Origin of the sequence: Streptomyces albiflavescens (assembly GCF_014645835.1) — a bacterium.
Lineage (GTDB): Bacteria > Actinomycetota > Actinomycetes > Streptomycetales > Streptomycetaceae > Streptomyces > Streptomyces albiflavescens.
In genome coordinates, this window is the sequence record NZ_BMMM01000017.1 from 174,157 (window position 1) to 229,685 (window position 55,529).

Consider the following 55,529-nt stretch of genomic DNA (forward strand, 5'->3'; position numbering starts at 1 on the left):
CGTTCGCGCAGTTCCCCGTGCCCCTTTTCAGGGGCGCGGGGAACTGCGCGATCTTTTGGCGGGGGTCTGGGGGCGCAGCCCCCAGGTACGGGTCGGGCAGGGGCGGAGGGGGCGAAAACCCGTTACGCGTGTTCGCGCCAGCGGTTGGTGATGGGGAGGCGCCGGTCCTTGCCGAAGCCCTTCGCGGAGATCTTGGTGCCCGGCGGGTACTGGCGGCGCTTGTACTCCGCCGTGTCGACCATGCGGAGGGTCTTGACGACCAGCTCACGCTCGAACCCGGCGGCGACGATGGAGTCCGCCCCCTCGTCGCGGTCCACGTAGCGTTCGAGGATCGCGTCCAGGACGGGGTAGTCCGGGAGCGAGTCCGTGTCGACCTGGTCGGGCCGCAACTCCGCGCTCGGCGGCTTGGTGATGGAGCTCTCGGGGATCGGCGGCGTCTGCCCCCGCCCCGCCGCCGCCCGGTTGCGCCACTCCGCCAGCCGGAAGATCGACGTCTTGTACACGTCCTTGATGGGCCCGTACGCGCCCACCGAGTCGCCGTACAGCGTCGAGTACCCCACGGCCAGCTCGGACTTGTTGCCGGGCGCCAGCACGATGTGCCCCTCCTGGTTGGAGATGGCCATCAGCATCGTGCCCCGCAGCCGGGACTGAAGGTTCTCCTCGGCCAGCCCCGTCAGCCCCAGCGACGACATATACGCGTCGAACATCGGCTCGATCGGCACGGTCCGGAAGTTCAGCCCCGTCCGGCGCGCCAGCTCGGCCGCGTCCCCCTTGGAGTGGTCGGACGAGTACTTCGACGGCATCGAAACGCCGTACACGTTCTGCGCGCCCAGGGCGTCACACGCGATGGCGGCCACCAACGCCGAGTCGATACCGCCCGACAGCCCGATCAGCACCGACCGGAACCCGTTCTTCGCCGCGTACGCCCGCAGCCCGACCACCAACGCCGAGTAGACCTCCTCGTCGTCGTCCAGCCGCTCCGCGTACCCCCCGGCGAGCTCCGCCTCGTACGCGGGCAGCGGCTCCTCGGAGAGCACGAGCCGCTCGATCCGGAGCCCGTCGTCCACCACGCCCTCCACCGGTGAGGCAGCGGCAGCCGGCAGATCCAGGTCCAGCACCACGCACCCCTCGGCGAACTGCGGCGCCCGCGCGAGGACTTCACCGTCCCGGTCGACGACGATCGAGTCCCCGTCGAAGACCAGCTCGTCCTGACCGCCGATCATCGCCAGATAGGCGGTGGTGCACCCGGCCTCCTGGGCCCGCTTGCGGACCAGTTCGAGGCGGGTGTCGTCCTTGTCGCGCTCGTACGGCGAGGCGTTGATGGACAGCAGCAGCCCGGCCCCGGCGGAACGGGTGGCCGGCACGCGCCCGCCGTCCTGCCAGAGGTCCTCGCAGATCGCGAGGGCGACATCGACCCCGTGCACCCGCACGACCGGCATGGTGTCGCCGGGCACGAAGTACCGGAACTCGTCGAAGACGCCGTAGTTGGGGAGGTGGTGCTTGGCGTAGGTCAGCGCCACCCGGCCTCCGTGCAGCACCGCGGCGGCGTTCTGCGGGGCGCCGGCCGGCTGCCCGTACTTCGGCTGCGCGGTCTCGGACCGGTCGAGGTAGCCGACGATCACCGGCAGCTCCCCGAAGCCCTCGTCGGCGAGCCGGGCGGCCAGCGAGCGCAGCGCCGCACGGGAGGCCTCGACGAAGGACGGCCGCAGGGCGAGGTCCTCCACGGGATACCCGGTCAGCACCATCTCGGGGAACGCCACCAGATGCGCTCCCTGCTCGGCGGAGTGCCGGGTCCAACGGAGGATCGCCTCGGCGTTGCCGGCGAGATCGCCGACGGTCGAGTCGATCTGATTCAGGGCGAGGCGTAGTTGAGGCACGGGCCCAGTGTAATCGTCAGAGCGACACAATGGGGTGTGGGGCGCCCCACGTGGGGACCGGCGTGGAGACGCCCCGCCCTCTGGGCCCCGAGGCCCGGATCCGGAGCCTCAGCTCCGGTAACCGAGCACGGTCATCATCCCCGCCTCCGAGTGGTAGACGTTGTGGCAGTGGATCATCCACAGCCCCGGATTGTCCGCGTCGAAGTCCACCGTCAGCGTCCCGTTCGGCAGCACGATCGCGGTGTCCTTGCGCGGGCCGCCCACCACGTTGGCCAGGCCGAAGGTGTGCCCGTGCAGATGGACGGGGTGCCACATGCTCGTGGAGTTCGAGAACACGAGCCGCACCCGCTCCCCCGCCCGAACGGGATGCCGCTGATCCGCGCCGGCACGGTAGGGCTTCTTGTCGAAGGCCCAGTCGTATTTCTCCATCCCACCCGTGAGCTGCAGCTTCACCGTGCGGTCCGGCTCCTTCTCGGCCAGCGCCACGGACGCGTCGGCCCGCAGCTTGTCCGCCGTCAGCAGCCGCCCGTCGAGCTCCTTCGGCCGAACCGGCCCGGTGGGCGCCGCCCCTCCGCCCGTCCGCAGCAGCGCCTGCGCCGACGCCTTCTTGCCCTCGGCCAGCGCGGTCAGCGGGAAGACGCCGTCCTTGACGGTGACGAGGACGTCGTACCGCTCGCCCATGCCGAGCAGCAGTGCGTCCGTCTTCGCGTGCTGTACCGGGAAGCCGTCCGTGTGCGTCACCGTCATCTCGTGCCCGCCGAGGGCCACGCGGAAGGCGGTGTCGCCGCCCGCATTGATGATCCGGATGCGGACGCGGTCCCCGGGGCGCGCCCGGAAGACCGAAGGCGCCTTCGCCGTGCGCCCGTTGACCAGGTAGTACGGATACGCGACATCACCCGCGTCGCCGCCCAGCAGTTGGCTCTCGGAGCCCATGAGCATGCGAGAGGGACCGGCCGACGGGGACTCCTGAACCCTTGTCGACATGTTGGACATGTCATGCCCGGAGTGATCCATGCCCCCGTCGTCGCCCATGTCCATGCCCATGCCGCCGCTCAACTCCTTGAGCACGGCGTCCGGGGTGGAGCCGTCCACCCCGTCGACCCAGTCGTCGAGGACGACCACCCACTCCTTGTCGTACGACAGGGGCTCCTTGGGGTCCTCCACGATCAGCGGGGCGTACAGACCGCGGTCCTGCTGTGTTCCGGAGTGCGGATGGAACCAGTACGTGCCCGGGTGCGGCACCGTGAACCGGTATGTGAAGTCGGCGCCCGGCTTGACGGCCCGCTGGGTGAGGTCGGGTACGCCGTCCATGTCGTTGCGCAGGGCGATCCCGTGCCAGTGCAGGGACGTGGCCTCCGGGAGATGGTTGGCGAGCGTGAGGGCCAGGGTGTCCCCGGCGGTGACGCGGACCGCCTCGCCGGGCAGGTCGCCGCCGTACGCCCAGGACTTGACCGTACGGCCGCCCAGATCGAGGGCGGCCTCGGTGGCGGTGAGCCGCACCTTCCGGACGGGGCCCGAGCCCCGCTTCTTCTCGGCGACGGCGACTTCGCGGCCCGCCGGGTCGACATAGCCCTTCGGACCGCCGGTGGACCCGCTTCCCCCGTGACCCGTGTGACCGGCCCCGGAGCAGGCGGACAGAATCCCCGTCCCGGCGACGGCGACCGCCGCACCGAGGACGGTGCGGCGCGTGTGCGTGCGCATGGGTGTGGTGGTGCGCATGACTGAGTAACACCTCGTCGTGGTGATGGTGCGTGCAGATGGGCGCGTCCGCTGCTTCTGGTACACCGCTCGACGCCCGGAGGTTCCCACCTCCGGGCAGGCAGCCCGAAGCAGCCGGTGCGCCGGTCTAAAGGCGCAGCACCGACAGACGAGAGAGAAGGGTTCTTTGCGGGGGCGGGTGGGGCCACAGGGCATGCGGCAGCCGTGCGAGCGAGGGCGGCGTGGTGCCGCTCGCCCAAGGGGTGCCCAGCGCCGCCGCGAGCAGCAGGAGGAGGGTGGCGCCGCCGAGTACGGCGGGGCAGACGGACAGGGGGTCCATGCCGTTCATGGGGGGCATGGCGGCGTTCATCGACACGCCCGTCATGCGCTCCTGTGCGTGGCCCGGCGGGGCAGACAGGGCTTGCGGCATGCCGTACGAGGAGTGCCCGTAGGCCTCGGAGCCCACGGAGCCCACGGAGCCCACGGACCCCACGGACCCCATGGAGCCCTCGTCCGAGGAGTACCCGGAGCTCCGGTCCGAGCCGTGCGCGGACGGATGCCCCAGCGTGTGCATCGTCACGATCCCGAGAAGCAGCGCGGCGAACAGCAACACCTCGCGCGTCCGACTTCTCGTCACCATGACCAGCACCTTACCGATCCTGTGGACTGAGCAAGAGCGAGCCCACTCAGCGCACGCCCCGAACGGTCTTGGGCGCACTGGTCCCCGGCGTACTCGACCCCGGGGCAGCGACACGCATCCTGTACGTGGTCCGATTCCGGGAGGCCGGTTCCCTGCGCGACCTGGCCATATGGGCGCGGCCAGAGGCGACGGGGAGGCCCTGAACCATCACTCCGGTGGAGCAGGGGCCCCGCACGCTGGCACCGTACCCGGCGTCCCAGATCGCACGATCACCGTAGCCCGAACGGCCCAGGCCACCGCAAGCCCGGAAGCCGACCATCACACGATCGAGCTAAACCGCCCTCGCGCACGCTCCCCGACGAGCAGCCGGCAACCCCCATCGGGTATCGGGGCGCAGGTGGGGTTTAACAAATACCCGCGCCCCGAACCGTCAGTGATCCACACGCTCCGCACGCGGCGGAACATGCGCCGCGACAAGCCGCCCCGAGCCCCCGGCGGAACCTCCCACGACCACCCCGGCCCGACGCCGGTCGACGGCGTACGCCGCGCCGGCCACCGCGAGGCCGAGCACCGCGAGCCCCGCCCCCGCGACCGCCGGAGACGTCGCCCCGAAGCCCGCGGCCAGAGCGAGCCCCCCGATCCACGCACCACCGGCGTTCGCGAGGTTGAACGCCGCCTGGTTGGCGGAGGACGCGAGGGACGGTGCGGCGGAGGCCTTCTCCATGACCATCAGCTGGAGCGGCGAGCCGGTGATGAAGGCGGCCACGCCGAGAAGGGTGACCGCGACGGCGGCGCTCCACTGGGCGGTCATGAGAACCGGGAAGAGCGCGAGGACCGCGACGAGGGACACCAGGCCACCGAAGAGGGTGTCGCGCAGGGAGTGGTCCGCGAGGCGGCCGCCCACCAGGTTGCCCGCGGTCGCACCGACGCCGAAGAGGGCCAGCAGCAACGTCACGCTGCCGTCGGCGTACCCGGCCGACTCCGTGAGCATCGGCGTGATGTAGCTGTACGCGGAGAAGAGCGCCCCGAAGCCCGCCACCGTCGTCCCCAGGGCCAGCCAGACCGGGAGGGAGCGCAGGGCGGCCAGTTCGCCGCGCAGGCCCCCGGTGGGGGCGTGCGCGTGATCACGTGGGATCAGGAGCGCGAGCGAGGCGATGGCGGCCACGCCGATCGCGCTCACGCCCAGGAACGTGGCACGCCAGCCCAGGTGCTGGCCCATGAGCGTCGCCACCGGCACACCGGCGATGTTCGCCACCGTGAGGCCGAGGAACATCAGCGAGACGGAGCGTGCCTTGCGCTCGGGGGCGACCAGGTTCGTGGCGACGACGGCGCCGACGCCGAAGAACGCGCCGTGCGGCAGCCCGCTGAGGAAGCGGGCGGCCAGCAGCCAGTGGTAGTCGGGGGCGAAGGCGGAGAGCGCGTTGCCCGTCACGAAGAGGCCCATCAGGGCGATCAGGACCTTGCGGCGCGACATGCGGGCGGTGGCGGCCGCGAGCAGCGGGGCGCCGATCACGACGCCCAGGGCGTAGGCCGAGACCAGGTGGCCTGCGGCAGGGATGGATATGTGCAGGTCGTCCGCGACGTCGGGCAGCAGGCCCATCATCACGAACTCGGTTGTGCCGATGCCGAAGGCGCCCACGGCGAGGGCGAGCAGGGCCAGGGGCATGAGGGGCCTTTCAGGGGAGCGGAGGGGCGCGGGGAGCCGCTTGGGGACGTACGCGCACGCATGAGCGCGCCCGTGCACACCGCTGTGCACGGGCTGCGTAAGTTCAGCTGTGGAACAAACTCTCTCAGGCCCAGTATTCCAGGACGTTAAGACGCGGTTGCGCCCACCTTGACGCGAGCGGCAATCGGAAGGTGATCGCTGCCGGTCCGGGGCAGGGTCCACGAGGTCTCCGGCTCGATTCCCTTGACCATGATCTGGTCGATCCGGGCCATCGGGAACGACGACGGCCAGCTGAACCCGAAGCCACTGCCCGCCGCGCCCTGCGTGGAGCGCATCTGCGCGGTGACGGCGTTCAGCGCGCGGTCGTTCATCGTGCCGTTGAGGTCACCGAGCAGGACGACCCTCTTCAGCGGCTCGTCGGCGATCGCCGCGCCCAGCGCGTCGGCGCTCTTGTCGCGCTGGCGGGCGGTGAACCCGGCCTCCAGCTTCACGCGGACCGAGGGCAGGTGGGCGACGTAGACGGCGACCTGCCCGGCCGGCGTCGTCACCGTCGCCCGCATCGCGCGCGTCCAGCCCAGCTTGATGTCCACGGGCTGGGCGCCGCTCAGCGGGTACTTGCTCCACAGCCCGACGGTGCCCTGCACCGAGTGGTACTTGTACGTGGACGCGAGCGCCTTCTCGTACACCGGAACCGCCGAGGCCGTCAGCTCCTCCAGGGCCAGCACATCGGCGCCGGACGCGGCCACGTCGCGGGCGGTGCCCGACGGGTCCGGGTTCTCGGCGTTGACGTTGTGCGTGGCGACGGTGAGGTCGCCCCCGCTGCCGGTCTTGTCGGTGAGCAGCCCGCCGAAGAGGTTCAGCCAGACGATCGCGGGCAGCAGCACCACGATCAGGGCGCTCGCCGACTTCCGTACGAAGGCGAGGATCAGCAGGATCGGAACGAACAGGCCCAGCCAGGGCAGGAACGTCTCCGTGAGGCTGCCGAGGTTGCCGATGGTGTTCGGGATCTGCGCGTGCAGCAGCATCACCAGGGCGAGGATCACCGCGAGGGCGGCAAGGATCAGACCGCGGCGCCAGATGCCGCGGTCGCCGCGCCAGCCGTCGAGCAGGCGCCGAAGCCGGGACCCTCTGCGGTCCGGCTCCTGGCCGCCGCTGCCCGTCTCCGTCATATACGCCTGCGCCATACCGTCGCCTCACAACCTGCCGTGCGCACCGTCTGCCCCTCGGCTACGACCCTAGGGGATGTTCGGTGTCGTTCTCGCCGTCCTGTGACGGCCGTACGGGCAAGGGGACGTACAACTTCAGGTTCGGAGTTCCGCATACGCGCATGGAGCGCGCCCTCTGTGACGAAACGCGCACATTCGCCCTGTCAGGAACAAGCGAAACGACCCGTCAGAAACAAAGCAGGACCAGGGGAACTACGGCTTGGCCGGCCGCAGTCCCTCCAGCAGTGTGTCGACGATCCGCTCCGCGAGGTCTTCGGGAAGCTCGCTCTCCGGGCGCATCACGGCGCGGACGAGCATGGGGCCGACGAAGATGTCGTTGACCAGTTCGACATCGACGTCCGCGCGGAGTTCGCCGTTCTGCTGTCCGCGACGCAGGACTTCGTAGCCCAGTCTGCGCCGCGGGTCGACGACGGTCGCGTGGTAGGCGTTCCAGAGTTTGGGGCTGCTCTTCATCTGGGCGTACACGTTGTGCACCATCGCCGACGAGCGGTTCATGAGGCCGCGTTGGCGCAGCGACTCCAGGAGGACGATGAGGTCGTCGCGCATCGAGGTGCCGGGGAGTTCGGGGTCCTCGGGCTCGGCGGCGCGCAGCACGTCGACGAAGAGCTCCTCCTTGCCGCTCCAGCGACGGTAGATGGTCGCCTTGCCGACGCCCGCGGTCCGGGCGATGCGTTCGATGGACAGGTCACCGAGCGGTACACCGTCCTCCAGGAGCTTCATGACGCCCTCGATGATCGAGCGCTCCACGGCCTCGCTGCGGGGGCGCCCCCTGGCGGGCCCCTCGTGCCCGGCTCGGCTGTGCGCGAGGCTCACATCGAACTCCGTTTCCCTTGTTGACCCGCGTTCATTCTCCCCGGGGTACGGAACCGACGGGCACCCGGTGCCAGGTACCCGCGGTCCCGTACGCCCTGTCGGTTCCCGTAGGTCCGGTCAGTGCTCCCCGGCAGGCACCAACTCGGTTTCCTCCTTGCCCTGCTGTGCTTCCGGCGTCCGGCCCGGCAGGAACAGCGCCACGATGACCGCGCCGACGATCGCGACACCCGCCCCGCACAGGGCGGTGACGTGCATGGCGTGCAGGAAGGCGTCGTTGGCGGGGCCGACCAGGCCCTTGCCCTGGGGGCCGAGCTTGGCGGCGACGCCGAGGGTGGCTTCGATGGACTCGCCCGCCGTGTGGCGCAGGCCGGCCGGGACGGCACCGAGCTTGTCCTCGATCCCGCTGCGGTAGGCCGTGGAGAGGACGGAGCCGAGGACGGCGATGCCGAGGGCGCCGCCGACCTGGCGGAAGGTGTTGCTGAGCGCGGACGCGGAGCCCGCCTTCTCGCGGGGCAGGGCCTGCATTATCACGACACTGGTCGGGGTCATGATGTGCGCCATACCGGTGCCCATGAGGAAGAAGATGACTTCGAGGAGCCAGATCGGTGTGTCCGTCTCGAGAATGGCGAACGCGGCGAGCATCGCGGCGATGATCAGCAGTCCCGCCGTACACGTGGCCCGGTTGCCGAAGCGGTCGACGACGAGCCGGGCGCGCGGCGCGAAGATGATCTGGGCCGCGGCGAGCGGCAGCATCAACAGGCCGGTCTGCAGCGGCGAGTAGCCCCGCACGCTCTGCGTGTAGAAGACGGAGAAGAAGGTCACACCCATGAGCGCGAAGAAGACCAGCGCGATGGCGGCGATCGCGGCCGAGAAGACCTTGTTCTCGAAGTACGTGATGTCGATGGACGGATGGTCGCTGCGCTTCTCGTACACGACGAAACCGGCGAGGACGACGAGTCCGGCCGCGATGGTCGCGAGGACCGTCGCGTCGGTGAAGTCGGCCAGCTGGCCGCCCTTGATGATGCCGTAGACGAGCAGGACGAGCCCGACGACCGACAGGACGACACCGATCGCGTCGACGCGGCCGGGGTTCGGGTCACGCGAGTCCGGGACCAGCCAGAACATCAGGACGAGCGCGAGCAGCACGATCGGCACGTTGATGAGGAAGACCGAGCCCCACCAGAAGTGGTCGAGCAGGACGCCGCCGGTGATCGGGCCGATCGCGATGGCGAGGCCGACGCCGCCGGCCCAGATGCCGATGGCCTTGGGCTGCTCGTCGCGCTCGAAGACGTTCATCAGGACGGCGAGCGTCGCGGGCATCACGAAGGCGGCGCCCAGGCCCATCAGCGCGCGGAACACGATGAGCTGGACCGGCGAGCCGGACTCCGCGGCCAGCGCCGACCCGATGCCGAAGACGGCGAGACCGGCGAGCAGCACCTTCTTGCGGCCGAGCCGGTCGCCGAGCAGGCCCGCGGTGAAGAGAAGTCCGGCGAAGACGAGCGTGTAGGCGTTGATGGCCCACTCCAGCTCGCTCTGGGTGGCGCCGAGACCGGTGGGCGCCGGGGTCGAGATGGTCTTGATCGCAACGTTCAGGATGGAGTTGTCGAGCACCACGATCAGGAGGCTGAGCATCAGCGCGCCGAGGATCGCCCAGCGGCGTCGATGCACCGCCTCGGGCACACGTCGTTCGGCAGGAGGAGCGGAAGTCGTCATGGCGCCCACACTAGATGCGATTCGATACGGAACCGTCTCGTATCGAAAGCACTTTACGGAGAACTTACCAAGAAATACGGAACCCCACGCAGCGAGACGTGGATCGCCCGCCCTGCTCTAGCGGCGTGTGGCACGAGGTGCCACCATGGACCTGGTCCGGGGACGCCGTGAGGGCGCCTCGAGATGACAGAAGGAGCCGTTGCGATGACGCAGCTTTCGGCTGCCCAGAAGCAGCCCGTGCAGGGTGTGCGCCCGTCCACCGACAGCAGCAAGGCGCTGTACGGGGGCAAGAGCACCCGCCGTATCACGGTGCGCGACATCACCGCCGCCAAGGAGCGCGGCGAGAAGTGGCCCATGCTCACCGCGTACGACGCGATGACCGCGTCCGTCTTCGACGAGGCCGGCATCCCGGTCATGCTCGTCGGCGACTCGGCGGGCAACTGCCACCTGGGGTACGAGACGACCGTGCCCGTCACCATGGACGAGATGACGATGCTGTCCGCCGCGGTCGTACGGGGCACCAGCCGCGCCCTGATCGTGGGCGACCTGCCCTTCGGGTCGTACCAGGAGGGCCCGGTGCAGGCGCTGCGCTCGGCCACCCGCCTCGTCAAGGAGGCCGGGGTCGGCGCGGTGAAGCTGGAGGGCGGCGAGCGCTCGCACCGCCAGATCGAACTGCTCGTCGAGTCCGGCATCCCGGTCATGGCGCACATCGGCCTGACCCCGCAGTCCGTGAACGCGATGGGCTACCGCGTGCAGGGCCGTGGCGAGGAGGCCGCGCACCAGCTGCTGCGGGACGCCAAGGCGGTGCAGGACGCGGGCGCGTTCGCCGTCGTCCTGGAGCTGGTCCCGGCGGAGCTGGCCGGCGAGGTCACACGCACCCTGCAGATCCCGACGGTCGGCATCGGCGCGGGTCCCGAGACCGACGCACAGGTCCTCGTCTGGACCGACATGCTCGGTCTCACCGGTGGCAAGGTGCCGAAGTTCGTGAAGAAGTACGCCGACCTGCGTGAGGTCATGGGCAGCGCGGCGAAGGCGTTCGCCGAGGACGTCGTCGGCGGCACGTTCCCCCTCGAGGAGCACTCCGTCCACTGAGCCATCGCGGCACCAAGTGCAGCCCGCCGATTTCCCCCGTCGGCGGGCTGCGCCATTTCCGCTGGGGCGCCGTCAGGTTCTTTCGCCCCCTCCGCCCCTACCCGTCCCGTACCTGGGGGCTGCGCCCCCAGACCCCCCATCGGCCTGAACGGCCTCGTCCTCAAACGCCGGACGGGCTGAAGATCAAGCACCGGACGGGTGGGAAGGGCACCGGCACCCGCTTGGGTGAGACGCACCCGCAATCACCCACGCGAACGCACGCCCGCAACGCACGCCACCACGCACCCACCCGCAGTGGCCCACGCGAGCCCACACGCACCCGCAGTCACAACGCACGCCCCCCAGCCACCCACACCGCACCCGCACCCGCACCCGCACCCGCACCCGCACCCGCACCCGCAGTCACAACGCACGGCCCCACTCACCCGCAGCCGCGACGCACGGCCCCCACTCACCCGCACCCGCCAGACCACGGAAGGGGCCGTGCCGGTACATCACATGCCCCGTCGCTTACGTAGTTGCCAACAGGCAGGCCCCTGCAGCCCAAGCGATCTGCCACCGGCGACGGGGCGGATGTACCGGCACGGCCCCGACCCACCCACCGGCGGAAAGCGCAACGACAACAACCCGTCCGCGACGCCCGTCGACAACGCCCGTCGACAACGCCCGTCGGCGATATATCGGCGGCTGTCGGTCGGCTGTAGGCGGTTTGTCGGTGGCGACTGGCACCTTGCTGCCCATGACGCGAATCGACAACAAGCCCCGACAAGAGGCTACCGGCGCCAAGAGCGCCGTCACCGTACGGGGGCTGGTCAAGCACTACGGCGAGACCAAGGCGCTGGACGGCGTGGACCTGGACGTGCACGAGGGCACGGTCCTCGGCGTGCTGGGCCCGAACGGCGCCGGCAAGACCACCCTCGTCCGTGTCCTGTCCACGCTCATCACCCCCGACGCGGGCCAGGCCACGGTCGCGGGCTACGACGTACTGAAGCAGCCCCGCCAGCTTCGCCGGGTCATAGGCCTCACCGGCCAGTACGCCTCGGTCGACGAGAAGCTCCCCGGCTGGGAGAACCTCTACATGATCGGGCGCCTGCTCGACCTGCCCCGCAAGGACGCCCGCCGCCGCGCCGACGAGCTCCTGGAGCGCTTCTCGCTCACCGAGGCAGCCAAGCGCCCGGCGTCCACGTACTCCGGCGGTATGCGCCGCCGCCTCGACCTCGCCGCCTCCATGATCGGACAGCCCGCCGTGCTGTACCTGGACGAGCCGACGACCGGTCTCGACCCGCGCACCCGCAACGAGGTGTGGCACGAGGTCAAGCGCATGGTCGCCGACGGCGCCACCGTGCTGCTCACCACCCAGTACATGGAGGAGGCCGAGCAACTGGCCTCCGAGCTGACGGTCATCGACCGCGGCAAGGTCATCGCCAGCGGCCGCATCGACGAGCTGAAGGCGAGGGTCGGCGGCCGCACGCTGCGGATCCGCCCGGTGGACCCGCTGGAGCTGCGCCCGCTCGCGGGCATGCTCGACGAGCTGGGCCTCACCGGTCTCGCCGCCTCGGCCGTGGACACCGAGACCGGCACCGTCCTGGTTCCGATCCTCAGCGACGAACAGCTCACCGCCGTGGTCGGCGCGGTCACCGCGCGCGGCATCACGATCAGCTCCATCAGCACCGAACTGCCCAGCCTCGACGAGGTGTTCCTGTCCCTCACCGGCCACAAGGCCAGTGCCCCGCAGGACGCCGCCCCCGCCCGCGCCTACGAGGAGGTCTCCGCATGAGCACCGCCGTTGTCGAAGCCCCCCTCGCCGTGAAGGGCGACTCCCGTATCTCACCCCGCGCGCACGCGCGCCACATCGGCGCCCTCGTCCGCCGCAACCTGCTGTGGATCCGCCAGGACCCGGAGTCGATGTTCGACGCCGTCCTGATGCCGGTCATCTTCACCCTGCTGTTCGTGTACGTCTTCGGCGGCTCCATCGGGCAGTCGCTGGGCGGCGGTCAGCACAAGTACGTGCAGTACGTGGTGCCGGGTCTGATGGCGATGATGGGCATGAACATCGCCACGGCCGTCGGCACCGGCTTCAACCAGGACTTCCAGACCGGTGTGATGGACCGCTTCCGCACCCTGCCGATCGGCCAGGGCTCCGTGCTCTTCGCCAAGATCGTGGTGGAGCTGATGCGGATGCTCGTCGCGACGACGATCCTCATGATCGTCGGCGTGCTGGTGGGCTTCGACATCACGAACTGGCCGGGCCTGTTCGCCGCCGTCGGACTCGCCACGCTTTTCGGCTCGGCCCTGATGTGGATCTTCCTGGTCCTCGGGGTGACGATGAAGAACGCCCAGTCCGTGCAGGCGATGGGCTTCCTGGTGCTGATGCCCCTGCAGTTCGGTTCGTCGATCTTCTCGCCGACCGGCACCATGCCAGGCTGGCTGCAGAACTTCACCGACTACAACCCGCTGTCCTCGCTCGCGGACGCAGCGCGCGGCCTGATGGTGGGCGGCCCGGTCACGCACGACCTGTGGGTGACCCTCGGCTGGACGGCGGCCCTCACGGTGGTGATGGCGCCGATCGCGATCCACAAGTTCCGTACCAAGAACTGACGTCGGGCCACGCGTGACGGCCATGACCATGCCCCCCGGTCCGCGTCAGATGAGGGCGGCGGCCTCCTCCGCGGAGAGCCCGCCGCCCTCGGCGTACGCGGCCTCGTAGGTCGCGTCGTCGAGCACGGCCCGCACGCCCGCCTCGGCCCGGGTGCGCACCTCGTCCTCCATCGGGCCCGCGAAGTGGCCCGGCGGCAGCAAGTGGTCGGCGGCGCCGAGCAGTCGGGCCGCCTCGCGGGCGCGGCTGCCGCCGTCCAGGCCGGTGAGGGCGATGGCGGCGGTGGTCAGATGCGCGGAGGTCATGTGCGGCGCGATCATCTGCGCCAGCGGGTCCATGGACCGCGCCATGGCCTTGCGTGCCTTGTCCAGGGCGCTCGTGTGCTGCCCCTCCACCGCGTCCAGCCAGGCTTCCACGCCGAGCACGAACCCGTCGAAGACCACGAAGGTGCTGGCCGCGAAGTCCTCGCGCAGCAGCCTCATCTGCTCGCGCGCCTCGGGGGTCCGATCGGTGCGGCCGAGCCACATCGCGAGGAAGAGCCGGGCCGCGGGCATGGCCTCGTTCTGGGCGCCATGGCCCTCCGCGAGCACGTCCCGCAGCATCCGCTCACCGCGCTCGGGCTCCCCCAACTCCATATACATGGCGCCGAGTCGGACGGTGAGCACGGCCGTCTGGGCGCGGGCACCCAGCCGCTCGGCGTGCGCGCTCGCCTCCGAGTAGTCCGCGGCGGCGGCCCGGTATTCGCCCCTGCGCTCATGGGCCTCACCGCGCGCGGAGAGCGCCTCGGCGGCACCCCAGGCGTCGCCGATCCGGGCGAACATCTCCAGCGCCTCGTCGGCGTCGCGGGTCGCGTCGCCGACCATGTCGGCGCGGTTGGCGAGGATGTTGGCGCGCATCTGGAGGGCGACGGCGAGTTCCCACTCGAGGCCGAGTTCGCGGCACGTTTCGACCGACACGTCGATGACCTCGCGCACCCGATCCATGTCACCGGTGAGCAGGACAGCGTAGAACCAGAGGTAGCCGGGGCTGCGACAGGTCTGCGGGAGGCCCGGCCGGTAGGTCTCGCTGATGATGCGCAGCTTCTCCTTGGCCTCCGGGGTCTGCCAGGCGTCCAAGTCCATGTCCATGCAGGCGAGATGGACGAGGTGCACTCCGCGCCGGGCCTCTTCGAGGACGTCCGGGCGCATCGGCGGCGGGGCAGCCGTGCAGCTCTCGTGCAGCGGGGCGGCGGGACGCAGGGGCGGCGCGAAGGGGTCGGGGCCGAGGGTCATGACCTCGCGGGACCAGGTGCGGGCGTCGATGCGCTGGTCGCGGATCTGCCAGTACCAGCACAGGGAAAGGACGAGGCAGATCGCCTCCTGCTCGTCGCGCTCGGCGACAGCGTGCCGCAGGGCGGTGCGCAGATTCTCGTACTCGCGTTCGATGAGCGCGATCGCGGCGCGCTGCCCGGGGCCGCGCAGCACGGGGTCGGTGGTGCGGGCGAGTTCGCGATAGTACGTGAGGTGGGCACGCTCGGCGGCGGGACGGTCGCCGGACTCGTCGAGGCGTTCACCGGCGTACTCGGCGACGGTCTCCAGAAGCCGGTAGCGCATCTCTCCCTCACCCGAAGGGGCCGCGACGACAAGGGACTTGTCGACGAGAGAGCCGAGCGCCTCCAGCGCGGCGGGCCCGCAGACCGCCTCCGCGGCGGCGAGGCCGCAGCCGCCCGCGAAGACGGACAGCCGCCGCAGCACGTCCCGTTCGTCCTCGTCGAGCAGGTCCCAGGACCAGTCGACGACGGCGCGCAGGGTCTGCTGCCGCGGCAGGACGGTGCGGCTGCCGGAGGTGAGCAGGCGGAACCGGTCGTCGAGCCGGTCGGCGATCTGGCGTGGGGTGAGCATCCGCAGCCGGGCGGCGGCGAGTTCGATGGCGAGCGGCAGCCCGTCGAGGCGCCGGCAGATCTCGGCCGCCGCCGCGGCGGTCTCGCCGTCGGCGTCGATCCGGAAGCCGGCCCGGGCCGCGGCCCCCCGGTCGGCGAGCAGCCGCAGCGCGACGGGCTCCGGCAGCGGCTCCACGGGACGCAGCAACTCCCCTGGTACGCCGAGGGGTTCACGGCTGGTGGCGAGTACGGTCAGCTCCGGGCACCGCTCCAGCAACGCCTCGACGAGGTGGGCGGCGGCGTCCACGACATGCTCGCAGTTGTCGAGGATGATCAGCATGCGTCGCTTGCCGCAGTGCTCGGCGAGCCGGGTGAGGGGATCGTCGTGCCGGTCGGCCACGGCCCGCATCTCCTCGGCACCGGCACCGCGCAGCACGGTCTCCCGCGCACCGACGGCTGTGAGCACGGCCTCGGGGACCGCCTTCGGATCGTCCACCGGCGCGAGCTCGGCCAGCCACACTCCGTCCCGCGCCGCGTACGCCACGGCCTCCGCCGCCTCCTGCGACAACCGCGTCTTCCCGGCCCCACCGGGCCCGAGCAGCGTCACCAGCCGGGCCGCCGCGAGATCACCCCGGATGGCCTCGATGTCGGCCTCGCGACCGACGAAGGAGGTGAGGCGGGCGCGGAGGTTGCCCGGGGGCGAAGGGCGGGTCCGGGAGAGGGCGGCGGAGCCGAGGGCCGAGGCAGGGGCACCTACGGCAGGGACGGTGGCGCCGGGCTGTGCGGCGGCCTGCCCACCGGCTCCGTCCCGGCCGACGGCGTGGACCGCGTCTCCGGAGCCGGGGGCCGGGGCGCCGGAACCGCCCGGACCGACGCGGTGCTCGGCGATGTTCCCGTTACCCGCACCGTACGCGCCACGGCCCGGGCCGCGGCCACGGCCGGCGGCGGGTCCGTCGGCCGGTGTCAACAGCTCCCCGTGCAGGGAGCGGAGTTCGGGCCCGGGGTCCGAGCCCAGGCGGTCGGACAGGAGTGCGCGTACGGACTCATAGGCGGCGAGGGCCTCGGCGGGGCGGCCGGCGTCGCGCAGGGCGCGCAGACGGAGGGCGTGGAGAGGTTCGTCCAGGGGGTGGAGATCGCACAGGGCGGTGAGCTCGGGCAGGGACTCCTCGGCGTGGCCCAGGGCGAGGGCCGCGGCGAGCCGGGCGCGACGGACGTCGAGGCGGCGGGTCTCCCAGCGGGCCGTCTCGGCGGTGCGGTCCGGGAGGTCGGCGAGGGCCGGGCCGTGCCACAGCGCGAGGGCGTCGTCGAGGACCGCGGCCGCCTTCGCCGGGTCGCCGTCGGCGAGGGCACGCGTGCCCTCGCCCGCAAGGCGCTCGAAACGGTGCAGGTCGACGTCGTCGGCCGCCGCGGCGAGCCGGTAGCCACCGTCCACCGAGTGCACCGCGTCCGGCCCGAGCGCCCTGCGCAGCCGCCCGACCAGCGCCTGCAGCGCGCCGGGCGCGTCCGCGGGCAGGTCGCCGTCCCACACCTCCTCGACCAGGACGGCCGCGGGCACGGTCCGTCCGGGCCGCAGCGCGAGCACGGTCAGCAGGGCACGCAGCCGCGCCCCGCCGACCGGGACGGGCGTGCCGTCGGGGCGAAGTGCCTGGGTGGTGCCGAGGATGCGGTAGCGCACGGGGTCCATTGTCTCCGGTGGCTTCAGGTGCGGGGGTCCGGTACGTCGAGTTCGACCAGGACACCGGACCGGCGGCGGAAGCGGCGCACCCCCGACCGCGTACGACTCTCGTCGTAGTCACCGCCGAACCACTGCGGGCACCTGTCGACGGCTTCCAGGGAGCGGTCCTCCGGGTCGGGGAGGAGGGCGCGCGAGGCGGGGTCCGTCTCGACGTAGCCCTGGTGCACCACGTGGATGGCGCCGACGCGACCCGTGGTCCCGGGCCACTCGATGCCGTGCCGCTCGACGGTGAGCAGGCCGACCGCGCGGATCCACTGGTCGGGGTCGAGTCCGGATGCGTCCACGGGGTCGCCGTGCAGCGCGGCGAGGAGACCGTCGTCCGCTCGCAGCACCTGGATCACCCCGTCCTCGTCGTGCACCCGTTCCACCGGTGCCGAGATCTTGCTGAGCTCCTCGGACCAGCCCCCGCCGAGCACCTCCTGAGAAGAGCGCAGGAGCAGCGGCCAGTTCACCTCGTCCCCCACCGAGAACGGTGTACCGCAGCACTCCATCTGCCAGTCCGCGTAGAAGACCCGCCATCGCCCCATGTCCCCACCCTCTCCGGAACCAATGGCCGATCGCGAGACGTTTTCCGCATACGCCCGGTACGGTCGGGCAGTCCCACCCCATGAGCAGCACTCCAGGGAGCCCCATGACCACCGCCGCGTTCCGCCGCAGCGACCGGAGGATCAGTCCCGTCTTCGTCGGGATCGTGGCCGTCATGGCGGTGACGGGCTGGGCGACCTGGACCGGTTTCGCCGAGGAGCCCGGCGTGGCCGTGTTCCTCTTCGTGACGGCCGCCTGGATCGTCTCCCTCTGTCTGCACGAGTACGCGCACGCGCGCACGGCCCTGCACAGCGGCGACATCTCGATCGGCGCGAAGGGCTATCTGACACTCAACCCGCTGAAGTACACGCACGCGCTGCTGAGCATCGTGCTGCCGCTGATCTTCGTGATCATGGGCGGGATCGGTCTGCCGGGCGGCGCGGTCTTCATCGAGCGGAACCGCATCCAGGGCCGCTGGAAGCACAGCCTGATCTCGGCGGCCGGCCCGCTGACCAACGTCCTGTTCGCCGTCGTGTGCACCGCACCGTTCTGGCTGCACACCCTGGACGGCGTCCCGGACACCTTCCGCTACGCGCTCGCGTTCCTCGCGCTGCTCCAGGTCACGGCCGCGATCCTGAACTTCCTGCCGGTACCGGGCCTGGACGGCTACGGCGTGATCGAGCCCTGGCTGTCGTACAACATCCGCCGCCAGGTGGAGCCGTTCGCGCCGTTCGGGCTGCTGGCCGTGTTCGGGATCCTGTGGATTCCGTCGGTGAACATCGCATTCTTCGACGCGATCTACTCGATCCTGGGCGCCCTGGGAATCGACGACGTCCAGCGCTACTGCGGCCAGGACCTCTACCGCTTCTGGGACGGCGTCAACGAGCACTGCACCGTCAGCCGCTGACCGACGACCCGCCCCGCCCACGCCGCACGTAGTACCAGGTCATGTTCGACGACAGGCCCGCCAACAGCACCCACACGATCCCCAGCCAGCTGCCCTGGACGAAGGAGACCACGGCCGCGGCGACGGAGAGGACACAGACGGCGAGCGCGTAGAGGGCGAGTCGCCGGGATGGGTCGGGTGGGGGAACGAGGGGCATGGGGGTCGGCTCCTGACGGGACAATGCGGACGAGGTACGAGTGCTACGGCGTCCAGTGTCCCCCATGCCCGTGCGCCGCTAGACGTCCGTCACCCGCAGGCCCGCGTGCGCCTTGTAGCGCCGGTTCACCGAGATCAGGTTCGCGACCAGGGACTCGACCTGGTGGGCGTTGCGCAGACGGCCGGAGAAGACGCCGCGCATGCCGGGGATGCGGCCGGCGAGGGCCTGCACCATCTCGACGTCGGCGCGCTCCTCGCCGAGGACCATCACGTCGGTGTCGATCTCCTCGATCTCCGGGTCCTGGAGGAGGACGGCCGAGAGATGGTGGAAGGCGGCGGTGACGCGGGAGTCGGGCAGGAGGGCGGCGGCCTGTTCGGCGGCGCTGCCCTCCTCCGGCTTCAGCGCGTATGCGCCCTGCTTGTCGAAGCCGAGCGGGTTGACGCAGTCGACGACGAGCTTGCCCGTCAGCTCCTCGCGCAGGGACTCGAGGGTCTTGCCGTGGCCCTCCCACGGCACGGCGACGATCACGATGTCGCTGCGCCGCGCGCACTCGGCGTTGTCGGCACCCTCGACGCCGTGCCCGAGCTCCTCGGCCGCGCCCTGCGCGCGCTCGGCGACCCGCGAGCCGATGATCACCTTCTGGCCGGCCCGGGCGAGCCGGTAGGCGAGTCCCTTGCCCTGGGGCCCGGTGCCGCCGAGCACGCCGACGACAAGCCCGGACACGTCGGGAAGGTCCCAGGGGTCCTTGGCGGGGGCCTTCTGTGCACTGTCAGTAGAGGTCATGGGCCGACTTTACGTGCGCGCATCGCGGCTGTGGGCGTCAGGTGAGGGCGGTCACCGGGATACGGCGGAAGGTGATCGTCTCGTACGCGCCGAAGTCGCCCGTTTCGTAGAGGAGACCGACGGTCGTCGCGTCGACGCGCACGAGATCGGAGTACGCGGCGGGCAGCCCGTCCAGGGTGTACACGGTGCGCCAGGTGGTGCCGGCGTCGGTGCCGGCGCGCACGGTCATCAGGGCGCGGAAGGCGGGGTCGGCGGGGCCCGAGTAGAGGAGCAGGTCGGGGTCGCGGAGCTGGAGGAGGCTGCCCTGAACGACGGGGGTGACGAGGCCCGCCTGCGGTCGGAAGGGCTTCTGCAGGCTCTTGCCGCCGTCGCGGGAGTGGGCGTCGGCCCGGTTGCCGGGGGACGGGGAGTCGTTGCGGGTGTTGAAGTAGACGCGGCCGTCGGGGAGTTCGGCAGCGGTCGTCTCGTTCACGTTGATGTAGCCGTTGGTGTTCTCGTCGATGTAGCCGAGGTACCAGGTCTCGCCGCGGTCGTCACTGAGCAGGCAGTGGCCGCTGTTGTACTTCGCTTCCGTGCCGTTGTCCGTGCCGGTGGGCGGGATGGTGTGGTTGCCGGGGACGACGACGCGGCCGGTGGTGAGCTGGATCGCATGCCCGGGTGTGGTGGCGTACCACCGCCAACTCGCCTTCTTCACCTGTGCGGTGATCTCCTTCGGACTCGACCAGGTGTGCCCGTCGTCGTCGCTGTGCTGCACCCACACACGCCGCCCGTCGGCCGCCTTCACCTTGCCGCGCAGAAGGGCGTCCTCGCTCGCGGTGGCCGCGCTGCGGACGTGTACGAGCAGGACGCGGCCGGTGTCGAGGACGACGGGCGCCGGGTTGCCGGCGAGGTTGTCGCCGTTCTTGGCGACGGCCTGGAGCGGACCCCAGGTGCGGCCGCCGTCCGACGACCGCTTCAGCACGATGTCGATGTTGCCGTGGTCCTGCGCGGAGTCGACCCTGCCTTCGCAGAAGGCGAGGAGCGTGCCCGCGGCCGTGGCGACCACCGCGGGGATCCGGAAGCTGGCGTAGCCTTCGCGGCCGGCGCGGAAGGGGGTGCTTGCTTCTGTCATGGGCTGGCTCCTTGTGTGACCGCTGATGCGGGCCTCTGCCCAACTCGGGCGAATTCGTGGTGAACTCCGGGTCACGAGTGGCCGGTTGCGGCAGGATGCGTGCGCATGGATGCCGTACGGGTCGCGTTGTTGCGCGAAGTGCTCGCCGGGACCGAGTGGTTGGGGGCCACGCGGCGGTTCGCCGGGGCGCTGCGGGGGTCCGTGGTGTCGTACGGGGGCGGACTGCTGCTGGTCGGCACGGAGGAGTACGAGCCGTGGCATCTCGCCGCGCATCTCGTGGACGAGGCGGCGTGGTCGGGCATGCCGGAGCTGTCGCCGACGTTGGTGCGGCACGGGGCGCGGGAGTCCGATCCGGCCCACCTGGCCGTGGGGCTGGGGCGTATCGAGGCGGCTCGGCGGGGGGAGACGCTGCTGGTGGTGTCGCCGGGCGCGCCCGGGGCGCCGTTGCTGGAGCGGGTCCATGACGCGCGGCGGGCCGGGGCGACCGTGCTGGCACTGTCCGCGGGGGACACCGCCGAGGACCGTGAGCTGCCGGCTCTGGCTCACGAGTCGCTCGCGGTGCCGGCCGAGCCCGAGCTCGATCTCGATACCGTGCAGCATCTTGTCAGTGCGGCGGCCGGGGAGAACGCGCTGCCTTCGCCGCGGGGGCGGCGGCGGTTCCGTGACCGGTTGTCGCGGCTCGCGGATCAGTTGACGGCTCCGCCGACTGCTCGGTGGTAGCTGGGGCCGCGGCCCCCGTACCCCGTCGGCACCACGCCCGTACCCCGTCGGCACCACGCCCCGGCGCCGGCCGCCGCGGCGTCGAGGCCGTTGCGCAGCTCGTTGAGCCGGCGCCGGCCCTTCCCTCTCCGGCCCGAAAAGCAGTTGCCCTCGCCCGCGCCTCCCCCGACCATGGCCCGTCGTGACCGACGACGCCCCCGCATCCGCGCCCGTCCCCTCCTCCCGACTCCGTTCGCTGCTCCCCGATCTCGCCCCCTGGCGGGCGTCCGCCGACTTTCGGCGGCTCTGGGTGGCCGGGCTGATCACGAACTTCGGGAGCTTTCTGACGTTCGTCGCACTGCCGGTGCAGATGAAGGTGCTGACCGGGTCGGCGGTGGCGGTGGGGGCGATCGGCGCGGTGGAGCTGGTGCCGCTGGTGGTGTTCGGGTTGTACGGCGGGGCGCTCGCCGACGCCCTGGACAAGCGGAAGTTGATCGTTCACACGGAGGCGGGGCAGGGCGTGCTGTGCGCCGGGTTGCTCGTCAACGCGCTGGTACCGCAGCCGGCGGTATGGCCGTTGTACGCGGTCGCGGGGCTCTCCTCCGCGCTCGGCGCGATCCAGCGTCCCGCCCTCGACTCGCTCACCCCACGGATCGTGGCGCACGAGGACCTGCCGGCCGCCGCCTCGCTCAACTCGCTGCGCTGGACGGTGGGCGGCGTCGCGGGGCCTGCGCTCGCCGGTGTCGTCGTGGCGTACGCCGGACTCGGCTGGGCGTACGCCGTGGACCTGGTGACCTTCGTCGTGTCGGTGGTGATGGTCGTGGGGATCGCCGCGTCGCCCGCCGCGCACGAGGCCGCGAAGCCGTCGCTGCGGTCCATCGCGGAGGGCGCGCGGTACGCGTGGGGCCGCAAGGAGCTGCTCGGGACGTACGCGATCGACCTCGCGGCGATGTTCTTCGCGATGCCGCTCGCGCTGCTGCCGTTCCTCGCGGACGAGTTGGACGCCGAGTGGTCGCTCGGCCTGATGTACGCGGCGGTGCCGGCCGGGTCGCTGCTGGTGAGCCTCACCAGCGGGTGGACCTCGCGCATCCACCGGCACGGGCGGATGGTCACCCTGGCCGCGGCGTGCTGGGGGCTGGCCATGGCGGCCGCGGGCGTCGTGGACAACGTCTGGCTGGTGCTGCTCTTCCTCACGATCGGCGGCTGCTGCGACATGGTCAGCGGGATCTTCCGTGGCGCCATCTGGGACCAGACGATCCCGGACGAGCTGCGGGGGCGGCTCGCCGGGATCGAACTGCTCTCGTACTCGGTCGGGCCTCAGCTCGGTCAGGTCCGTGCGGGCGGGATGGCGGCGTGGACGAGCGTACGGGCGTCCATCTGGTCGGGGGGCCTGATGTGCGTGGGCGCGGTGGGGCTACTGGCGCTGTGTCTGCCCAGGCTGATGGCGTACGACGTGCGGACGAATGAGCATGCGGTGCGGTTGCGCTCCGCGCGGGAGGCGGTGGCTTGACGGCCGGCCTGGCGGCCGGGCCGTCCTTTTCCCTTTCCCTCCCGCACCGCCCGTGACAGTTTCACCAGCACCGCCCGTGACAGTTTCCCTTTCCGACCCGCACTGCCCGTGACAGTCGGCTACCCGGCACAGGTTTCCCGTGGGGGTCGAGCGCCATGGGCGACTGCGGGTGGCCGCCGGGCCCGGCGAACGGCCCCGGCGGCGCGGGGCCCTGCGGCGCAGACACCGGCGCGCGAGGCGCGACGCAAGGAGCCTGCGGCCGAGGGCTCTGCAGCCCGAGGGTCTGAGGCCGCAGGAGTCTGCGGCCCCGGGGCTCAGCGCAGCCCATCGCCTGCGCCACGACAATCCGCCTCAGCCCGTCGCCGGCGCCCGCCACATACCCGTGCGCCTCAGCCCGTCGCCGGCGCCCGCCACGTACCCGTGCGCTTCAGTCGTCCTCCGAGCCCGAAGCCGCGTCCGAGCGGTCATGCCACTTGGGGTCCGTCTCCCACTCGAGGTTCCGCTCCTGCGCGGTCTGCATCGCGTGCTCCGCCTCCTCGCGGCTGGCGTACGGTCCGAAGCGGTCCTTGCCCGGGCACTCGGGGCCCTCCTCGACCTTCTTGTGCTCCAGGCAGTAGTACCACTCGCCGGGCTTGCCGACGGTGCGCTTCTTGAAGAGGGCCATCACCGGCTCCTTTCGCCACGGACATGGTCCCCCATGCCCGCTGGTTAGACTCGCTGGCATGTCTGGCCAGTCGCTGCTCGTACCAGGGGAGCTCTCTCCCACCCGTCCCGTCCCGGGAAACATCCGGCGTCCCGAGTACGTGGGCAAGCCCGCCCCCACGCCGTACACCGGACCGGAGGTGCAGACGCCCGAGACGATCGAGGCGATGCGGGTCGCCGGGCGGATCGCCGCGCAGGCGATGGCCGAGGCCGCCAAGCTCATCGCGCCGGGTGTCACGACGGACGAGCTGGACCGGGTGGCGCACGAGTACATGTGCGACCACGGCGCCTACCCCTCGACCCTCGGCTATCGCGCCTTCCCCAAGTCGCTGTGCACCTCCGTCAACGAGGTCATCTGCCACGGCATCCCCGACTCCACGGTCCTGCGGGACGGCGACATCATCAACCTGGACGTGACCGCGTACATCGGCGGGGTGCACGGCGACAACAACGCGACATACCTGGTCGGCGACGTCGACGAGGAGAGCAGGCTGCTCGTCGAGCGGACCCGCGAGTCCCTCAACCGCGCCATCAAGGCGGTCAAGCCCGGCCGCCAGATCAACATCATCGGGCGCGTCATCGAGTCGTACGCGAAGCGCTTCGGGTACGGGGTGGTGCGGGACTTCACCGGCCACGGGATCAACTCGTCCTTCCACTCCGGGCTGATCATTCCCCACTACGACAGCCCGCACGCGACGACCGTCATCCAGCCCGGGATGACCTTCACCATCGAACCCATGCTCACGCTCGGCACGCACGAGTACGACATGTGGGACGACGGCTGGACCGTGGTCACGAAGGACCGGAAGCGCACCGCCCAGTTCGAGCACACGCTGGTGGTGACGGACAGCGGGGTCGAGATCCTGACCCTGCCGTAACCCTCCGCGGCCGCACGGCACCCTCTGAAGCCCGCCCTGTCCACAGGGCGGGCTTTCGCATGTGGGCTTGATCGGAAATCGAGGTACGGTTTTACCGACAGGATGTCGGGAAGTGATTGACTTAGGTAAGCCTAACCTTAGAAGATGGAGGCGGCTCTCGCCCTTCCCTCTTCGACTCCGGAGGCCTCATGAACGCGACGGACACGTCGAGCACCTCCTTCTCGACGCTCATCCGCACCGCGTCGCACGAGCAGCACACACAGGCGGAGACCTCGACGTTCATGAGCGACCTGCTCGGCGGCCGGCTGGGCGTCGAGGCGTACGCGCGCTACACGGAGCAACTGTGGTTCGTGTACGAGGCGTTGGAGGCGGACGCCGAGCGCCTGACGGCCGATCCGGTGGCCGGACCCTTCGTGCGGCCCGAACTGCTGCGCAGCGCCGCCCTGGAGCGCGACCTGGCCCATCTCCGGGGCCCCGACTGGCGCGCGACGCTCACCGCCCTGCCCGCGACCCGGACCTACGCCGCCCGAGTCGCCGAGTGCGCCCGGGAGTGGCCCGGCGGTTATGTCGCCCACCACTACACCCGCTACCTCGGCGACCTCTCCGGCGGCCAGATCATCCGCGGCAGGGCCGAGCAGACCTGGGGCTTCGCCCGCAAGGGCGACGGCGTCCGCTTCTACACCTTCGAGGACATCACCAACCCGGCCGCGTTCAAGCGGGCCTACCGCGAACTCCTGGACGCGGTCCGCGCCGACGACCTGGAGAGGCAGCGCATCGTCGCGGAGTGCAAGCGGGCGTTCGCCCTCAACACGGCGGTCCTTCGTGCGCTGGGGGATGAGTTCCGGCTCAGCGCGTGACGCCCTGGCATGGTTCGTCCATCAACTGCGGGCCGGTGGGGGCTGGTCGCGCAGTCCCCGCGCCCCTGACGGGGCGCGGTCACGGGGTGCACCTCGGGGTGCACCTTCGGGCTGCTCCCTCTACCGCTCCAGACGTACCCGACCACCCACCTCGACCCAACCCCCCGGCTGCGGCGCCGTAAGAATCTGGGACCCGACTCCCTGCACGATGTTGAGCGCACGCCCCAGCTGATGGGTCAGCAGCAGCGCCGCCGCTCCCGTCGCCTCGTCCTCCTCGATGCCGTCGTCCCGGCCGGGGAACGCACGGGCCCGCACCCGCCCGCCGGCCTCGTCCTCCCAGGCCCAGGCGTAGATCCACTCCCCCGGCGCCGGCACGGCGAGCGCGTCGACCTCGGCGGCCGACCCGTACTGCCGGAGCGTCCGCTGGGGCGCCCAGTCCGCCCGCGCCTCGATCCAGCTGAACTCGCCGTCCAGCCGCACCCCCACCACCCCGGCAGGGGTGACGAGCTCCGGCACGTCGAGCAGCCAGCCCACCCCGACACACGGATGCCCGGCGAACGGCAACCGCAGGGTCGGCGTGTAGATGTCGATGACCCCACGCTCGGGGTCGTCGACGAACACGGTCTCGCTGAACCCGAGTTTGGCGGCCAGCGCCTGCCGCTCCTCGCGCTCCGGCATCACCGAGCCCTCGCGCACGACACCGAGCTCATTGCCATACCCGCCGCCGGGTCCGCAGAAGACCCGCAGCACGTCGTAGTCAGTCACTCCGGCATTCAACATCACCCCCGCCACGAGCGCGTCCAAGGCCGCGGGACCGCCGGGCAGGGACCAGGAGCGGGTGCGCCCGTGCTCGTACGGCAGCGGGGACATGGCATCGCCGTACGCCCGTTCCAGAACGGCACGTTGACGCTCCACGCCAGGAGTTGCCGGTCAGCGCGCGCCGGGACAGGGCCGGGACAGGGCGCACGCCGGGGACGCCGTGGTCGTGGTGCTGCACGATCCGGGGCTCGCGACGGCATACACGCACCGGGTGGCGACTCTGTGCGCCGGTCGTGTCGCGGCCGACGGTCCACCGGCCGCGGTCCTCACCGAAGACGCGCCGAGCGAGGTCCACCGCCGGCCGGTGGAGGTGTTCCCGCACCCCAGGGCCGGTGCCGCCGCGATCGCTCCGAAACGCGCCTCTTGACCTACCCTTGACCATCCCTTGGGGTCTGATTTAGGCCACCGTGATCAAGCCGTTCCTGTACACCGTCTGTGAGAGCTGAATCACCGGACCGGTGGGTACTAGTGAGGCAAGCCTCAGATAAGTTAGGCCAGCCTCACCACTCCAGCACGGGCCCTGCCGTGCGGAACGCCCGATTCTTCTCTTGGAGCCTGAATGCGAGCCGTCCGACTCTCAGTTGTCACCGCCGCCGCCACCGCGGCCGCTCTGGCCGCCGTCACGGGCTGCACCGAGAAGAGCGACGCCAAGGGCGGCGACGCGATCCAGGTGACCGCCGCCGACTCCACGTGCGACACCTCCGCCAAGTCGGTCCCGGCCGGCCAGGTCACCCTGAAGATCGAGAACAAGGGTTCGAAGGCCACCGAGGTCGAGATCGTCTTCCCGGACGACCGGATCGTCTCCGAGAAGGAGAACATCGGTCCGGGCACCAAGTACACGCTGACCGCGGAGGTCAAGGCCGGCTCGTACGAGATCGCCTGCCGACCGGGCATGAAGGGCCACGGCGTCCGCCAGAAGCTCACGGTCACCGGCGGCAAGGTCGCCAAGCGCGACCCGCGCCTCGACAAGGCCGTCGCCGCCTACCGCGAGTACGCGCAGACCCAGGCCGACGAGACGCTGCCGAAGGCCGAGGCGTTCGCCAAGGCGATCAAGGCCGGCGACATCGAGGCCGCGAAGAAGGAGTTCGCCACCTCGCGCCTGGGCTGGGAGCGCACCGAGCCCGTCGCGGAGTCCTTCGGTGACATCGACCCGAAGGTCGATGTGCGCGAGGACGGCCTGGAGGACGGCCAGGATCCGGCCAAGGACTGGACCGGCTGGCACCGGCTGGAGAAGTCCCTCTGGCAGGACAAGAAGATCGGCGACCGCGAGAAGGAGCTCGCCGACCAGCTGGTGAAGGACCTCACCGACTGGAAGGAGCGGGTCGGCAAGGCCGAGATCACCCCGACCTCCATGGCCAACGGTGCCAAGGAGCTGCTCGACGAGGTCGCCACCGGCAAGGTCACCGGCGAGGAGGACCGCTACTCGCACACCGATCTGAGCGACTTCAAGGGCAACGTCGAGGGCGCGCAGGAGGCGTACGAGCTGCTGAAGCCGGTCGCCAAGGAGAACGACGCGGCGCTGACGACGGAGCTCGACAAGCAGTTCACCGCGTTGAACACGCTGCTCGACAAGTACCGCACGGACAAGACCTCGTACGACTTCACCTCGTACGACAAGGTCGGCGACGCCGACCGCAAGGAGCTCTCGGACGCGGTCAACGCGCTCGCCGAGCCCCTGTCCAAGCTCGCCGCCGCCGTCGTGAAGTAGGAGCTGCAGCCATGACGGACACCACTGAAGCCACGGAAGCCACCTCTGAGGCCGCCGACGGTCGTGCCCCCACCCGGCGTTCGCTGATCGGCTGGGGCGGCGCGGGTCTCGCGCTCGGCGCCGCCGCAGCCGGCGGCGCGGTGGCGATGGCCCGCACCGGCAACGACGTCGACCCGACCGCCGCCGAGACGGGCGCCGCGGTCGCCTTCCACGGCACGCACCAGGCGGGCATCGCGACGGCCGTGCAGGACCGGCTGCACTTCGCCGCGTTCGACGTGAAGACGGACGACCGCGCCGAGTTCGTCCAGTTGCTCAAGGACTGGACCGAGGCCGCCCGGCGGATCACCGCCGGGCACACGGTCGGCGAGGGCGCGTACGGCGGTCTGGCCGAGGCGCCGCCGGACGACACCGGTGAGGCGCTGGGCCTCAAGCCGTCGCGGCTGACGCTGACGATCGGGTTCGGGCCCTCGCTGTTCGACAAGTTCGGGCTGAAGGACCAGCGTCCCGAGGCGCTCGTCGACCTGCCGAAGTTCCCGGGCGACAACCTGGAGCAGGCGCGCAGCAACGGCGACCTGTGCATCCAGGCGTGCGCGGACGACCCGCAGGTCGCGGTGCACGCGATCCGCAACCTCGCCCGCATCGGTTTCGGCAAGGTCGCCATCCGCTGGTCGCAGCTGGGCTTCGGCAAGACGTCGTCGACGACGCCGGACGCGCAGACCCCGCGCAACCTGATGGGCTTCAAGGACGGCACCCGCAACATCGCGGGCACCGAGACGGACCGGCTGAAGAAGTTCGTGTGGGTCGGCGAGGGCGACGGTCCCGACTGGATGGCCGGTGGCTCGTACCTCGTGGCCCGGCGTATCCGCATGAACATCGAGACCTGGGACCGGACTTCGCTCCAGGAGCAGGAGGACGTCTTCGGCCGCGACAAGGGCGAGGGCGCCCCGGTCGGCAAGGCCAAGGAACGCGACAAGCCGTTCCTGAAGGCGATGAAGCCCGACGCGCATGTGCGGCTCGCGCACCCCGACTCCAACGACGGGGCGACGATCCTGCGCCGTGGCTACTCCTTCACCGACGGCACGGACGGCCTCGGCCGGCTGGAGGCGGGCCTGTTCTTCCTGGCGTACCAGCGTGACGTCCGCAAGGGGTTCATCCCGGTGCAGCGCAACCTGTCGCGCCTCGACGCCCTCAACGAGTACATCCAGCACGTGAGTTCGGCGGTCTTCGCCGTCCCGCCCGGCGTCCGCGACAAGGACGACTGGTGGGGCCGCGCGCTGTTCTCCAAGGAGGCGTAGCCCGTGTTCGGCAACTATCTGATCGGCCTGCGCGAGGGTCTGGAAGCCAGCCTCGTCGTCTGCATCCTGATCGCCTACCTGGTGAAGACCGACCGCCGGGACGCCCTGAAGCCGATCTGGATCGGCATCGGCGTGGCGGTCGCGCTGGCGCTCGGCTTCGGCTGCGCGCTCGAATTCGGCTCTCAGGAGATGACGTTCCAGGCGCAGGAGGCGCTCGGCGGCTCGCTGTCGATCCTCGCCGTGGGACTGGTCACGTGGATGGTCTTCTGGATGCGGCGTACGGCCCGGCATCTGAAGAAGGAGCTCCACGGCAAGCTGGACGCGGCGCTGGCGATGGGCACGGGCGCGCTGGTGGCGACCGCGTTCCTGGCGGTCGGCCGGGAGGGTCTGGAGACGGCGCTGTTCGTGTGGGCGTCGGTGCACGCGGCCAGCGACGGCACGCCGCGCCCGCTGATCGGCGTTGCCCTGGGCCTGGCCACCGCGGTCCTCCTCGGCTGGCTCTTCTACCGGGGCGCACTGAAGATCAACCTCGCCAAGTTCTTCACCTGGACCGGCGGCATGCTGGTCGTCGTCGCCGCGGGTGTACTCGCGTACGGCGTCCACGACCTCCAGGAGGCCGACTTCATCCCGGGCCTGACGAGCCTGGCCTTCGACATCAGCGGCACGATCGACCCGACCAGCTGGTACGGCACCCTTCTCAAGGGCGTCTTCAACTTCCAGCCGGACCCGACCGTCCTCCAGGTCACGGTGTGGGCGCTGTACCTGGTCCCGACACTCGCGATCTTCCTCGCCCCGGTAGGGTTCGCCTCCGGGAAGGGGAAGGTGAAGGCACCTGATGAGCAGGGATCGCGCGGGTCGCAGCCCTCGAAGGCTTCGTAGTCCGAACCGTCTGAACCAATTCGCCCTGGCGACGGGGACGGTGACCGTTCTGTCCTTGACGGCGAGCGGTTGTGTGGTGGTGCACGGCGAGCGGGAGGTCGTACCGGCGGCGACCCGGGCCGAGGCCGCCCGCGCGCTCAAGGACTTCACCACCGCGTACAACAAGGCGGACAAGGAGTACGACAGTTCGCTGGACGCGGACCGGGTCGCCGGGCCGCTCGCCGACATCGACGGCGCCAAGCTCAAAGCCGGGCACAAGAACAACCCGGGCGGCAATCCGACGCATTCGCCGCTGAAGTTCAGCGACGCCAAGTTCGTGATACCCGAGAAGGCGGGCTGGCCGCGCTGGTTCGTGGCCGACACCGCGGCCAACAAGGGCCTGCCGACCAGCCGTTGGCTGCTCGTCTTCACCCGCTCCGGGGCGAACGACGTGTGGCAGGTCTCGTATCTGACCGTCCTCGCCGCCGACGACGTACCGACGTTCAAGAAGGACGACGCCGGCTGGGCCGAGCCGGTCACGGCGGACGACGCGGCTCTGGCGATCGAGCCGGAGAAGCTGAGCCGGTCGTACGCGACGTATCTGAAGGCCGGTGGCGACGGCTTCGCCGCGGGGACGCACACCTCGCGGTGGCGGGCCCAGCGCAAGAAGTTCGCCAGCAAGCCCGGCCTCGCCCGGCAGTACATCGACGAGCCGCTGGTCTCGGGCGGCTACGCCCCGGTGGGCCTGCGCACCACCGACGGCGGGGCGCTGGTCTTCTTCACCACCCACCGCTACGAGAAGCAGACCGCCGCCGCAGGCACCGCGATCCCCACCCCCACCGCCGACGTCCAGGCCCTGACGACGGGTGAGATCAAGCAGTCCCTGACGCTGGAGTTCATCTCCAACCAGGCGGCGCTCGACCCACCGAAGAACGCGTCCGACAAGGGCGTGGCGATCCTCGGGCGGATCGAGGGGTTGACGGGGGCGAAGGGCGAATAGCCCACCGGGGGTTCAGCCCCGGTGGGGCCAGGCGGCCAGCTGCTCCGACTCGTTGTCTCCCGCGTAGCGGGCGCACGCGTCGGTCAGGGTCTCCAGGAGGGTGAGCGGGTCCGGCAGAGGATGCTCGGGCCCCCGTACCCACTCGACCGTCAGGTCACCCGGCAGCCGCGCCGGCGGGACGAGGACGTACGACCCACGGCAGTGCCATCGCAATCCTGGATGCTCGTCCATCGTCTCGGGATGGCAGTCCAGCTCGCAGGGCCACCACTCGTCCTCGTCCTCGGGCGTACCCCGCGTGGCCGTGAAGAAGAGCATCCGGTCGCCGCCGGACTCCGCGACGGGCCCGACCTCGACGCCGGAGGCGAGCAGCCGCTCCAGGGCCTCGCGCCCCGCGTCCAGCGGCACGTCGAGAACGTCGTGCACCATGCCGGTCGCGGTGATGAAGTTGGCCTTCGGCTGATGCCGGGCCCACCGCTCGATCTGCGCACGGTCGGTCGTGGACTGCGTCTGCCAGGCGAAGGAGATGGGGTGGCGCGCGGGAGTGGGGCAGCCGACGCGGTCACAGGAGCACCGGTAGCCGACGGGGTACGCGGCCTGCGCGAGTGGCAGCCCCGCGGCGGCAGCGGCGAGCAGCAGGGCCTCGCGCCCGCCGTCCGCGTTCTCCACAGGACCCTTCGGCCGGCGTCCGCGAAGCCACTGGGAGATCCTGCTCTGCGCGCCGGAGCGGCGGCCGAACTCTGCGCTCATCTATCCCCTCGCCTAGCCGTTCGTGCCGACAACAGGCCTTCAACGTCTCTGCCGACAACAGGCCTTAAAAGGCCGTCCGCAAGCCATCAACAAGCTCTATGGTCCCACCATCCTGCGCCCCGGGTTGCCAGAGCCCACATCCGGGGTGGGTGGGGAGATGCTTCTCTCCGGCTCGGATCGGGTGTCATTCCACAGTTTGACGGGATTTGTCCCCCTACCGTGGTCGCCATGCTCACACGGACTGCGCTCCTGGGTCTCGCCGGTCTCACCTCATTCGCCTTCACCGGGCCCGGCGGCCCGCCGTCTCCACTGGAGTGGGGCACGGGGCCGCTGACGGTGGACGCGCTCCCCCGCATCACGTACGTCGCCCATCGCGGCGGCGCCCGGGAAGTCGTGGAGAACAGCATGTCGGGCCTGACGGCCGCGTACCAGCGCGGTACGGCACAGGTGCTCGACTTCGACACCCGCGTGCTGCGCGACGGGACCGTCGTGGTCATGCACGACGCGACCCTGGACCGCACGACCTACACGCACGGAGCGGTGCGGAACCTGAACCTGCGGCAGTGGCGGGGCGTGCGGCTGCGTCCCAAGAACACGCTCCCCGCCGGCCGGCACCCGGAGCGGCCGCCGACCGCCGCCGAGGTACTGGACCGCTTCGGCGGACGGATCGTGCTGACGATGGAGGCGAAGGACCCGAAGAGCGTGGGCACACTCGCCGCGATGATCCGCGCCCGCGGTCTGACCCGCTCGGCGTTCGTGAACTCCAACGACCCGGAAGTGGCCCGGCGCGTCCACCGTCTGGGCCTGCTCAGCCAGCTGTGGCGCTCGGCGGCCCAGATGCGCACCGACCGCCCCGAGCGATGGGCGTCGTTCGTCGACGTCCTCGACGTCGACTACAAGGCGCGTGACGCCGATCTGGTACGGGCCGTGAAATCCGGCGTCCCGCTCGTGTGGGCGCACACGGTGCTCACTGACGCCCAGCGCGACCGGGCGCTCGCCCTGGGATGCGAGGGGATCGTCACGGACGCACCGGGCCGGCTGGCGGCACGCTCGAGCACTCAGCGCGGGGCGAGGCCGTAGAGCGCGTAGTCGACGAGCGTGTCGGTGTACGCGTAGGAGATCGGGCCGGTGCGCTGGAGCCAGCGCTGGGCCAGCGGGGAGACGAACAGTTCCAGGGCGATACGGGGGTCGACGTCCCGGCGTACGTCCCCCTTGCCCTGCGCCGAGCGCAACCGCTTCACGTACAGCTGGAGCTGGGGTTCGAGGAGCTTGGTGATGAACACGACGCCGAGCGGCTCGTTGACCACGCCCTCGGCTGCCAGGGCGCGCGCGGGGATCTCGAACCTGGGGTCCTCCAGTTCGTCCACGGTGGCTCGGAGGACCAGTTTCAGGTCGGCGGCCAGATCGCCCGTGTCCGGAATCTCGTAGGTCTCCTGCCCCGCCGCCCGCGCGGCCTGCTCACCGAGGTCCATGAAGGCGTCGAGGAGCACGTCCGCCTTCGACGACCACCAGCGGTAGATCGTCTGCTTGCCGACTCCGGCACGGGCCGCGATGCCCTCGATCGTGGTCTTGGGGTAGCCGACCTCGCCGACGAGGGCGAGGGCCGCCTCGTAGATCGCGCGACGTGACTTCTCGCTGCGGCGGGTGGAGTCGGGGGTGGGCTTGGGCTTGGGCTTTTCGGCCATGGGGGGAACTTATCAGGGTGACGATACGGTACGTCTCGCTTCCGGCGGGGGTAGGAGACGGGAGCGGGGCGAGGGCTTCTTCGCCCCCGCCGCCCCCGCCGCCCCTGCCCCTCGTCCCGTCGGGCGGAGGGCGGAACCAGCGCTCCGAGCCCCGCCCCGGCCAACCGTAGAATCACCGGGTGAACGCCCCCCTGACGCCCGCCGACACCCTGCGCACCGCCCTCGCCGGGCTGCTCGACGGGTTGCCGCCGAAGGCCGCCGCGCAGGCGGTCGAGCGGCTGATCGCCAACTACCGGGGCGCCACCCCGACGCACGCCCCGATCCTCCGCGACCGCTCGGACGTGGTCGCGTACGCCGCCTACCGCATGCCCGCCACGTTCGAGGCGGTGCGCGCGGCCCTGGACGCGTTCGCGGACGCGGTACCGGGATGGGCCCCGGCCGGCCACGTGGACGTCGGAGGCGGCACGGGCGCGGCGACGTGGGCGGTGAACGCGACCTGGGAGGGCGCCCGCCCGGTGACGGTGCTGGACTGGGCGGAGCCCGCGCTCGCGCTGGGCCGGGAAATCGCCGCGGCGAACCCGGAGTTGAAGAACGCCGAGTGGCACCGCTCTCGTATCGGATCGGCGCTCACCATCGAGAGCACTGATCTCGTCACCGTGTCCTACGTCCTGGGCGAGCTCACCGACGCCGACCGCGCCTGTGTCGTGGACGCCGCCGCGGCCGCCGCCCAGGCCGTCGTGATCATCGAGCCGGGCACCCCCGACGGCTACATCCGCGTGATCGAGGCCCGCGACCGCCTGATCCGCGCGGGGTTCCACGTCGCCGCCCCCTGCCCGCACAGCGCGACCTGCCCCATCGTCCGCGGCGAGGACTGGTGTCACTTCTCCGCACGGGTGGCCCGTTCCTCCCTGCACCGCCAGGTCAAGGGGGGCTCCCTGCCGTACGAGGACGAGAAGTTCAGCTACGTCGCCGCCACCCGCTTCACGCCGGCCCCGGCCTCCTCCCGCGTCGTACGCAAGCCGCAGATCCGCAAGGGCCAAGTGCTCCTGGATCTCTGCGAGACCGAGCCGTCGCTGCGCCGGGAGACCGTCACCAAGCGCCACGGACCGCTGTACCGGGCGGCCCGTGACGCGGAGTGGGGCGACGCCTGGCCGCCGGCCGCGGAGGACTAGGGGGTTTCTGATGGATCTCCGTGGAAGAAGGAGCGGCGTTCGGTGCGTGCTCTCGGCGTGCCGGGCGGAAGCCCTCGATGGGGGTCCCCCCGCGCGAGCGAAGCCGAGCGTGGGGGAGGAGCTACTAGGGCTTTTGTCCGGTGCGGCGAGTGGGGGCACCTCCCACGCCCTTAAGGCAGTGGGGGAGCGTGCCGGGCGTCGCGACGCCGCGGAGATCCATCAGAAGCCCCCTAGATCCGCAGTTCCTGGGTGCAGCACTTCACGCTGCCGCCGCCCTTGAGGAGTTCGCTCAGGTCGATGCCGACGGGGTCGAAGCCGCGTTCCCGCAAGGGGTCGAACAGATCGGTCGCGGCCTGCGGAAGCAGCACGTGCAGGCCGTCCGAGACCGCGTTGAGGCCGAACACTGCGGCGTCCTCGTCGGTGGCGACCAGGGCGCCGGGGAACAGCCTGCGCAGCACCTCGCGGCTGCCGGGGGAGAACGCGGGCGGGTAGTACATGACCTCGTCCGCCGTGTCGTCCAGGACGGCGAGGGCCGTGTCCAGGTGGTAGTAGCGGGGGTCGACGAGATCCAGCCCGATCACCGGGCGGCCGAAGAACTCCTGGGCCTCGCCGTGCGAGAGAGGGCTCGCGCGAAAGCCGCGCCCCGCGAGCACGTACGACGCGGTGACCGCGAAGTCGCCCTCTCCCTCGTTGACGTGGAGCGGCTCGCGCACGTGCGCGAAGCCGTGCGCGCGGAACCACTCCAGATGCGCCGCCGCCTCCGGCTCGCGCTCGCGGTAGGCGAACCGGGCGCCGAGCACCCGGCCGTCCACGACGGTCGCGCCGTTCGCCGCGAAGACCATGTCCGGCAGGCCGGGGCGGGGGGTGAGCACCTCGACCGTGTGACCGAGCGAGCGGTAGCGGTCGCGCAGGCCCTCCCACTGGGCGACCGCGAGCGGCACGTCGACCGGCTTGGCGGGGTTCATCCAGGGGTTGATGGCGTACGTGACCTCGAAGTGTGCGGGTGGGCACATGAGATAGCGCCGGAGTGTGGCGCGGCGGGGAGGGTGCAAGGAGGGCTCCTTACGCAACCGCGGGGGCAGTTGATGCAGTTGATGCCCATGGTGCGACGCGAGGTGCCCTCCGGGCGGGAGGCGAATGGGTGGTGTTCGGGCGGCGGTTTCTTCGCCCCCTCCGCCCCGCCCCTACCCGTCCCGTACCCGGTGGCTGCGCCCCCGAAGGGGCGCGGGGAACTGCGCGACCAGCCCTCACCCGCCCGCCGCCGAAAGGCTGGTACGGGACGGGCAGGGGCGCAGGGGGCGAGAACACGGGGCGTACCGGCCGCGGTCGAGCTGGACGCCGACGTGCGGGTACCCCTAGGGGGTATAGTCTCGGTGTCGGCGAGAGGGCCGGATCATCTCCCTGCCGCCGATCGACCCACGCATTCCAGACCAAGGAAGAAGCCATGACAGCCATGACCGATCAGACGAACTCCGGCTCCTGCTGCGGCTCCTGCGGGACGGGCACGGCGTCCGACGTCCAGATCCAGGAGGTCGGCGTCACGACCGTCTACAAGGTGTCCGGGATGACCTGCGGGCACTGCGAGAGTGCCGTCTCCCGGGAGATATCCGACCTGGACGGCGTCACTGCGGTCACGGCCGTCGCCAAGACCGGCGAGGTCACTGTCACCTCCGCTGCGCCGCTCGGCGAGGAGGCCGTCCGGTCCGCCGTCGACGAGGCCGGTTACGACCTCGTCGGCAAGGCCTGACCGGTCCTTTGGGGCTCAGGCCCCGACACCACGCGCATTCCCTCTCCGCGCCGCGATGGCCTTCTCCTCGGTCTTCGTCGTCACCAACAGCCTGCGACTGCGTCGCCTCGGGTAGCCCGTGCGGCAACATCCGATCAGAGGCGCCCGGTCACCGGCCGGGGCCCCGCCGGTTCTCAGGGCGATGACAGTCCGCGGCCACCGTCTTGAACACGGTCGATGCCGCTTCCGTACAGTCGAAGGACAGCGATTCCTGGGCGGAGGTCCCATGGTGACCACGAGCCGACACGAACGGACAGAAGGTGCCTTCGGGCACCTGCTGCTCGTCGTCGTGCTCGCGCTCGGTGTCTTCCTCATGCACACGCTGGGCCATTCGGACTGCTGCTCTCCGGCATCGGCAACCAGCTCGTCGTCGCACACGTCGCCCATGGCGCTGGACACGGCTCCCCAGGCGGGCGCAGACCTCCATGCCGAGGCCTCCGCCTTCATCGAGTGGGTCTCTTGGGACAAGCCCGGACAGGCGACGACACCGCACACGCCCCTCATGCCGATGGACGTCCTGTCGCTGTGCGTGGCTGTGCTGCTCAGCGCCTGGGTGCTCACCGCGCTGGTGCGCTCCGCGCTGGCCCGCCGCGCCTACTGGACGGCGGCCTCGCTCCTCCGCGGACCTGTGGTGGTGCGCCCCAACCCTCCGCCCCGCACTCCTGATCTCACTCAGCTGTCGGTTCTTCGTCTGTAGGCCGCCGCGCCTCGCGGATTCGCCCTGCGCGAGTCCGCCCGCCCGACGTGCCCAGAACAGACCGAAAACCGAACCACGAGGTGAGATCACGCATGACCGCCTTCACGCGCACTCTGCGCCGGACGTCCGCCCGCCGTACAGCGGCGGCCGGCATCGTCGCGGCGGGAGCGCTGCTGCTCTCCGCCTGCGGCGACAACAAGGACGACGGCATGAGCGGCATGGACCACGGCAGCGGCTCCAGCTCGGCAGCAGCGACCGCCCAGGCCGGCAACACCGCTCCCGCCGCGGACTACAACGACGCCGACGTCACCTTCTCGCAGATGATGATCCCGCATCACAAGCAGGCGGTGGAGATGGCCGAGCTGGCAGACGGCCGCGCTTCCGACCCGGACCTCAAGGACATCGCAGCGAAGATCAAGAAGGCCCAGGACCCCGAGATCAACACGATGACGGGCTGGCTGCAGTCCTGGGGCAAGCCGACTGCCACGGGTGACATGCCCGGAATGAACATGGGCAACGACGGCATGATGTCGGACAAGGACATGAAGGAACTCAAGTCCATGAAGGGCACCGAGTTCGACAAGATGTTCGCGCAGATGATGATCCAGCACCACGAGGGCGCGATCACCATGGCCAAGGACGAGCAGAAGAAGGGCAAGAACGCCGACGCCACGAAGATGGCCGGCGGCATCGTCACGAGCCAGTCCGCAGAGGTCAAGCAGCTGCAGAGCATCCTCGACCGGCTCTGAGCCGCATCACCGCTCACCGCCCGGGCAGGGAGGCTCTCGCCGCCCCGCCCGGGCGGTCGTGCGCCGTGCCACGCCGACCGCATCCTCATCCGCGACGGCCGTCACCCAGCAGGCCGCCCAATCCGCAATCGGACGGCCTCCGAACAGGGGCAGAGCCGGGTTCATCACGCTGCATCACTGTCTGTCACGGCTGCCTCCCCGAAGCAGGGGCCCACCCTCCTGTCGGATGGGCCACCCGGCCCCTGCCATGAACCTCATGGGCAGGTGGAGTCTGGCAGCAGGCACTCGGTGAGCGGCCGGCCGCAGGCCAGATCCCCGAGCCCAGTCCTTCGATTCGGGAAGGGGTCGTCATGATGTTCTGGTACGACCACGGAATGAGCGGCTGGGGCTGGTTCGGAGCCTCCCTCGGAATGATCGTGTTCTGGGGACTGATCATCACCGTCTCTGTGCTCCTGTACCGCGCGTTCACCCGGTCCGACACAGCCGGCTCCGTCTCCGCCGGGACCTGGACGCCGTCGGCGCAGACCTCCCCGGAGCAGTTGCTCGCCGAGCGGTTCGCCCGCGGGGAGATCGACGAGGAGGAGTACCAGCGGCGCCTGCGCGTACTGCGTTCCCACGGCGCCGATCTCACCAAGCATTAGCGCATCAGGGGGCCGCCATGCGCAGAACCCCGGCCCTCAGGAGATGGCCCGAAGTGGGAGCTTCGACAGCCGCCCTCATGGCTGCCCTCCTGATCCCCGTCGCCGCCCCCGGGTCCGCCTGGGCACACGGGGAGGAGAGCGACCAGTCGGCGGTGCTCACCGAGCAGGCGGTCGCACTGATCGCCAATGGGGCCGCCGAAGACCAGGTCGCCGAACGCATCGAGGATGCCCTGATGGCCCCGCACAAAGAGGGCGTCACCCTGGCCAAGGTGCGCGAGGCGCAGGCACTGGTCGAGCGCCCGGGTTACAGCGAGGCCACCAGCCGCCAGGTGAAGGTGCTGTTGCTGGCCTCGCTCGGAGGCAAGCTGCCCTCCGCTCCCCAAGCGGGGCGTCCCGCGACTGCTGAGGAGACCGGCACGACTGTCGTGCTTGACGAGTTGCGCCTGCCCCGCGGTATCTCCGACGGTGGGGACGCCGTGCTCGTGGGCCTCGGAGCCGCGGCCCTCGGCGGCGGCCTGTGGCTCTCGCACCGCCTGCGCCCGCCCCACACCATCCGCCGGCTCGAGCACCGCGACCGCGGGCACCGGGAGGCGTCATGACCACGCACCGGCCTGAGCCGGCCGACGGCGTCAGCCCTGACACCACTCCCCAGGTGCACCGCCCCGGCCGGCTCCGACGTGCCGTCGACGCCGTCGACGAACGCATGGGCATCAAGGCCCTGGCCTATCCGGTGCCCGAGCACGCCAACAACCTCACCTGGAGTCTGGGCGGTCTGACCGTCGTCTCCTTCGTGACGCTGCTGGTCACCGGCATCTACATGGCGCAGTTCTACTCGCCCGCACCCGAGGTCGCCAACCAGTCCGTCCGCGATCTCGTCACGAGAGTCTGGCTGGGCGGCTTCGCTCGCGGCCTGCATTACTGGGCCGCGCAGGCGATGTTCGTCTTCGCCCTGCTCCACCTGCTGCGGGTGTTCTTCCACGCCTCGTACAAGAAACCGCGCGAGGGCAACTGGATCATCGGCAGCGCCATGTTCCTGCTCACCTTCCTCGCCGTGTTCACCGGCACCGTCATCAAGTGGGATCAGGAAGGCTACGAGGCACTGGCGCACAACGTGGAAGTCGCCAAACTCCTGGGCGGCCTCGGAGTCTGGTTCACGCCCGAGCTCACCGACCGGGTGCCGATCGTGCTGCGCCTGTACGTCGCGCACGCCGTCATCGTCCCCGGTCTGATCCTCCTGCTGTTCGTGTGGCACGCGCTGCTCGTCAAACGGCACAAGATCTCACCACACCCTGCCATCCCGGATCCGAAGGAGGAGGTGGCCGAGCCGTTCACCGCACACCTGAAGCGGGTGGGCGCCTTTGGTCTGGTCCTCTTGGGCGTCCTGACGCTGCTGGCGGTGCTGGTGCCGCCGGTGCTCGGACCGACCCCCGTGGAGGGCATCGAGATCACCCGGCCGCTCTGGATGTTCTGGTGGTTCTTCCCCATGGAGGAGTGGTTCGGCGTCGCGTCGATCGCCTACGTGATCGTGGCTGTCTTCGGGCTGATCTTCCTGGTGCCGTTCCTCGACCGGAGTCCGCATCGGCTGTGGCGCGAGCGCAAGGGCGCCATGGCGGCTGCCGCAGTGTTGCTGCTGGGCCTCATCGCTGTCACGGTCGAGGTGTGGGTGAACAACCCGAAGGGGCACTGATGAACGCCTCCAGCCCTCCCCGTCGCCCGGACGGTCTCGACGTCCGCCGCGCACAGCGCTGGTTCTGGTCCCTGACCGTCGTCGCCGTACTCGCCATGGGCGCGCTCTACCAGGGACTGCGCTCGGCGCCCGGGCCCGGCACCGGAGTTCTCGTCCTCGTCAGTGCACTGGTCCTGGCCGCCTCAGCCGTCCAGGCGGCCCGCATCCTGACCGTGCTCACGGGGCCCCCTCGACTGCCCCGGCACCTGAGGCTGCGCCCGCCCGGGCGTCGTACGACCGCAGTTCACACCTCCGCAGCCCGCCCACCGAAGGAGGAATGACCGTGCACAACGACGCAGCGCACCAGGTGTGCTCCGGCCGCGGGACCGGCCCGAGAAGCGCACTACCGCTGCGTTGGCCCCTCGCGCCGTCCCTGCCCCCCAACCGGCCGATCTCGACACCGGGGAGCCCCTTGGCGCGCCGCCTGATTCCGTGGCAAAGGAACCTGCTGCCATGTCCTCTTCTCTTCACCGCCGACGCGCCACCTGCCTGGTGCTCGCGGCAGCCGCGGCCCTGCTGCCGGTGACCGCCTGCTCCGGCGGAAACGGCAACGCCTCCTCAGTAACGTCCACGGCCTCCAGCGCCCCCTCTCCCGCAGCACAGATCACGATGAAGAACTTCGCCTTCGATCCGGCCACCATCACTGTCAAGCCGAGCCAGAAGGTCACCGTGGTCAACAAGGACGCTGTCGCACACACCGTGACGGCGACGGAAGGCAAGGCATTCGACACCGGGAACATCGACGGCGGAAAGTCCGGAACCTTCACGGCCCCCTCCAAGAGCGGCAGTTACCGCTTTGTGTGCACCTACCACTCGAACATGAAAGGGACACTGATCGTGCGTTGAAGGATCGCTGTCCCAATCCGCAGCTCATGTGACGGTGAGGACGTCACGCACAGGGCGGCGCGGTGTGGCAGGGCCCTGAGGGCCGTATCCCAGGCGGAGCACCATCTGCACCTGCCCCGTGCCGGAAACCGGGTCCTGCGTGAGGCTGCGCAGGTCACGGCTTTCCAGGGCGTGAGAGGTCAAGGAGGTGGCCAGGTCGGCCAGGGTCGCGCCGAGCAGTACCCGCTCCAGGGCCTGTCCCGCCCGAAGCCAGTCGGCCGGCTCGTCCCCGCGGGTGCTCAGCAGCGCCAGCTGAGGGACGTACTCGAAGGCGGTGGCCCCTCGGTCGGTCGTCGGCCTGCGGCCGGCGAAGTCCCGCCAGGGCGCCTTGCCGCCGGACTTGCGCGGTCCGAAAGCGTACTCCGGCACGCCGTCCACGGCCGTGTCCGCGTCCGCGCCGAGCCGGGTCCAGCGCTCCAGCTCCTCCCGGGCAGCCGGGTCCAGAACGTCCCGACATTCGGCGTCGTACACCAGTTCCAGCAGGAAATCCGCGTGCCACGGGTGGGCGAAGGCCAGCTCAGCCCCCTCGCGTTCGGCCGCCTCTTGCAGGGTCTCCCGCACCGGCTGGGGAATTTCCAGCTCGGCGAACGGATAACGGCTGGTGTGGCGCCGCCGGATGGCCGGGTACAGCCTCGACAGCTCGGCATCCGGAGCCGCGTCGGCGCCGCCCGGCCAGAGGCGGACGGCGGCCAGCAGCTGAGGGTCGTCGGCATCCGGAACCAGCCGGGCCTCGGGGACGAGTCCGAGGTGTGCGGCGCCCACGCGCAGGTTGAACAAGGCCGCGCCACAGCCGATGTGCAGCGCCCGGTGGTCGGGATCCGTACGAGGCATGGCCCGCTCCAGATCCGCGCGCAGGTGCAGGACACCATCAGCCGTCATGTAGTGAAACGACCAGGGCTGGGCGTTGTGCATCGAGGGAGCGAGGACCGCATCGGCAACGAGCGCAGTCACCGTCCGGTCGTCGAACTGTCGCACAGACATGGGACGCCTCCTCGTGCGCGGGCAGCCAGATTCAGCCTGTCTATGCGGTACCCGTAGGCGGGTACCGCCGCACGACGGACCCGCGGAAAAGCTCGAACGAGCGATTCGTTCATTGGTACCGGCGGCCGCGGAGGCGCCATTCCCCGGTACCAGGGCGACTCCGGAGCACGGGCGACACCATTCCGTCGGTTCCCCAAGCCCCCCGTAGCGCCCGCCTCAAGCCCCCCGTACCGCCCGCCGCAAGCGCGTCCCCGCCGCCGCGCGCGGCGCGTTGTCGGCCGGGCGGCGCCGCGGATGCACCGTGTTGGCCAGCAGCACCAGGAACGTGTCCGTCGCAGGGTCGAGCACCAGCGACGTCCCCGTGAAGCCCGTGTGGCCCGCCGCGCCGCGCCCCGCGAGGGCGCCCATGAACCAGGGCTGGTCGAGGGCGAAGCCGAGGCCGGGCGGGGTCAGCATCAGTTCGACGAAGTCGGGGCCGAGGATGCGGGCGGGGCCGTAGGAGCCGCCGGCCAGCAGGGTGCGGCAGAAGATCGCCAGGTCGTGGGCCGTGGAGAAGAGGCCCGCATGGCCCGCCACCCCACCGAGCGCCCACGCGTTCTCGTCGTGCACCACACCCCGCAGCATCCCCCGGTCGGCCTTGGCCCACGGCCGCCGCTGATCCTCCGTGGCCGCCGCGCCCGGGCACGGTCCGAAGCCGGTGGCCGTCATGCCGAGCGGCCGCGTGATGCAGTCCCGGACGATGACGTCGAGCGTGCGCCCGGTGACGCGTTCCAGGACGTACTGGAGGAGAAGCAGGTTCAGGTCCGAGTAGAGGTACTCGCCCGGTTCGGACGAGGGTGCCTCCGCGCGGAGCAGTGCCAGCCGCGCGGCGTCGTCCGGGCAGTCGTACAGCGGGAGTTCGGGGCGCAGCCCGGAGGTGTGGGTGAGCAGCTGCCGTACGGTGATGTCGTACGCGGCGGCCGCGCGGAACTCCGGGAGATACGCGCCCACCCGCGCGTCGATGCCGAGGGTGCCGCGCTCCAGCTGCTGCACCGCGGCGACCGCGGTGAACAGCTTGGTGAGGGAGGCCAGGTCGCAAGGTGTGTGGACGGTCATGGGCACCCGTGACCCGGGCGGCAGCTCGACCCCCGTGTCCGTCTCCTCGTCGTACGCCGCGTAGCGCACCGCCCACCCCGCCGCCTCCTCGACGGCGACGACCGGGCCGCGCCCCGCGATCACCACGACGCCCGCCGCCCAGGGGTCCGGTCCGCGCGTGAGGGAGCGGACCTCCTGTACGAGGTGGCGCAGTTCTTGGGGGTCGAGCCCGGCCCGCTCCGGTGTGTCGATGCGCAGTTTCGGTGCGCTCAGCTCTCCGCCGCCTTTCCGTCCGGTGTGCGTCCCGTCTGCCAGGGGCGGCAGAGTCCCACGAAGCAGGCGATGGCCACCAGTACTGCGGCCAGTTGGACGACGGCCATCGGGACAGCGGTGTGCTCCCCGGCGATGCCGACGAGCGGCGAGGCGATCGCGCCGATGAGGAAGGAGGAGGTGCCGAGGAGGGCGGACGCGGAGCCGGCGGCGTGCCGGACGCGCATGAGGGCGAGCGCCTGTGTGTTGGGCATGGCCAGGCCCATCGAGGACATGAGCACGAACAGGGCGGCGGCCACCGGAGCCAGCCCCACCTCGCCGAAGGCGCCCGTGGACATCAGCAGCAGCGCGGTCGCCGCGAGCGTGATCAGTGCGAGGCCGACGGCGAGCGCCTTGTCGAGGCTGACCCGGCCGACCAGGACCTTGCCGTTGATCTGGCCGACGATCACCAGGCCGACGGAGTTGAGGCCGAAGAGCAGGCTGAACGTCTGCGGGGAGGCGCCGTAGATCTCCTGCACGACGAACGGCGACGCCGAGATGTACGCGAACAGCGCGGCGAAGGCGAAGCCGCCCGCGAGCATGTACCCGGCGAAGACCCGGTCGGCCAGCAGTCCGCGCATGGCGCGCAGCGCCTCGCCGACACCACCGCTGTGCCGTTCGGCGGGTGCGAGGGTCTCGGGCAGGCGGAACCAGACGATCGCCGTCAGCGCGATGCCGACCGCCGTGAGGACCACGAACACGCCCCGCCAGTCGGTGACGCGCAGGATCTGCCCGCCGATGAGCGGCGCGACGATCGGGGCGACACCGGAGATCAGCATGAGGGTGGAGAAGAAACGGGCCATCGCCACGCCGTCGTACAGATCGCGTACGACGGCCCGGGCGATCACGATCCCGGCCGCGCCCGCGAGACCCTGCGCGAGCCGGAAGGCGACGAGGAGTTCGACGTTGGGGGCGAGGGCGCACAGCACGGTGGCCACGATGTAGACGACGAGGCCGGCGAGGAGGGGGCGCTTGCGGCCCCATCGGTCGCTCATCGGGCCGACGACGAGCTGCCCGAGTGCCATGCCCGCGAGGCACGCGGTGAGCGTGAGCTGCACGGTCGCGGCCGGGGCGTGCAACGACTTGGTGACCTCCGGCAGCGACGGGAGGTACATGTCCATCGCCAGCGGGGGCGTGGCGGTGAGGCCGCCGAGGATCAGGGTGACGAGGAGTCCGGTGCGGCGGAGGGCGCCGGTGTCCGACGCCTTGCGCGCCGCCGGCGACACGTCGGCGAGCGCGGTGTGCGCTATGTGCCCCTCCGGGCCGGCTTCCTTCCGCTCGAACCGCTCTCCCCGCGCGGTGCGGCCACGCTCGGGCATGTGCCCCTCCCTCTCCGAGTAATCCGCCACCTATGCTCTCAGTTCGAACGGAGTGTTCGGGTCACAGAATTTCGGGATCAGCGGGCGAAGGGGCGGGGATGACGGGCGAGCGCGTGCGGTGGGGGATTCTGGCGACCGGGGGGATCGCCGCGGCGTTCACGGCGGACCTGGTGGACATGCCGGACGCCGAGGTCGTGGCGGTGGCCTCGCGGACGGACGCCTCGGCCAAGGCGTTCGCGGAGCGGTTCGGGATACCGAAGGCGTACGGGGACTGGGCGTCGCTCGCCGAGGACCCGGACGTCGACATCGTGTACGTCGCCACTCCGCACGCTGCGCACCGGGTCGCCGCCGGGATGTGCCTGGAGGCCGGGCGCCATGTGCTGTGCGAGAAGGCGTTCACGCTGAACACGCGCGAGGCCCAGGAACTGGTCGACCTCGCGAAGAGGCACGACCGCTTCCTGATGGAGGCCATGTGGATGTACTGCAATCCACTGGTCCGGCAGCTCAAGACGCTCGTCGACGACGGTGTGATCGGTGAAGTCCGCACCGTACAGGCCGATTTCGGGCTGGCCGGTCCCTTCCCTCCCTCGCACCGGCTGCGCGACCCCGCGCAGGGCGGCGGCGCGCTGCTCGATCTCGGTGTCTACCCGGTGTCGTTCGCGCAGCTGCTGCTCGGGGAGCCCTCGGACGTGGTGGCGAGGGCGGTGCTCTCGGACGAGGGAGTCGATCTGCAGACGGGAGCACTGCTCACCTGGGAGAGCGGCGCTCTCGCCTCGGTGCACTGCTCCATCAACGGCGGCACCCCCGTCTCCGCCTCCATCACCGGCTCCGAGGGCCGCATCGACATCCCGGACGGCTTCTTCTTCCCGGACCGCCTTGTGCTGCACCGCGACGGGCGCGACCCGCAGGAGTTCACGGCCGACCAGGCGGACGGCCCGCGCACCAGCCTCAAGCACGAGGCCGCCGAGGCGATGCGCGCCCTGCGCGCCGGTGAGACCGAGTCCTCGCTGATCCCGCTCGACGGCACCCTCGCCGTGATGCGCACCCTCGACGCGATACGGGACCGCATCGGCGTCCGCTATCCGAGCGAGGCCGGCACGGGCTGAGTTCCGCGGCCCCTCCCAGCCCGCTCCCCCGCACCTCCTTCCACCCTGCGGACCCTCCCTTCCGCAGCGCGGACTCTCCCGTACGCTGCGGCCCCATGAATGCCATGAATGCCATGAACGTCCCGCAGACGAAGATCGCCGTGGTGACGGGAGCGGGCTCCGGCATCGGCCGCGCGGTAGCGGTGGAACTGCTGCGCACCGGCTGGTCGGTGGCGCTGGCCGGACGCCGGACCGAGACCCTGGAGGAGACCGCGGCCCTCGCCCCCGAGGGGCCCTCGATCGCCGTGCGCACCGATGTCTCGCGGCCCGACGACGTGGCCACCCTCTTCGCCGCCGTGCGCGACCGCTTCGGGCGGCTCGACCTGCTCTTCAACAACGCGGGCACGTTCGGCCCGGGCGGTGTCCCGCTCGAAGAGCTGCCGTACGACGCCTGGCGGCACGTCGTGGACACCAACCTCAACGGCGCCTTCCTGTGCGCGCAGGCGGCGTACCGGCAGATGAAGGAGCAGGACCCGCAGGGCGGCCGGATCATCAACAACGGTTCCATCTCGGCGCACACGCCCCGCCCGCAGTCGATCGCGTACACGGCGACGAAGCACGCACTGACGGGCCTGACCAAGTCGCTGTCCCTGGACGGGCGCCCGTACCGGATCGCCTGCGGTCAGATCGACATCGGCAACGCGGCCACCGACATGACCGAGCGGATGCGGACCGGAACGCTCCAGCCGAACGGCGAACTGGCGGTCGAGCCGGTGATGGACGTGGCCGATGTCGCGCGCACGGTCCGGCACATGGCGGAGCTGCCCCTGGAGGCGAATGTGCAGTTCGCGACGGTACTGGCGACGACGATGCCGTACGTGGGGCGCGGCTGAGCCGATCGCGCCCGCGTCGTGAACGGTCGATCAACCACTCATCAACGGTTCGTCAACGACCCGTCAACTCCTCAACTTACACAAACGGAAGCTGAACCTCCGGCCCATATAGGCCGGTAGTGGGCTTATGCTCAACATCGCCTCCACGAGAGCTTCACACTTGGAGCACAAGACTTCGGTCTGGCCACCGGTCCACACCGAGGGGGGAGGTGGCAGCCGTTCCGCCGACCGGGTGGGGGGACCTCGCGCGGGACCGCGAGGTATGCACCGGACCGCGGAACGGCTGCCCCCATACGTGTGCGGCGCCGCGAGGTTCAGCGCCGGTGACGGCCGTCCGCGGCATCGTCGGCCGCCCTGCGCCGGCGGTTGCGCAGCGCGAACGCCCCGCCCGCGAGCAGCGCGACGGCTCCCGCGGCCCCGCCGAGCGGTCCCCACGACGAGCCGTCCCCCGACGCGCCGGCCTGAGCGCCCGCCGCCGCCTCCACCGCCTTCCGGCTGGGTTTGGCGCTCGCACCGCCCTCACTGAGCGGATCGACCAGCGTGCCGACCGGTTCGGCGTTCGCCGCATGCTTGAAGCCCCAGTCGAGGAGCTGCGCCGTCTCCTCGTAGACGCCGCTGCCGCCGCTCTTCGGGTGCATCACCGTGACGAGGAGAGTCCGCCCGTCGCGGATCGCCGCGCCGGTGAAGGTGTTGCCGGCGTTGCTGGTGTAGCCGTTCTTCACACCGATCAGGCCGTCGTACGTCTCCAGGCCCCACGCACCCGTGAGCAGCCGGTCGGTGTTCTGGATCTGGAAGGTCTTCTTGCCGCCGGCCGGGAAGTCGGCGGTCTTCGTCGCGCAGTAGGCGCGGAAGTCGGCGTCGGCGAGGCCGTGCCGGGCGAAGAGCGTCAGGTCGTAGGCGGACGACAGCTGCCCCTTGTGGTCGAAGCCGTCGGGGCTGACCACGTGCGTGTCCAGGGCCTGCAGGTCGGCGGCCTTGGCCTGCATCTCGGCGACGGTCGCGGCGACGCCGCCGTTCATGTGGCTGAGCACGTGCACCGCGTCGTTGCCCGAGCGCAGGAAGACGCCCTGCCACAACTGCTCGACGGTGTAGGTGATGCCGGGCTTGACGCCGACGAGACTGGAGCCCGCGGGTATCCCGGCGAGGTCGGCGTCGGTCACCTTGTGCTTCTCGGTCCGCTCGAACTTCTTCAGCACGGTGTCCGCGAACAGCATCTTCAGGGTGGACGCGGGCGGCAGGCGCCGGTGCGCGTTGTACGCGGCGAGCACCTTGCCGCTGTCGTGGTCCGCGACGACCCAGGCGCGGGCGGTGAGCCTCTTGGGCGGCCCCGGGGCACCACCCACCTGAACGCCGGTGCGGCCGAGCCGTTCACCGCCGATCGTCGTGGCGGCGTACGCGGAGGGGGCGGCCGTGGAGGTGGCCGCGGCCAGCGGGACGGCAGCGGCGAGGCCGAGAGCGGCACGACGGGAAACCCGAGAAGAAACACGCATCCCGGGACCGTACAAAGCGCTTCCGCGGCGTGGCGCAGCGGGGTAATAAAGGACTCACAAAGGCGCGGCAAAAAAGGCGCGGGCCCGCCCCGTACGACCGTCCACCGTCCCACCGGGAGATGCGTACCGGGCGAGCCCGCTGTCTTCACCGAGAGGCCACTCAACAGGCGTTTCCTGGCAGTACGCCCTAGAGAGCCTAGGAATCGGCTGTCTTACGCAATATTGATTCCGGGCGCCACTTTCTCAGCTCTCACACATCCCTTACTCAGCCCGGCTCAAAGGTTCCTCCATAGCTTGTGGCCGCGCCCACAGCGGGCGCCAAGAACCTTTGAGGAACGGGATGTTTGGCATCTATCTCAAGCGTGAGCTGAGCCGGCGCAAGAAGGCGGCGCTGGTGATCGCCATGGGTCTGGCGCTCGGTATCGCGCTGGTCATCACCGTCAACTCGGTGTCGGCCGGCATGCAGCAGGCACAGGACAAGGTCCTGAAGTCGCTGTACGGGCTCGGCACCGACATGACGGTCACGAAGGCCCAGACGGCGCCTTCGGGCAACTCCTCGGGCAGACCGAAGTTCAACTTCGACGCCAAGTCCAACGACAGCAAGAAGACGCAGAGCTCCGACCGCGTGATGACGCAGGGCGGTCAGTCCCTGAAGTCCTCGCTCGTCACCGAGGTCGCCGCGCAGAAGGGCGTGGCGAGCGCGGTGGGCGCGCTGAGCCTGAACGTCACCAAGGTCGACGGCTCCTTCACGCAGGGCAAGGCGCAGTCCTCCACCCAGCAGCAGGGCGGCGGCCAGGGCGGTCCCGGCGGCGGCACCAGCACGGGCCAGCCCCAGGTGCAGGGCGGCGGCGCCTCCTTCGACGTGAACTCGTACTCCGTCGCGGGCGTCGACGTCACCAACCAGGACCTCGGCCCGCTGGCCACCTCGAAGATCACCACGGGCAAGACCTTCACGGCCTCGCAGACCAACGCGAAGGTCGCGGTGCTCAGCAAGTCGTACGCCAAGGAGAACAAGAAGACGGTCGGCAAGACCGTCACGATCTCCGGCACCAAGTACACGATCATCGGTATCGCGACGCCGGACAGCAGCGACTCGACCACCGACGTCTACCTCCCGCTGAAGCAGGCGCAGACGCTCGGCGACTCGAAGAACAAGGTCACCACGATCTACGTCAAGGCGACCGACTCCCAGCAGATCGACACCGTCAAGAAGACGATCCAGAAGAACATCTCGGGCACGACGGTCACCACCTCCGCCGACCTCGCGGACACCGTCTCCGGCTCGCTGTCGACCGCCTCGAACCTCGCGACCAGCGTCGGCAAGTGGCTGTCCATCGCGGTCCTCGTCGCCGCGTTCCTGGTGGCGGCGCTCCTCACCTCCTCCGCCGTCTCCCGTCGCGTCCGTGAGTTCGGCACCCTCAAGGCGCTCGGCTGGCCGTCGCGCAAGGTCACCCGCCAGGTCGTCGGCGAGTCCATCGTGAACGGTCTGCTCGGCGGAGCGCTCGGCATCGCCCTCGGCCTCGGCGCGGCGTACGCGGTCACCGCGATCAGCCCGAAGCTGACGGCGGAGCTCGGCTCCACCGGCGGCATGGGCGGCGGTGGCGGCATGGGCGGCGGCCCCGGTGGCGGCGGCCCCGGCCAGCAGGCGGCCTCGGCGGCCAAGAACACCATGGAGATCGCACTGTCCGCGCCGGTCTCGCTGACCACCATCGCGCTCGCGGCGGGCCTGGCCATCGCGGGCGGTCTGATCGCCGGTGCGATGGGCGGCTGGCGCGCCTCCCGGATGCGCCCGGCGGACGCGCTGCGCAGCGTCTCCTGACCGGCCCCCGGGCCATCCCCTGAGCCGGGGCGCCGCGTCCGTTCCCCCCGGGTCGCGGCGCCCCACCCCCTTCCTCTTCTGCACCTTCGGAGAACCTCATGTACAAGCTCACCGGCGTCACCAAGCGCTACACACGGGGCAAGGAGACGGTGGAGGCGCTGCGCGGCATCGACCTCGCCATCGAGGACGGCGACCAGCTCGTCATCCAGGGCCCCACGGGCGGCGGCAAGTCGACGCTGCTCCAGATGATCGGCGGCCTTGACCGCCCGACCTCCGGCAGCGTCGAACTGGACGGCGTGGACCTCGCCTCCATCAGCGAGGCCAAGCTGACCCGGCTGCGCGCCGAGAAGATCGGCATCATCTTCCAGGCCTTCAACCTCATCCCGACACTGACCGCGCAGGAGAACGTCGAGACCGCCCTCGTACCGCTCGGTGTGAAGGCCGCAGAGCGACGCGAGCGGGCCGCCGAGGCACTGCGCTCGGTCGGCCTCGGCGAGCGGCTCGGCCATGTCCCGACGGAGCTGTCCGGTGGTCAGCAGCAGCGCGTGGCCATCGCCCGCGCGCTGGTCAAGAAGCCGAAGGTGCTGCTCGCCGACGAGCCGACCGGCAACCTCGACGAGGGCACCCGCGACGACATCATGGGCCTGCTCGAAGGGCTGTGGCACGAGTACGGGCTGACCTTCATCATGGTCACCCACGACTCGTCCATCGCCCGCCGCGCGCCGCGCCTCGCGACCATCAAGGCGGGGCAGATCACGCTGACCGAGCAGGGCGGCGCGCGCCGTGCCGCCGCGGCCCAGCCGTTCGTCCAGCAGCCCGGCCAGCAGTACGCCCAGCAGCCGTCGTACGGCGGTCAGGGTTACTGACCCCTCGGTTGCCTTACGGCTGCCCGTGCGCGGTCCTGGGGCCGCTCACCGTCCGAGGAGGCGGTCGATCTCGGCCAACTGCCCGGCGGTGAGCGGCCCTTCGGCGATCGCGCCCGCGTTCTCCTCGGCCTGGTCGACCGAGCGGAACCCGGGGATGGGAACGGTGCGCGGGCTGCGCGCCCACAGCCAGGCCAGGGCGCCCTGCGCGAGGGTACGGCCGCCGCTGGTGAGATCTCCCTGAGGCCCGTGCTCAGTCGTCGCGTGCTCAGTCGTCGCGTGCTGAGTCGTCCCGTGCTCAGTGGTCTCCATGCCACTGGACGCTAGGAGTTGGAGCGCACACGAAGGCAAGCCCCTTGCGGTGGAGTGTTCCTCAAGCCCGGCCGCGCTCCAAGCCTTCAAGCCCGGCCGGTCTCGAAGTCCTCAGGCCTGGCCGGTCTCGAAGCGGGTGATCCTGCCGCCGTCGTCGACGGTGAAGGTCCACTTCGTCTTCATCTCGCCCCAGGTGTCGTTGTTGTAGCGGGCGATGAGGGATCGGCCTCCGTTGGACTCGTTGTCGACGTCCATGTGGCCGTGGGAGGAGAAGATCTCCCGCTCGGTCCAGTCGGCGAGGTCGCGGTCCGAGCCGTCGTCGGACATGGTCGCGCCCGGGGCGAGGACGGCCTCGAAGGCGTCCCGGTCGTGGGCGTTCACCGCAGTGACGAAGGCCCGGACGGCCGGGTCGCTGAGTTTCGCTACCTGAATCGTCATGCCAGACAGACTCACACCGGTCCCCCGCGCACGCCACCCGAACGGCTGCCCGGGAGCATCGGGCTCGTCCGATCGGTGCGACGGTGGAGACCCGGGAGGGAACCGTTGCCGCCGTCTGCTCTGGGAGTCACCGTGACATGTGTCGACCGAACCGATCTGGGACTGCTGCTGCTCCGTCTGGGCACGGGCGGGGTGCTGGCCGCGCACGGGGCGCAGAAGCTGCTCGGCTGGTTCGGCGGGGGCGGCCTCGAAGCGACCGGGGCGGCCATGGAGGCCATGGGCTACACGCCCGGGAGGGCGAGCGCGACGGCGACCGGGCTCGCGGAGGCCGGCGGCGGCACGCTGCTGGCGCTGGGCCTCGCGACGCCCGCCGCCGGTGCGGCGGCGGCAGGCGCGATGGCGGGCGCGGCGGCGGTGCACGCACCGCACGGGTTCTTCGCGGCCGAAGGCGGCTACGAGTACGCGGCGTCGCTGGGTCTGACGGCGGCGGGCCTCGCGGTGGCGGGACCCGGCCGGCTGTCCCTCGACCAGCTGCTGGGCCACACGGTGAACCGCGGCTGGATGGTGCCGATGGCGCTGGGCGTGACGGCGGCGGTCACGGCGCTGGTCGTGGGAGCGCGGAACCAGAGGGTGCGGAAGGCCGCGGAGGGGGAGCAGGAGGCGCTCTTCGACGAGCAGGCGTTCATCGACGAGTAGGCGTCGGGCCTACGCGGCTACGCGGGGCATCGGGTCTGCGAGGAGACGCCGGGCCTACGCGGGGGCATCGGGTCTACGAGGAGACGCCGGGCCTACGCGGGGGCGTCGGGTCTGCGAGGAGGCGTCGGGCGAGGAGGCGTCGGGCGGGCCGCTTCTGGGGAGGCTGGCCGCATGGCTGACTCTGGGGACGCTCGTCCCATGACTGACATTGGTCCCGTCGCCGACGAGGACGTCTGGGACTCGATCGACCGCCTGCACGCCTGGCTGGACGCCCATCGGGCGCACGGCGGCCGGGAGGGCCTGCTCCTGCGCGTGCTGAAGCTGTCGGAGGAGGTCGGCGAGGTCGCCCAGGCGGTGATCGGCGCGACGGGCCAGAACCCGCGCAAGGGCACGACGCACACCTGGGACGACGTCCGGTCGGAGCTCTGCGACGTCGTGATCACGGCGCTGGTGGCCCTGCGCACGCTGGCGCCGGACGCGCGCGAGGTCTTCACCGCCCACCTGGCGGGCGTCACGGAGCGGTCGCTGGGGTCAGTCGGGAACGGCTCAACTCCGCGAGCGTAGGGCGCACTTACGGCCTCGTGATCTTGCGGTGTCCGAAGTTGTTCATCGCGCGGACGTACGCGGGCCGCATGGAGTTGGCGGGCGCGGCTGAGCCTTCTCGTCGGCATCACGTCGACGAAAGGGTCCCCGTGCAGGACTACGTTTTTCCCTCAGGCCGCAAGGCGGTTGCCGTGGTGAGCGGCGTGGTCACGCTCGCCGTCATGGGGCTGGGAAGCCAGGCGCAGGCAGCGAGTTACGGCACGCCGAGCCTTTCGTTGTCGGCGGCGTACCTGTCCGGTGCGGTGGGTGCGACCGGTGATCCGGTCGTGCAGGTGACGGTCGCCCAGAGCGGCGCCGACGCGAGTGCGCTCGCCGTCTCGGTGACCAAGAGCAGCAAGACCACCGTGGCGACCACCGGCGACGTCACCGTCACCGGAACCGGCACCACCCGTCAGGTCGCCGTCGCCGCGCGCGGCCAGGGCTACACCGACCTCACCGTGAAGGTGACCGGAGTCGACGGCCAGACGGCCACGAAGACGCTGCACTACGCCGCGTCGGCCGCCGTCCAGCGGAGCGCGGACAGCAGGTACTTCACCGGTTCCAGCGACGCCTCCGCCGCCGTCGACGTGGGCGGCGGGTACGCGGTCGTCGCGGACGACGAGTCCAACGTGCTGCGCCTGTACGACCGTTCGGCGTCGGGCGCGCCCGTCAAGACGTGGGACTTCAGCTCGAAGATCGGCGTCTCGAAGGAGATCGACATCGAGGGCGCCGCCCGCGTCGGCGACACCATCTACTGGACGGGCTCGCTGGGCAACAACAAGGACGGCGAGTACAAGTCGGCCCGCAACACCGTCTTCACGACCAAGGTCACCGGTTCCGGCGCGGCCACGACCCTCTCGTACGGCGGCGCGTACGCGAAGCTTCGCGACAACCTCGTCGCCTGGGACGAGGCGAACGGCGACCGCTACGGCTTCGCGGCGGGCACCGCCGCCGGCCAGGTCCCCAAGCAGATCGACGGCTTCAACGTGGAGGGCCTGGAGTTCGCCCCGGGCTCCACGACCACGGCGTACATCGGCTTCCGCGCGCCCCTCGCCCCCGCGGTGACGGGCGGCAAGGCGCTCATCGTCCCCGTCACGAACATCGACAAGGTGGTTGGCAGCGGCGCGTCGGCCACCTTCGGCACGCCGATCGAGCTCGACCTGGGCGGCCTCTCGATCCGCGACATCCGCAAGAACGCCTCGAACCAGTACCTGATCGTCGCCGGTTCCTGGGCCGCCGACGACAACTCCGACCCGTACGCCCTCTACTCCTGGGACGGCGACCCGGCCCACGCCCCGGTCAAGCGCCTCGACCTGCCCACCTCGGACCCGGGCGGCTGGGAGTCCGTCGTCGACGTCCCCGACCTGACGGTCCCGGGCGCCCGCGCCCAGCTGATCACCGACGACGGCTCCGCCGACCTGTACGGCGACAGCACGGACGCCAAGGACCTCACTCACCCGGAGTGGAAGAAGTCCCGGGCCACGTGGTTCACGGTCACCGGCTGAGACAGCGGTAGCCGTACCGCCGGCGGCGACGCTACTCGACGCCCGCGGCGTCCAGCAGCACCGTCGCGGTCGTCGTGGTCAGCCCGTCGAGGGTCTCGATCCCTGCGCCGGCGCGGGCGTTCGCACCGTCGAAGACCAGCATCAACTGCCGGGAGAGGAGATCGGGGTCGCGCGCGCCACCGCGCTCGGCCTCGGCCCGGAACACCTCTTTGAGACGCTGCTTGGCGCCGCCGGCGACCGCGCTCGCCGGGTGCTCGGGGTCCTTGAGCTCGACCAGTGCGGCGAGGAAGGGGCAGCCGCGGAACTCGGGCAGCGCCGCCCCCTCCTCCAGCCGCTCGAAGACGCCCAGGATGCGCTCGCGCGGCGTGACGGTCTCCCCCGGATCGGGCGCGAGCCGCTCCACGTACGACGGAATGCGCCGCTCCAGGCTCGCCGCGAGGAGATCGTCCTTGCCGGCGAAGAGCTGATACATCGACCTCTTCGAGACGCCGGCCGACCGACACAGCGCCTCGATGCCGATGGAGACGCCGTCGCGGTAGGTGAGCTCGGCCGCCGCGTCCAGCAACCGGTCCCTCGGGGACGCCTTGGCTGTAGTGGTCATACGGGGAGGGTACCTCGCAAGGAGGAGCGAGGAAACCGATCGGTATACGGGCTGCGCGAGACCCTCCCGCAGGGCGTTGCGCGACCACGCACAGGCCCGCACGACCGAGCACGCACAGGCCGCACGACCGAGCACGCACACGCCCGCGTGACGCCGCTCGACCACCGTCACACCCGCATGACGCTGTACGGGCACACACCGGCATGACGCTGTGCGAGCACGCACACGCGGGACGCTGTGCGAGCACCCTCACACGTGACAGGGTGGTGAACAAGCGCTTAGATAGTGAGCCGACCTCGCCCGTACCGAGCTGGAGGCCCCGTTGCTCTTCACATCCGTCGACGATGTCTCCGCACGCCTCGCCGAGACCGGCTATCTGGCGTCTCCCGCCGTCGCCACGACGGTCTTCCTGGCCGACCGCCTCGGCAAGCCGCTCCTGGTCGAGGGCCCCGCCGGGGTCGGCAAGACAGAACTCGCCAAGGCCGTCGCCGAGGTCGCCGGAGCACAACTGGTCCGGCTCCAGTGCTACGAAGGCGTCGACGAGTCCCGGGCGCTGTACGAGTGGAACCACGCCAAGCAGTTGCTGCGCATCAGCGCGGGCCGCGACGAGACGTGGGACGAGGCGCGCACCGACATCTTCAGCGAGGAATTCCTGCTGGCGCGCCCGCTGTTGACCGCGATCCGCGGCGACGAGCCCAAGGTGCTGCTGATC

At 70.8% G+C, this 55,529-nt stretch carries 53 protein-coding genes and 2 pseudogenes (1 of these 55 running past the window's edge); 31 read left to right on the forward strand and 24 right to left on the reverse strand.

Annotation, left to right across the window (positions count from 1 at the left end):
* Positions 1-122: 122 nt before the first annotated feature.
* The 7 genes from IEY95_RS36865 to IEY95_RS36895 form a co-directional block, all read right to left on the reverse strand.
* The gene (locus IEY95_RS36865) at positions 123-1,877 is read right to left on the reverse strand and encodes an NAD+ synthase (RefSeq protein WP_189190553.1); all 1,755 of its coding nucleotides are present in this window, start codon (positions 1,875-1,877) and stop codon (positions 123-125) included.
* A 108-nt stretch (positions 1,878-1,985) separates the two neighbouring features.
* The gene (locus tag IEY95_RS36870) at positions 1,986-3,578 is read right to left on the reverse strand and encodes a multicopper oxidase family protein (protein WP_189190622.1); all 1,593 of its coding nucleotides are present in this window, start codon (positions 3,576-3,578) and stop codon (positions 1,986-1,988) included.
* A 145-nt stretch (positions 3,579-3,723) separates the two neighbouring features.
* On the reverse strand, positions 3,724-4,215 hold the full coding sequence (locus IEY95_RS36875) for a hypothetical protein (protein ID WP_189190554.1): 492 nt from the start codon (positions 4,213-4,215) through the stop codon (positions 3,724-3,726).
* 430 nt (positions 4,216-4,645) lie between these two features.
* Positions 4,646-5,881 carry an MFS transporter gene (locus IEY95_RS36880; protein WP_189190555.1) on the reverse strand — a complete coding sequence of 412 codons (1,236 nt, stop codon included), beginning with the start codon at positions 5,879-5,881 and terminating at the stop codon, positions 4,646-4,648.
* Positions 5,882-6,027: 146 nt separating this feature from the next.
* Positions 6,028-7,065 carry an endonuclease/exonuclease/phosphatase family protein gene (locus IEY95_RS36885; RefSeq protein WP_189190556.1) on the reverse strand — a complete coding sequence of 346 codons (1,038 nt, stop codon included), beginning with the start codon at positions 7,063-7,065 and terminating at the stop codon, positions 6,028-6,030.
* Between the two features lie 234 nt (positions 7,066-7,299).
* A complete protein-coding gene (locus IEY95_RS36890; protein ID WP_189190557.1) occupies positions 7,300-7,920 on the reverse strand; it encodes a TetR/AcrR family transcriptional regulator in 621 nt (206 codons plus the stop codon).
* 117 nt (positions 7,921-8,037) lie between these two features.
* Positions 8,038-9,633 (reverse strand): MFS transporter, encoded by a 1,596-nt coding sequence (locus tag IEY95_RS36895; RefSeq protein WP_189190558.1) that lies wholly within the window; start codon positions 9,631-9,633, stop codon positions 8,038-8,040.
* A 204-nt stretch (positions 9,634-9,837) separates the two neighbouring features.
* Between IEY95_RS36895 and panB the strand changes: the two genes are divergently transcribed.
* From panB to IEY95_RS36910, 3 genes are all read left to right on the forward strand, one after another.
* Positions 9,838-10,725 carry a 3-methyl-2-oxobutanoate hydroxymethyltransferase gene (gene panB / locus IEY95_RS36900; protein WP_189190559.1) on the forward strand — a complete coding sequence of 296 codons (888 nt, stop codon included), beginning with the start codon at positions 9,838-9,840 and terminating at the stop codon, positions 10,723-10,725.
* Positions 10,726-11,464: 739 nt separating this feature from the next.
* The gene (locus IEY95_RS36905; RefSeq protein WP_189190560.1) at positions 11,465-12,502 is read left to right on the forward strand and encodes an ATP-binding cassette domain-containing protein; all 1,038 of its coding nucleotides are present in this window, start codon (positions 11,465-11,467) and stop codon (positions 12,500-12,502) included.
* Positions 12,499-13,323, forward strand: coding sequence for an ABC transporter permease (locus IEY95_RS36910; protein WP_189190561.1), 825 nt, complete (start codon positions 12,499-12,501; stop codon positions 13,321-13,323). The genes IEY95_RS36905 and IEY95_RS36910 overlap by 4 nt, the downstream gene beginning before the upstream one ends.
* Positions 13,324-13,368: 45 nt before the next feature.
* On the opposite strand, the gene IEY95_RS36915 is transcribed toward IEY95_RS36910, so the two are convergent.
* Positions 13,369-16,863: an AfsR/SARP family transcriptional regulator gene (locus tag IEY95_RS36915; protein ID WP_189190562.1), complete on the reverse strand. Its 3,495-nt coding sequence runs from the start codon at positions 16,861-16,863 to the stop codon at positions 13,369-13,371.
* 14 nt (positions 16,864-16,877) lie between these two features.
* Complete coding sequence (locus IEY95_RS36920; RefSeq protein WP_189190563.1) at positions 16,878-17,441, reverse strand: DUF6578 domain-containing protein; 564 nt, start codon at positions 17,439-17,441, stop codon at positions 16,878-16,880.
* 104 nt (positions 17,442-17,545) lie between these two features.
* Between IEY95_RS36920 and IEY95_RS36925 the strand changes: the two genes are divergently transcribed.
* On the forward strand, positions 17,546-18,346 hold the full coding sequence (locus tag IEY95_RS36925; RefSeq protein ID WP_189190564.1) for a site-2 protease family protein: 801 nt from the start codon (positions 17,546-17,548) through the stop codon (positions 18,344-18,346).
* On the opposite strand, the gene IEY95_RS36930 is transcribed toward IEY95_RS36925, so the two are convergent.
* Genes IEY95_RS36930 through IEY95_RS36940 form a run of 3 tightly spaced genes read right to left on the reverse strand, consistent with a single transcriptional unit; the run spans position 18,336 to position 20,436 of the window.
* Complete coding sequence (locus IEY95_RS36930; protein WP_229703600.1) at positions 18,336-18,608, reverse strand: hypothetical protein; 273 nt, start codon at positions 18,606-18,608, stop codon at positions 18,336-18,338. The two genes, IEY95_RS36925 and IEY95_RS36930, sit on opposite strands and share 11 nt — an antisense overlap.
* A 12-nt stretch (positions 18,609-18,620) precedes the next feature.
* The gene (gene npdG, locus IEY95_RS36935; protein ID WP_189190566.1) at positions 18,621-19,325 is read right to left on the reverse strand and encodes an NADPH-dependent F420 reductase; all 705 of its coding nucleotides are present in this window, start codon (positions 19,323-19,325) and stop codon (positions 18,621-18,623) included.
* Positions 19,326-19,362: 37 nt separating this feature from the next.
* Complete coding sequence (locus IEY95_RS36940; RefSeq protein WP_189190567.1) at positions 19,363-20,436, reverse strand: sialidase family protein; 1,074 nt, start codon at positions 20,434-20,436, stop codon at positions 19,363-19,365.
* Between the two features lie 105 nt (positions 20,437-20,541).
* Here IEY95_RS36940 and IEY95_RS36945 point away from each other — a divergent pair, with 105 nt between their 5' ends.
* Positions 20,542-21,156, forward strand: a complete 615-nt coding sequence (locus IEY95_RS36945) for a hypothetical protein (protein ID WP_189190568.1) — start codon at positions 20,542-20,544, stop codon at positions 21,154-21,156.
* Between the two features lie 181 nt (positions 21,157-21,337).
* Positions 21,338-22,645 carry an MFS transporter gene (locus IEY95_RS36950; RefSeq protein ID WP_189190569.1) on the forward strand — a complete coding sequence of 436 codons (1,308 nt, stop codon included), beginning with the start codon at positions 21,338-21,340 and terminating at the stop codon, positions 22,643-22,645.
* Between the two features lie 427 nt (positions 22,646-23,072).
* Here the strand turns inward: IEY95_RS36950 and IEY95_RS36955 are convergent, their stop codons facing one another.
* Entirely contained in the window at positions 23,073-23,309 is a 237-nt protein-coding gene (locus IEY95_RS36955) for a hypothetical protein (RefSeq protein WP_189190570.1), read from the reverse strand.
* 58 nt (positions 23,310-23,367) lie between these two features.
* Here IEY95_RS36955 and map point away from each other — a divergent pair, with 58 nt between their 5' ends.
* Both map and IEY95_RS36965 read left to right on the forward strand, forming a co-directional pair.
* Positions 23,368-24,225, forward strand: a complete 858-nt coding sequence (map, locus tag IEY95_RS36960) for a type I methionyl aminopeptidase (RefSeq protein ID WP_189190571.1) — start codon at positions 23,368-23,370, stop codon at positions 24,223-24,225.
* Between the two features lie 188 nt (positions 24,226-24,413).
* Positions 24,414-25,082, forward strand: coding sequence for a biliverdin-producing heme oxygenase (locus tag IEY95_RS36965; RefSeq protein ID WP_189190572.1), 669 nt, complete (start codon positions 24,414-24,416; stop codon positions 25,080-25,082).
* Between the two features lie 120 nt (positions 25,083-25,202).
* On the opposite strand, the gene IEY95_RS36970 is transcribed toward IEY95_RS36965, so the two are convergent.
* Positions 25,203-25,847: a PhzF family phenazine biosynthesis protein gene (locus tag IEY95_RS36970; protein WP_189190623.1), complete on the reverse strand. Its 645-nt coding sequence runs from the start codon at positions 25,845-25,847 to the stop codon at positions 25,203-25,205.
* A 187-nt stretch (positions 25,848-26,034) separates the two neighbouring features.
* Here IEY95_RS36970 and IEY95_RS49575 point away from each other — a divergent pair.
* The 5 genes and pseudogenes from IEY95_RS49575 to IEY95_RS36990 all read left to right on the forward strand — a co-directional run.
* Positions 26,035-26,268, forward strand: a pseudogene (locus IEY95_RS49575) (hemin ABC transporter ATP-binding protein); the annotation flags it as partial.
* Between the two features lie 192 nt (positions 26,269-26,460).
* Positions 26,461-27,609, forward strand: a complete 1,149-nt coding sequence (gene efeO, locus IEY95_RS36975; protein ID WP_189190573.1) for an iron uptake system protein EfeO — start codon at positions 26,461-26,463, stop codon at positions 27,607-27,609.
* 11 nt (positions 27,610-27,620) lie between these two features.
* On the forward strand, positions 27,621-28,904 hold the full coding sequence (efeB, locus tag IEY95_RS36980) for an iron uptake transporter deferrochelatase/peroxidase subunit (RefSeq protein ID WP_189190574.1): 1,284 nt from the start codon (positions 27,621-27,623) through the stop codon (positions 28,902-28,904).
* A gap of 3 nt (positions 28,905-28,907) precedes the next feature.
* Positions 28,908-29,783 (forward strand): iron uptake transporter permease EfeU, encoded by an 876-nt coding sequence (efeU, locus tag IEY95_RS36985; RefSeq protein ID WP_189190575.1) that lies wholly within the window; start codon positions 28,908-28,910, stop codon positions 29,781-29,783.
* Complete coding sequence (locus tag IEY95_RS36990; protein ID WP_189190576.1) at positions 29,740-30,762, forward strand: SCO2278 family lipoprotein; 1,023 nt, start codon at positions 29,740-29,742, stop codon at positions 30,760-30,762. Before efeU ends, IEY95_RS36990 begins: the two co-directional genes overlap by 44 nt.
* A gap of 12 nt (positions 30,763-30,774) precedes the next feature.
* Here IEY95_RS36990 and IEY95_RS36995 read toward each other — a convergent pair whose 3' ends face one another.
* Positions 30,775-31,509 (reverse strand): bifunctional DNA primase/polymerase, encoded by a 735-nt coding sequence (locus tag IEY95_RS36995; RefSeq protein WP_189190577.1) that lies wholly within the window; start codon positions 31,507-31,509, stop codon positions 30,775-30,777.
* 228 nt (positions 31,510-31,737) lie between these two features.
* On the opposite strand from IEY95_RS36995, the gene IEY95_RS37000 reads away from it, so the two are divergent.
* The gene (locus IEY95_RS37000) at positions 31,738-32,589 is read left to right on the forward strand and encodes a glycerophosphodiester phosphodiesterase (RefSeq protein ID WP_189190578.1); all 852 of its coding nucleotides are present in this window, start codon (positions 31,738-31,740) and stop codon (positions 32,587-32,589) included.
* Here IEY95_RS37000 and IEY95_RS37005 read toward each other — a convergent pair.
* Positions 32,568-33,194: a TetR/AcrR family transcriptional regulator gene (locus IEY95_RS37005; protein ID WP_189190579.1), complete on the reverse strand. Its 627-nt coding sequence runs from the start codon at positions 33,192-33,194 to the stop codon at positions 32,568-32,570. The genes IEY95_RS37000 and IEY95_RS37005 overlap by 22 nt on opposite strands.
* A gap of 179 nt (positions 33,195-33,373) precedes the next feature.
* On the opposite strand from IEY95_RS37005, the gene IEY95_RS37010 reads away from it, so the two are divergent.
* A complete protein-coding gene (locus IEY95_RS37010) occupies positions 33,374-34,366 on the forward strand; it encodes a small ribosomal subunit Rsm22 family protein (protein WP_189190580.1) in 993 nt (330 codons plus the stop codon).
* Positions 34,367-34,596: 230 nt separating this feature from the next.
* On the opposite strand, the gene ddaH is transcribed toward IEY95_RS37010, so the two are convergent.
* Complete coding sequence (ddaH, locus tag IEY95_RS37015) at positions 34,597-35,418, reverse strand: dimethylargininase (protein ID WP_373294623.1); 822 nt, start codon at positions 35,416-35,418, stop codon at positions 34,597-34,599.
* A 392-nt stretch (positions 35,419-35,810) separates the two neighbouring features.
* On the opposite strand from ddaH, the gene IEY95_RS37020 reads away from it, so the two are divergent.
* The 8 genes from IEY95_RS37020 to IEY95_RS37055 all read left to right on the forward strand — a co-directional run bounded on the left by IEY95_RS37020 (position 35,811) and on the right by IEY95_RS37055 (position 40,811).
* Positions 35,811-36,113 (forward strand): heavy-metal-associated domain-containing protein, encoded by a 303-nt coding sequence (locus IEY95_RS37020; protein WP_189190581.1) that lies wholly within the window; start codon positions 35,811-35,813, stop codon positions 36,111-36,113.
* Between the two features lie 265 nt (positions 36,114-36,378).
* Positions 36,379-36,849 carry a DUF6153 family protein gene (locus IEY95_RS37025; RefSeq protein ID WP_189190582.1) on the forward strand — a complete coding sequence of 157 codons (471 nt, stop codon included), beginning with the start codon at positions 36,379-36,381 and terminating at the stop codon, positions 36,847-36,849.
* 92 nt (positions 36,850-36,941) lie between these two features.
* Complete coding sequence (locus IEY95_RS37030; protein WP_189190583.1) at positions 36,942-37,598, forward strand: DUF305 domain-containing protein; 657 nt, start codon at positions 36,942-36,944, stop codon at positions 37,596-37,598.
* Positions 37,599-37,948: 350 nt separating this feature from the next.
* Complete coding sequence (locus tag IEY95_RS37035) at positions 37,949-38,239, forward strand: SHOCT domain-containing protein (RefSeq protein ID WP_189190584.1); 291 nt, start codon at positions 37,949-37,951, stop codon at positions 38,237-38,239.
* Positions 38,240-38,316: 77 nt separating this feature from the next.
* Complete coding sequence (locus IEY95_RS37040) at positions 38,317-38,838, forward strand: hypothetical protein (RefSeq protein ID WP_189190585.1); 522 nt, start codon at positions 38,317-38,319, stop codon at positions 38,836-38,838.
* Entirely contained in the window at positions 38,835-39,926 is a 1,092-nt protein-coding gene (locus IEY95_RS37045) for a cytochrome b N-terminal domain-containing protein (RefSeq protein ID WP_189190586.1), read from the forward strand. The genes IEY95_RS37040 and IEY95_RS37045 overlap by 4 nt, the downstream gene beginning before the upstream one ends.
* On the forward strand, positions 39,926-40,246 hold the full coding sequence (locus IEY95_RS37050; RefSeq protein WP_189190587.1) for a hypothetical protein: 321 nt from the start codon (positions 39,926-39,928) through the stop codon (positions 40,244-40,246). The genes IEY95_RS37045 and IEY95_RS37050 overlap by 1 nt, the downstream gene beginning before the upstream one ends.
* A 172-nt stretch (positions 40,247-40,418) precedes the next feature.
* A complete protein-coding gene (locus IEY95_RS37055) occupies positions 40,419-40,811 on the forward strand; it encodes a cupredoxin domain-containing protein (protein WP_189190588.1) in 393 nt (130 codons plus the stop codon).
* A 24-nt stretch (positions 40,812-40,835) separates the two neighbouring features.
* On the opposite strand, the gene IEY95_RS37060 is transcribed toward IEY95_RS37055, so the two are convergent.
* From IEY95_RS37060 to IEY95_RS37070, 3 genes are all read right to left on the reverse strand, one after another.
* Complete coding sequence (locus tag IEY95_RS37060) at positions 40,836-41,831, reverse strand: Acg family FMN-binding oxidoreductase (protein ID WP_189190589.1); 996 nt, start codon at positions 41,829-41,831, stop codon at positions 40,836-40,838.
* Positions 41,832-42,047: 216 nt separating this feature from the next.
* A complete protein-coding gene (locus IEY95_RS37065) occupies positions 42,048-43,244 on the reverse strand; it encodes a serine hydrolase domain-containing protein (protein WP_189190625.1) in 1,197 nt (398 codons plus the stop codon).
* Entirely contained in the window at positions 43,175-44,533 is a 1,359-nt protein-coding gene (locus tag IEY95_RS37070; RefSeq protein ID WP_189190590.1) for a multidrug effflux MFS transporter, read from the reverse strand. The genes IEY95_RS37065 and IEY95_RS37070 overlap by 70 nt, the downstream gene beginning before the upstream one ends.
* Before the next feature lie 98 nt (positions 44,534-44,631).
* Between IEY95_RS37070 and IEY95_RS37075 the strand changes: the two genes are divergently transcribed.
* On the forward strand, positions 44,632-45,639 hold the full coding sequence (locus tag IEY95_RS37075; protein ID WP_189190591.1) for a Gfo/Idh/MocA family protein: 1,008 nt from the start codon (positions 44,632-44,634) through the stop codon (positions 45,637-45,639).
* Between the two features lie 95 nt (positions 45,640-45,734).
* Positions 45,735-46,511 (forward strand): SDR family oxidoreductase, encoded by a 777-nt coding sequence (locus IEY95_RS37080; protein WP_373294624.1) that lies wholly within the window; start codon positions 45,735-45,737, stop codon positions 46,509-46,511.
* A gap of 314 nt (positions 46,512-46,825) precedes the next feature.
* On the opposite strand, the gene IEY95_RS37085 is transcribed toward IEY95_RS37080, so the two are convergent.
* A complete protein-coding gene (locus tag IEY95_RS37085) occupies positions 46,826-48,001 on the reverse strand; it encodes a D-alanyl-D-alanine carboxypeptidase family protein (RefSeq protein ID WP_189190592.1) in 1,176 nt (391 codons plus the stop codon).
* Between the two features lie 340 nt (positions 48,002-48,341).
* Here IEY95_RS37085 and IEY95_RS37090 point away from each other — a divergent pair, with 340 nt between their 5' ends.
* Together IEY95_RS37090 and IEY95_RS37095 are read left to right on the forward strand one after the other, a co-directional pair.
* Positions 48,342-49,820, forward strand: a complete 1,479-nt coding sequence (locus tag IEY95_RS37090) for an ABC transporter permease (protein ID WP_189190593.1) — start codon at positions 48,342-48,344, stop codon at positions 49,818-49,820.
* 98 nt (positions 49,821-49,918) lie between these two features.
* Positions 49,919-50,686, forward strand: a complete 768-nt coding sequence (locus tag IEY95_RS37095) for an ABC transporter ATP-binding protein (RefSeq protein ID WP_189190594.1) — start codon at positions 49,919-49,921, stop codon at positions 50,684-50,686.
* A gap of 45 nt (positions 50,687-50,731) precedes the next feature.
* Here the strand turns inward: IEY95_RS37095 and IEY95_RS37100 are convergent.
* Positions 50,732-50,917: pseudogene (locus IEY95_RS37100) on the reverse strand (aldo/keto reductase); the annotation flags it as partial.
* A 189-nt stretch (positions 50,918-51,106) separates the two neighbouring features.
* Complete coding sequence (locus IEY95_RS37105) at positions 51,107-51,433, reverse strand: nuclear transport factor 2 family protein (protein ID WP_189190595.1); 327 nt, start codon at positions 51,431-51,433, stop codon at positions 51,107-51,109.
* Between the two features lie 132 nt (positions 51,434-51,565).
* On the opposite strand from IEY95_RS37105, the gene IEY95_RS37110 reads away from it, so the two are divergent.
* The 3 genes from IEY95_RS37110 to IEY95_RS37120 all read left to right on the forward strand — a co-directional run bounded on the left by IEY95_RS37110 (position 51,566) and on the right by IEY95_RS37120 (position 54,216).
* Complete coding sequence (locus IEY95_RS37110; protein ID WP_189190596.1) at positions 51,566-52,129, forward strand: DoxX family protein; 564 nt, start codon at positions 51,566-51,568, stop codon at positions 52,127-52,129.
* A gap of 198 nt (positions 52,130-52,327) precedes the next feature.
* Positions 52,328-52,693: a MazG-like family protein gene (locus tag IEY95_RS37115; RefSeq protein WP_189190597.1), complete on the forward strand. Its 366-nt coding sequence runs from the start codon at positions 52,328-52,330 to the stop codon at positions 52,691-52,693.
* Between the two features lie 200 nt (positions 52,694-52,893).
* Positions 52,894-54,216 (forward strand): hypothetical protein, encoded by a 1,323-nt coding sequence (locus IEY95_RS37120; RefSeq protein ID WP_229703606.1) that lies wholly within the window; start codon positions 52,894-52,896, stop codon positions 54,214-54,216.
* Positions 54,217-54,247: 31 nt separating this feature from the next.
* On the opposite strand, the gene IEY95_RS37125 is transcribed toward IEY95_RS37120, so the two are convergent.
* Positions 54,248-54,817, reverse strand: a complete 570-nt coding sequence (locus IEY95_RS37125; RefSeq protein ID WP_189190598.1) for a TetR/AcrR family transcriptional regulator — start codon at positions 54,815-54,817, stop codon at positions 54,248-54,250.
* 322 nt (positions 54,818-55,139) lie between these two features.
* On the opposite strand from IEY95_RS37125, the gene IEY95_RS37130 reads away from it, so the two are divergent.
* Positions 55,140-55,529 carry the 5' end (the start) of an AAA family ATPase gene (locus IEY95_RS37130; RefSeq protein ID WP_189190599.1) on the forward strand. The gene runs 471 nt beyond the window's last position, so the window shows 390 of its 861 coding nt (coding positions 1-390); it begins with the start codon at positions 55,140-55,142; its stop codon lies off the right edge, out of view.

Bases quoted from the DNA above. Each gene is read 5' to 3' on its own strand.
- IEY95_RS37030 (WP_189190583.1), top strand. From the start codon at position 36,942: ATGACCGCCTTCACGCGCACTCTGCGCCGGACGTCCGCCCGCCGTACA.
- map (WP_189190571.1), top strand. From the start codon at position 23,368: ATGTCTGGCCAGTCGCTGCTCGTACCAGGGGAGCTCTCTCCCACCCGT.
- IEY95_RS36990 (WP_189190576.1), top strand. From the start codon at position 29,740: ATGAGCAGGGATCGCGCGGGTCGCAGCCCTCGAAGGCTTCGTAGTCCG.
- IEY95_RS36895 (WP_189190558.1), bottom strand. From the start codon at position 9,633: ATGACGACTTCCGCTCCTCCTGCCGAACGACGTGTGCCCGAGGCGGTG.
- IEY95_RS36965 (WP_189190572.1), top strand. From the start codon at position 24,414: ATGAACGCGACGGACACGTCGAGCACCTCCTTCTCGACGCTCATCCGC.
- efeB (WP_189190574.1), top strand. From the start codon at position 27,621: ATGACGGACACCACTGAAGCCACGGAAGCCACCTCTGAGGCCGCCGAC.
- IEY95_RS36930 (WP_229703600.1), bottom strand. From the start codon at position 18,608: ATGGGGGACACTGGACGCCGTAGCACTCGTACCTCGTCCGCATTGTCC.
- IEY95_RS37115 (WP_189190597.1), top strand. From the start codon at position 52,328: ATGACTGACATTGGTCCCGTCGCCGACGAGGACGTCTGGGACTCGATC.
- IEY95_RS37020 (WP_189190581.1), top strand. From the start codon at position 35,811: ATGACAGCCATGACCGATCAGACGAACTCCGGCTCCTGCTGCGGCTCC.
- panB (WP_189190559.1), top strand. From the start codon at position 9,838: ATGACGCAGCTTTCGGCTGCCCAGAAGCAGCCCGTGCAGGGTGTGCGC.
- IEY95_RS37090 (WP_189190593.1), top strand. From the start codon at position 48,342: ATGTTTGGCATCTATCTCAAGCGTGAGCTGAGCCGGCGCAAGAAGGCG.
- IEY95_RS37055 (WP_189190588.1), top strand. From the start codon at position 40,419: ATGTCCTCTTCTCTTCACCGCCGACGCGCCACCTGCCTGGTGCTCGCG.
- IEY95_RS36940 (WP_189190567.1), bottom strand. From the start codon at position 20,436: ATGACAGAAGCAAGCACCCCCTTCCGCGCCGGCCGCGAAGGCTACGCC.
- IEY95_RS37075 (WP_189190591.1), top strand. From the start codon at position 44,632: ATGACGGGCGAGCGCGTGCGGTGGGGGATTCTGGCGACCGGGGGGATC.
- IEY95_RS37050 (WP_189190587.1), top strand. From the start codon at position 39,926: ATGAACGCCTCCAGCCCTCCCCGTCGCCCGGACGGTCTCGACGTCCGC.
- IEY95_RS36915 (WP_189190562.1), bottom strand. From the start codon at position 16,863: ATGGACCCCGTGCGCTACCGCATCCTCGGCACCACCCAGGCACTTCGC.
- IEY95_RS36925 (WP_189190564.1), top strand. From the start codon at position 17,546: ATGACCACCGCCGCGTTCCGCCGCAGCGACCGGAGGATCAGTCCCGTC.
- efeO (WP_189190573.1), top strand. From the start codon at position 26,461: ATGCGAGCCGTCCGACTCTCAGTTGTCACCGCCGCCGCCACCGCGGCC.
- IEY95_RS37125 (WP_189190598.1), bottom strand. From the start codon at position 54,817: ATGACCACTACAGCCAAGGCGTCCCCGAGGGACCGGTTGCTGGACGCG.
- IEY95_RS36955 (WP_189190570.1), bottom strand. From the start codon at position 23,309: ATGGCCCTCTTCAAGAAGCGCACCGTCGGCAAGCCCGGCGAGTGGTAC.
- IEY95_RS36905 (WP_189190560.1), top strand. From the start codon at position 11,465: ATGACGCGAATCGACAACAAGCCCCGACAAGAGGCTACCGGCGCCAAG.
- IEY95_RS37000 (WP_189190578.1), top strand. From the start codon at position 31,738: ATGCTCACACGGACTGCGCTCCTGGGTCTCGCCGGTCTCACCTCATTC.
- IEY95_RS37060 (WP_189190589.1), bottom strand. From the start codon at position 41,831: ATGTCTGTGCGACAGTTCGACGACCGGACGGTGACTGCGCTCGTTGCC.
- IEY95_RS37085 (WP_189190592.1), bottom strand. From the start codon at position 48,001: ATGCGTGTTTCTTCTCGGGTTTCCCGTCGTGCCGCTCTCGGCCTCGCC.
- IEY95_RS36910 (WP_189190561.1), top strand. From the start codon at position 12,499: ATGAGCACCGCCGTTGTCGAAGCCCCCCTCGCCGTGAAGGGCGACTCC.
- IEY95_RS37045 (WP_189190586.1), top strand. From the start codon at position 38,835: ATGACCACGCACCGGCCTGAGCCGGCCGACGGCGTCAGCCCTGACACC.
- IEY95_RS37025 (WP_189190582.1), top strand. From the start codon at position 36,379: ATGGTGACCACGAGCCGACACGAACGGACAGAAGGTGCCTTCGGGCAC.
- npdG (WP_189190566.1), bottom strand. From the start codon at position 19,325: ATGACCTCTACTGACAGTGCACAGAAGGCCCCCGCCAAGGACCCCTGG.
- IEY95_RS36880 (WP_189190555.1), bottom strand. From the start codon at position 5,881: ATGCCCCTGGCCCTGCTCGCCCTCGCCGTGGGCGCCTTCGGCATCGGC.
- IEY95_RS37035 (WP_189190584.1), top strand. From the start codon at position 37,949: ATGATGTTCTGGTACGACCACGGAATGAGCGGCTGGGGCTGGTTCGGA.
- IEY95_RS37005 (WP_189190579.1), bottom strand. From the start codon at position 33,194: ATGGCCGAAAAGCCCAAGCCCAAGCCCACCCCCGACTCCACCCGCCGC.
- IEY95_RS36920 (WP_189190563.1), bottom strand. From the start codon at position 17,441: ATGGGGCGATGGCGGGTCTTCTACGCGGACTGGCAGATGGAGTGCTGC.
- IEY95_RS37040 (WP_189190585.1), top strand. From the start codon at position 38,317: ATGGCTGCCCTCCTGATCCCCGTCGCCGCCCCCGGGTCCGCCTGGGCA.
- IEY95_RS36945 (WP_189190568.1), top strand. From the start codon at position 20,542: ATGGATGCCGTACGGGTCGCGTTGTTGCGCGAAGTGCTCGCCGGGACC.
- IEY95_RS37095 (WP_189190594.1), top strand. From the start codon at position 49,919: ATGTACAAGCTCACCGGCGTCACCAAGCGCTACACACGGGGCAAGGAG.
- IEY95_RS37120 (WP_229703606.1), top strand. From the start codon at position 52,894: ATGGGGCTGGGAAGCCAGGCGCAGGCAGCGAGTTACGGCACGCCGAGC.
- IEY95_RS36870 (WP_189190622.1), bottom strand. From the start codon at position 3,578: ATGCGCACGCACACGCGCCGCACCGTCCTCGGTGCGGCGGTCGCCGTC.
- IEY95_RS37070 (WP_189190590.1), bottom strand. From the start codon at position 44,533: ATGCCCGAGCGTGGCCGCACCGCGCGGGGAGAGCGGTTCGAGCGGAAG.
- IEY95_RS36875 (WP_189190554.1), bottom strand. From the start codon at position 4,215: ATGGTGACGAGAAGTCGGACGCGCGAGGTGTTGCTGTTCGCCGCGCTG.
- IEY95_RS37080 (WP_373294624.1), top strand. From the start codon at position 45,735: ATGAATGCCATGAATGCCATGAACGTCCCGCAGACGAAGATCGCCGTG.
- IEY95_RS36885 (WP_189190556.1), bottom strand. From the start codon at position 7,065: ATGGCGCAGGCGTATATGACGGAGACGGGCAGCGGCGGCCAGGAGCCG.
- IEY95_RS36995 (WP_189190577.1), bottom strand. From the start codon at position 31,509: ATGAGCGCAGAGTTCGGCCGCCGCTCCGGCGCGCAGAGCAGGATCTCC.
- IEY95_RS37105 (WP_189190595.1), bottom strand. From the start codon at position 51,433: ATGACGATTCAGGTAGCGAAACTCAGCGACCCGGCCGTCCGGGCCTTC.